Origin of the sequence: Chryseobacterium indoltheticum (assembly GCF_003815915.1) — a bacterium.
In the GTDB taxonomy this organism is placed as follows: Bacteria; Bacteroidota; Bacteroidia; order Flavobacteriales; family Weeksellaceae; genus Chryseobacterium; species Chryseobacterium indoltheticum.
In genome coordinates this window covers 3,342,507-3,400,177 of the sequence record NZ_CP033929.1, presented here as the reverse complement: position 1 = coordinate 3,400,177, position 57,671 = coordinate 3,342,507, and the positions used below count along the sequence as shown (strand labels likewise).

Genomic DNA, 57,671 nt, shown 5'->3' with positions numbered 1-57,671 from the left:
CAATAGTCATTCCGCAGCCCGCATTTTTTCCTTCCTGAATATCAATAGTAGAATCTCCTGCTTTCAGGACATCTTTCGGATCCGTAATTCCGAATTTTTTCATTGCAAGAATAATCATTTCAGGATTTGGCCTGCTTTCAGAAACGTCATCTGCAGTTATTAAGGCATCGTAGTGCACATCAATCTTCCAGTTGAGTTTTGAAAGTAATTGTTGTGCAATTTTCTGAGTATATCCTGTGTTTAAAACCACTTTTTTCCCTTTAGATTTTACTTTCAGCAAAAATTCTTCAACCCCATCGATAGGTTTTACGTTGAGATCATTATAAGCAACAGCCAATTCATCTGAAAAGTTTTCGAATATGGCCTCAGTATCATCCGTATTTCCACCGATATTTTCAAGTAAGTTTTTAATCGCTTCTGCTTTTTCCATTCCGGCACATATTTCCAAAACTTTGTTTAAAGTAACATCGTAGCCATAGTCATTAACTGCTTTTGTAAGCGTTTTATACACCACATTATCTTCATCGATCGTTGTTCCGGCCATATCCAGAACTAATAATTGTATGTTCATTTTTTAAGAAAAAATTGTATTGATATTAAATTTTGAATAACCGCCGCTTCCGGTCATTCCTTTTCCACCGATTCCCGTCACAATATGAATGTTGGGCGAAACATTGTGCTCGAAAATATCTTTTGTTTTGCACTGAGAATAAACTCCGAACCATCTTCTTTTTATTTCGTAGGTCGGCAAATCGATTATTTTTTTAGCTTCATTAATCATAAATTCGTCGATCTCCATATTTAAATCATAACCAAGATCATCAGCATTTTTTGCATCGGCATACTCGTGTGAATCGCCAATGATAACTGAACCATCCAAAGCCTGTTTGAATAAAATATGAATTCCGAATTTCTTTTCGAATGAATTTTTATCTTCCCTACTTTTTATTTTAGCAAAAGATTCACATTCATTAAATGATTCATATCTTCTGATGGAAAGTCCGGTAAGAATATTTCCCGGCAGCGAATAAATTCCCTGTGGTTTGGTCTGAAGCATCTGCAGTTTGCTGACTTCGAGATCACTTTCATTAAAAACTTCGGGATACAAAGTTTTAAACTCGTGTCCTCCACAGATAATGATCTTTGAGGTATTCAATTTCTTTCCTTCTGCGGTTACAACGGTACAATGGGAATTGTTTTCGGCTGTTTCTACAACTGTTGCATTGTAGAAAATATCAAGACCTTCCTGACTTTTCAGATATTGATGAAGCTTTATAATCATCTCACTGGAATCGACTGAAATCTCCTGCGGAAAGAACAATCCGCCTTTGCAGTAATCAGATCTGAGTCCGTCGAACTTTTGAATACATTCGCTTTTTGAAAGAATTACCGATTCGTAATCATTTTTTTTGTTGATTTGAGCCAGTTCTTCAATCAGTTGCAATTCTTCTTCATTAGAAGCGATATACACCGAACCGTTCTGTCTTACAGTAAGATCGGCTTTAGACTGTAAATGTTTATAAATGATTAAACTTTCCTTTCCGAAATTCTGCCATTTAATATCCATTCCGGATGGCACGACTTGTCCGAAATTTCTTACGGTAGCACCTTGTGGAACTGAATTCCTTTCCAGAATTGCCACCTTCAGGTTTTTCTGTAATGCGTGGTAAGCGTGGAATGTTCCTAAGATCCCACCACCTACAACGATTAAGTCATATTGAGTATTCATATGTATTATTTTTAAATTTTAAAAGCATCAAAACGGATTGCCTGTGATTTTTCTTCATCCTTTGTAATTGATTTTGACCTTGACTTTTTTTGAAATGCTAAAAAAGCAATAACTGAAAAAATTAAAACTGTAGCTGCAATGATATAATTGAGATTGATATAAAAGTGAAGCCATGATCGGTCTTGAGAACCTAAGTTTTTCAGGAACAGTACCGAAACGCTTCCCAAATATCCAAACGCGTCTACGAAATAGATGAAAAACCCAACATTTCCTTTAATCTTAAAAGCAGCAATCATTCGGTCAAAATAAATTCCGTTAAATGGAATATAACAGAGGTACATTCCAAAACCTGAAATCGTCATCCATAAAAAAGTAGAAATAATATTGCTTTGAAATAAAATGGTGGAAAGCGCCACCAAAATAATCCCACCAAAAAGAATGTAGTGATAATATGCAAAGGCTTTTCTGTTGTTTTTGACTTTAACCATAAAACTGAGAATCAGTAAAACCATAATCGAAATCGGAACTTCGGTCAAAGTGAAAACTGAACTGTCTGCAGAACTGCTCATCTCATCCCAGATTTCACGGCTGAAATTATCCCGAAAATCCCTTAAAACAGTCAGGCAAATATAAAGTATCGTGATGCTGATCAAAGGAAGGAAAAACTTTTTCACCAAAGACATTCTTTCTTCCTCACTCAAAGCTTTTCTTTCTTTTTTCAGAGTGATATCTTCTTCATTCGGAGCTGGAATTTTATTCAATAAAACGGCAAAAATAATCAGTGGAATTATAAAAACTAAACCTGTCGCAAACGGCATCCAGAATTCCGAAATTCCGAAACGGTCCATCAAAAATTTTCCGGCAGATTTTACTACTCCTGAAGAAACAACAAAACTTGAACAAAGAAATAACCCGATAATTTCTGTAGTTTTTCTTCCTTCAATATAGGAGAAAACTATTCCCCATATCATTCCCAAAGGTATTCCGTTGATAAACATGAACAAAATATTGTAAGGAGCAGGAACGACTGCAAAGCCCAACAAAGCAAGCTCGGCAACTCCGATAAAAATTAAAAGAAAAAGAATTCTTTTCTGAGGTTTCAGTTCTGAAATAAATTTAATTCCGATAAATTTTGAGATAAAATAACCAATTGCCTGTGCGATGATGATCAGAATTTTATAATCAAAACCAAAAAATTCCAAATTACTGAATGAAGCCACTGCAAAAGGTTTTCTGAACGCATACATGCAGAAGTAGACTCCGAAAGCAGCGATGGCCGCTTTCAGAGTTACACTCAGTGTATTGTTTTTTGATGGAGAAGTCATCATAGTTTTAGAAATTAAGCTTTAACCCAATGTTTCCTCTTACACCGTAATATTCCACCTGTTCAGGTCTTTGCTCATCTTTTCCAAAATGATAAATCAAAGGTTTGTTCAGAATGTTGTTTACATCTGCAAAAACGGTGATGTTTTTATTGATTTGGTAAGAAGTTCCGAAGTCAAGATTACTGTATTTCCCATAATAAGAATCGTAAAGATCTTCTTCGGCGTATTCTACTGCAAATTTTCCTTTGTGATTGTAAGCCAATCTAGCATTAAATCCTTTTTTCTCGAAGAACAACTGGATATTATACAGTTCTTTCGCCTGGTAGGGGAGTTTCACCATTCTTCCGCTGGGTTTTTCCATTTCAGAAGTCATGAAAGTTGCATTCAGCTGTGTTCCGAAATATTGAAGAAATCCCGGCAAAAAGTCAAATCTTCTGTTTATTCCCAGTTCGATTCCGCCTAGCCACGCCGCTTTTCCGTTGTTGGGAGCACTGAACTGTACACCATTAATTCCATTATAATTTCCAATGAAAGAATCCTGGAAAATTGGGTCTGTAATTGATTTATAGAAAACGCCACCGCTTAAAATCCCGACATTAGAGAAATAATATTCTCCCATTAAATCCAGATTGATAGAGTAGGTGGGGTTCAGGTTTGGATTTCCGCCTTTAAACTCATTATCTGCTTCAATGTATGTTCCACCCGGAGTAAGATCCCCGAAATTGGGTCTTGAAAAAGTACGTGTCGCTGCAAATCGTAGATTGGTCTTGTCGTTGATCATGTATTTTAAATGCAACATTGGCAAAACCGCAAGATAGTTTTTGACATTTTCTACAGGTGTCAATACATCGTCAACAACATTGTAACCTTTTACTTTGGTATGGGTATTCGATAATCTCAATCCTCCTAAAATCGTTATTTTGTCATTAATTTTATACGTTACCATGCCATACGCATCGGCATGTTTTTCAAAAACATCAAAATTTCTTCCTAATGCCTTATTATATTCAAGCGCTTCAGAATCTGTTTTGTTGATGGCTAAATTTCCCTGATTCTGAAACCAGAACTGATCCATCCCGCCTGTTGAAAGTACCGAGCCAAAAGTGTTTCCGATATTTGCATTCATTTCGCTCAAATACTTCGTGGCACCGGGTTGAGTTGTGATATGCTGACCGAAATCTGATAATAATGGTGCGGTTCCGTTTGACCAGTTATAAAAAATATCAGAGAAGCGGGCGTTACGTTCCTTATCACGGTATTTTAATCCGTATTTTAACGTTAGTTGATCTGAGACATTTATTTCGTGGTTGAAACCAGCTACGATTTTATCTTTTTCCTGAACGTACACTTTATAAAACTCCAAATCTGTAAACCTCATCTGAGAAGCATCCATCTTAAAATTAGGGTTGCTGTAAAAACCAAATAAGGCATCTGGATCTTTTAAATCTAGTTTTCCGCCATCTGCCTTCCAATAAGCTCTTGGGCCATTTCCTTTATCTGAAATATAATCCGGATTGATACCTACACCGCTTTGAGTGTATTTGATCACATAATAAGAATTATTCTGCTTATCCGGAATATTTCCATATTTGAAAAGGTTGTTATAGTGGGAAATATCCCAGTCGATTTTGCTTTTATTAAGCTGATGGACTCCACCCAAGGAAACCGATGTCAGTTCAGTGATCAGCAAATTATGAATATTCTGAAGTTCAACTCTTGCCGTATTGTTGGCAGCACTGAATTTATCAAACCTTACTCTATGTTTATAATGAGTTTCGTCATCAGAAAGAGTTCCGTACATTCCTTTCAGGTATAATGTGCTTTTCGGAGATAATACATATTCTAAAGCAGCATTGGCTCCGGTAGTTTTTCTTACCCCATTGTAATCACGAAGTTCCATTCTGAAGACTCCTTCGTCACCACTTCTTCTTGCTTCAAAATTATCTGTTGACCAGTTTCTAATGAAGTGCGAAAAATTTACAAGATATCCGAATTTTTTATCTTTTGTTCTTCCTCCGTAAAGCAATCCAAGATTATAAACTCCTTTATCAGATTTTGCATTGTAACCTGTTCCTAGAGTTCCTCTGAACTCGGTTTTCATCGGAGGAGTTTTGGTGATAAAATTAACACCGCCGCCAATTCCGTCTGCTTCCATATCAGGAGTGAACGATTTATTCACGTGTACATAAGAAATCAATTCAGTAGGGAAAAAATCGAATGCGGTAGCTCTTGAAGTGGTTTCTTCTTCTGCGGTCGGAAGTCTGTTTCCATTAATGGTTGTGGAAGCCCAAAATGGCGGAAGTCCTCTTAGAGAAACAAATCTTCCCTCTCCCTGATCACGCTCGATGGAAACACCCTGAACTCTCTGTACAGTTTCTGCTGCATTTCTGTCCGGTAGCTTTCCTATACCATCTGAAGCAATGACATTTGAAATATTGATGGCATTTTTCTGCATATTCAGTGCACGGGCTTCACTGTTTTTCAAAGAACCAATTACTACAACTTCATCAATATTTTTCTGTTTCTGAAACATCGAAATAATTCCCAAATCCAGTGACTGATCTGAGATCAGATCAACCGTTATATTTTGAGCTTCATAGCCAATGTATGTAAATTGCAGATCGTAATGGCCAGGTTTAAGATCACTGACAGAGAATTTTCCGTCTACATCCGTAATGACAATTTTTGAACTGCCATTGATCTTAACGGTCGCACCGGGAAGTGGCTGGTTATTATCTGAAACTGTTCCCGTGACGATTTGTTTTTGTGCCGATACGAATATCGTACAGCAGGCAAAAAGAGGAAATAAAGATTTTTTTATAATTGCTCCCATTGTTTACATATATTAAATTTCTATTGCAAAACAACTCAATAATTTTAATATATGTAAATTTTAGATATTAATTTATATTTAATAAATAATGAATGATTGTTAACTCAATCTTACGAAATTATGATTTTGATTATATTGAAATTCCAATGCTTAAACGGTTTAGAATACTGTAAATTAGGGAGTTATTTGAATAGATAAAAAATGAACTGCCTGTAAGCAGTTCATTTTGTTTGATCTTTGGATATGGAATTTATGTGAACAGTCTTAAATATATGAAAGGCTGAATTTTACTATTTGTAAACTTTTTTCTTAAAATAATAGAAAACTATATGATTTTTTTAGCTTTTATCTGAGTAAAAATAGAGCACAAGCATCATACAATCTTCATTGGAAATGCTGACCGGAACGTGTGGCAATTTTCCATTGAAATAAAGTGAATCACCTTCTTGCAGTTCAATTTCCTCATTGTCAATAATATATTTCACTTTACCTTTAAGAATGTACTTAAATTCCCAGGCATCCGTAATTACTTTATCTCTTTTGGAGTTGGGTTGCAAGGTGAGTAATACTGCTTCAAACCCTAATGAATGAAGGCTTTTACTAAAAATATGCATATATTTAAAACCTTCAGCTTCCACTTCTTTTTCTATAACCTGCTGATTTTCTTTAGGTACAAAAATAAATTTTGCATTGGATTTTTTTTCAACACCTTCAAAAAAATAACTGGCATCAATGTCAAGAGACTGGATTAATTCAAGCAAAACCGGCAATGAGGGAATTGTTCTGCCATTCTCAATTCTGGAAACCAAACCATTGCTGACACTTGCTCTAGTAGCAAGATCGTTGATAGTAAGATTGTTTTTCTTTCGAATATCTTTTAGTCTTTTTCCAATACCTATTAGAAAGTCACTCATATCATTTACTGTTTCAGGCTTTTTTATTTATATTGACTGTAAAAATAACAAATAAATAAAATCTGAATGCGAAAAATGTTACAAATAGTAAACATTTCTTAAATTAAATATTTTAAAAGTAATAATTTTAATTCCCATATTTTTTATTTCTTGATCTGTATAATGATCCAGTATTTTGGCATACCGATAAAATGTTGCTCTGGTGAGTCCGAATGGCTTATAAATATCTTCCAGACGTTTTGGGGGATATTTGTAAATGGAGCGCAAAATTAATAGTTTGGATATTGTCTCCGCAGTATAACCCTTTGGTCTTCTTCCTGTTCTTCCTCTCGCTCTCGCACACTGCAAGCCTGCATTAGTTTTTTCTCTTATTAGCTCCCTCTCATACTCTGCCAAGGAAGCCATCGTTTTTTGAGATTTTAATATCAATTAATTTTTTTGATTGCTTTTCTACTATCCTTGGGTAACGTACCCCTGTCATCAATATTTATTTTTACATTAAAATATAAATTATAATTCCATATTAGTGTACGGAGCATTTCATTGAAGATAATAATATCATTAGCAAATGCAGTATGCTTCACTGATATATCTCGTCTCAATACATCTCCTTTTCGAGCTGATTTATGCTCCGTGATATTCTCCGTTTGTAAAAACCAAGGTTCTATTGCTTTTTAATATATGATGCAAATTTTAGACAGGTATCATGATTATCTGCTTCAATTACAACAAAAAAATTGTGTTCAAATTGACCATTATAATTGTTCATACTTAGTTGATCGTTTTTTGAGATTTAATTTTATCTAGAACGTTCCGGTGCTTGGCGAGGTTGCGAACTTCGGAACCGATTATTTTCTGTTAAAGACAAAATTTCTTGCGAAATGTAAACGTGAATTTACTACAAAATCCGCAATCTTGCCAAACGCCTGTTGTGCGTTCGTTTTTTTATTCATCTATAGATTCAATTTCACCAGTTTTATATAATTTTTCAATTAAAGGTTCAAGTTGTTGCCAATTAATCCCTTCTATTTCTTTTTTGTATTTCTCAGTTGTTTCCATATAAGATAAAAGAAACCAAGAATCAATGTGTCCAAATTCAGGTTGATTGCTTAATACAACTTCTACTTGTTGTTTATTCTTTTTATTGTAAAACCCACATTCACAACCGTGAAAAGCGTAATTCCAGCGTTTCGAAAGTTCTCCATTTCTGGGTATTTCTTCGTTATTTTTTGTGATTAACTTTTCGTAATCTTTTTCATTTTCAATATCAAGTCCGTATTTTTCTGCAAGTTTTCGCATCAATTCTTTTCCGTCACTTCGATAATCAATTATGGCTTCTTTAATGACATCAAGTTTAATCTTGATATTATTTTGTTTAAAGAATTTCAACCATTTTTTTAACATTATTTTGATATTTAATTTGTTCAGCGGTTTTTTTAAATGACGCACAACTTGTATATAACCGCTGTATTATAGCGCATATCTATCCAAATTCGATTGGATATGCGATAAAATACATGCTTTTATCTTTTTTCAGTTTATATGAAGTAATCAAAGATAATTATTATAATCTGTTAACAATTGTGGGTTACCATAAATTAAAAAATAAATTACAAATTCCATTTCTTGTGTTAACTGAAGGTAATTTTTTTTTGAATAAGATGATTCTATTTCTTAATTCCCATCTTCTTTATTTCTTCATCCGTATGATTATCAAGAATCTTGGCATATCGATAAAATGTAGCCCCAGTCAATCCAAATGGTTTATAAATATCTTCCGGACGCATTGTTGGATCTTTATAAATTGAACGCAGAAGGATTGGCTTTGAAAGTGTTTCTGCAGTGTATCCCTTCGGTCTTCCGCTAGTTCTCACCTCTTGCTCTTTTAGATTGCAATCCTGAAATAGGTTCTTTCTCATATCAACTCCCTTTCGTAGTCGGCAAGGGATGCCATAAGGTTTAAAAACAGACGACCATTAATCGTTGAAGTATCTACACCATCTACAAGACCTTTTATTATAATCCCTTTATCACTGAAACTTAAGACAAGATCAATAATATTTTTCAAATTTCTACCCAATCTGTCTAATCACCACACATAAAGTTCGTCACCTTCCCCAAACTGTTCAATTATCTTATCGAGCTCCGGACGGTTTTTTGTTGTACCGGAAATTTTCTCCTGATAAATCTTTTGCAGCCTGCTTTTTCTAAAGCTTCAATTTGTAAATCTAAATTTTGATCTTTGGTTGAAACCCGGGCATATCCTATTTTCATAATTTGTTACATTAAACTCATACATTGTAAATTTATGAAACTTCGTCTACTGATACGAGATTTTGAGAAAGTTTATTGAAAAAATAAGATTTTAAAATTAACATCTTTTAAAATCTTAAAATACCACCGTTTTAAAACAAAAAAATGATTTCCAATCTGATTATCCCACTTACTTTCATCAACTCAGCCTTTACATTCTTAAAACTATTACATTCTTAAGAACGGAGAAATCAAGTACCAACAAAAAAAAATTGATATCAATTGGAACAACTTTTATTAAAAAAAAAACATATTGTTCATTTTGTGCTTAGCCTGCTGATTAGGTATTTATAATGAGTTCGGGAAGAGTGGGGTTGGAATGAAAACCTGTAAAAATCGAAGGAGTTCAGGAGCATATAAAATTTATCTGCGAGATCTTAATAGGAGTGTTTAATTATACAACGTATTAAAAAACGTCGAGTTTTGACGCTTTAGGCTATTATATTCACACGATAATTACCTAAAAAATGATATTTAACATATTTTAATATTTTTTTTACTTTAATATCATTATTTTATTACTTTTACGACACTAAAACTAATCACCATAATATGAAACTAAAACATGAAATCGTTCCATAAATTTCGGGAATTCTCCTCATTTTACTAAAAATATCTCCTATAAATAATATTAATACATAATAATTATTATGTCAAAACTTTTATGTCTAAAAACGACGTTGATACTCATCCTTATGTGTTCATCGAATGTTTTCTCACAACTTGTCGGATCTGATACTCAAATTTGGGAGAAATCGACACCATCGCTTCGTGAAGCTGGTAACATGCGCGAAGAAAATCTGGTCAACTTCCATCCTGGAATTAAAAACCGACTTTTCAAAAAGTATATTAAACATAGTAAAAACAAAAGCCATACATTAAGTCTTATCCATACCTCAAAAGAGAACGAAAAAATATGGGAAAGAGAAGAAGGAAAGAGTTCTTTAAGCAATGATACCTATAAAGTAAAAAACAGTAAAAAAGTTTTTAAAATCAAAAGAAAACCTAGTATTTTCACCTTAAACAGTAATGCAGAAAGGGAAAAAGGAAAAAGTGACAGTTTACAGATTTCTTTTGAAGACCGTAATCTTTATGAGCTCATATTTATACCTAGAAAATCAAAGCCATTGGATATTAATAAGATACATTCGTATTTATCTATCAAATATGGGATATCGCTGGAAAAGGGAAAATATTATGGCAGTGACGGAAAAATTATTTGGGATCCCGAAAAACATAAAGAGTTTAAAAACAGACCTACCGGTTTGGGAAGGGACGATGGAAATGAACTTTACCAAAAACAGTCTTGTAATCAGGAAGACCAATTTTTAAGCATCGGTAAAACTGATATTAAAAATCTTAATGTTGAAAATACCAGCGTATTCGATCATAATAATTTTGTTATATGGTCTGATGATGACAAAAAAATGTCTCTTAAAAAAGATGGAAATTTTGATGTTCTTGAAAGAAACTGGGAAATTAATTTCATTGGCTCAACCATTTCAAAAAAAGATTATAAAGTAAGAATTGATAAGAAAACAATCAATCCTGATAACTTACCCTTGGTATATTGGATGATTTTAAAAAGTGAAAATGGTGTAGCAAATAAGATACAAGGCGTAACAGATGATAATTATGTTACTTTTTCTAAAGTAAACTTTATTGATGAGCACGATTCTGATTTGTTTAACAGATTTACTTTTGCAGTAACACCACTACGCTCTGATACAAAAGATGATTTACAAATATCTGAAGGTTCCGAAATTACAATGGATCAGATTTCTCTTGATTTGGAGCAAATAGTTCTTTATCCTAATCCTGTAAAAAAAGGAGCCCAATTTAACGTAAAATTCCCACCTATGGAGAACTTAAATATATCAATTTATGATGGTGGAGGAAGACTTGTAAAGTTGGAAAAAATCGATCATAAAGCAAGATCTTATTCCAATTCACTCACAACTGAAAGTTCATATCTGGTCACTCTTACAAAAGACGGAAAAGTGATTAAAACGTTTAAATTAATTGTCAACTAAGCCATAATCATGAAAATAAAATTAAATAAACTTCCTTTTAGTAAGAAGTCGGCTTTATTAGCGAGCTTTTTTTTTGTTATGTTTGTTTTTGCGAGTTTTACAAAAGAAGACAGGGACAAGGTAAGAGAATGGAAGAAATCATGGAGTAGAACTAATCATAAAAATAATGGAATCTTATCTGAGAAATCTGATTTCAAACTATTGTCTCAATTATTTAATACTGATAGACGCAATTCCTTTCCTGTAAATAATGTCAGTGAAAAAAAAACTTTAAGTACGGGGAATTTTAAATCTGAAAAAATAAATCACAGTATTTCAGAAAAAACGATATCTGAAAATATTATAAATTTTTCTGCTGTTGAAAAGGAAGGTACTATTGGCGTATTTTCTGATAATGAGGAAGACCGTATTAGAGATAATTTCTTCAGCATTAATATTCCAAAAGTTCCTTACGATGGACTACATGTCTTTTTAGAATATGAACTTTTTGGTTTAGCTTATCATCAATCAGTTTCACGTTCAGTTAATCATCATCAATCAATCGGTGGAGAAATTATTGTGCCATCTTCAGAATGGAGTCATCAGAAAGAAGAGCTAAATCCATCGTTATTAAAAGAAGGGCTTAACACCATACTTTTTACTTCTCCTTCATCAGGTATTAAGTACAAGATTAAAAATCTGAAAATTGTATTTGAAAAAAGTAAATCTGAAATAAAAGATTTTGGTATCACTTCTCTTTTGTCTGGAGATGTTCTTTATGTCAAAGGCTTCAGTAAAAATTCACTTTCAATCAATAACACGGATATTACTTCTAAAAATGGGGAGTTTGAAAAGGTATTTAAAATAAATGAAATAGATAAAAAATCAGGTAATTTCGTTATTATAAGAGAAGGAAGCAGAGAGTATGTTAAGATTCCCAATGATATCAAGTCATTTAAAATAGTCAACAATAATATTTATAATTATAAATCAGTGGATCTTTCCAAAGATCAGGAACTTGATCTTAATTATGAGGACTTGAATCTTAAAGTTGACAAAGAAAGCACAGAGACAGCTTCTGTAGACTTATTAAAACTAAGAGAAAAAGATTTCCCTGCTGTTTCTAATGGTCTTAAAAACGTTACATCAAACAATTCCGCATACAGAATTTCGTTAAAATCAGGACAGCTTACAAAAAAATTAAAAATTAGCATTCCATATGACGAAAAGAAATTAGGTCTTACATCTCCAAAAGAAATTAAGATTTTCTCTTTTGACTATGAAAGAAAACAATGGAAGATGGAGCCATCTACAATTGTTGACGAACAAAATAAAATGGTTACTTTTGAAAGTAATGGTGATGGAGATTTTATAAATGGAGTAATTTCTGTCCCTGAATCACCGCAAACAAACGCTTCTTCCCCAACAAGTATGAGTGGTATCAAGGCAGGCGATCCTACTGCAGCAATGCATTTTGTTTCACCTCCAAGTGCAAGTCAGAACGGTGATGCAGCAATGTCATATCCTATTGTAATTCCCTCAGGACGTAATGGTTTGCAGCCCAATTTATCAATTACTTACAATAGTAGTACTGGAAATGGCTGGATGGGAGAAGGCTGGGATATCAGTGGTATTTCATCTATAGATTTAGACACAAGATGGGGCGCTCCTTCATTTGATTCTACCGGTGAATCGGAATTGTACTCGTTGGACGGTCAGATGTTAGTTTATGAAGACAACTATTTACCGCAAAGACATAATATTAATGCAAATGGAATATCAACGGCCATGCAGCCAAGAAATTCCACTGGATACAAATCTTTCTATTTACGCAAGGGGCACGATTTCAGTAAAATTGAGAGGTATGGAACCACTCCTTCAGATTATAGATGGGTTGTAACCTCTATAAATGGTATAAAATCATACTATGGCGGTGATGAATCTGCTATTGATCAGCAATCTGTTCTTCGTGCCGTTTCAGGTCAGATTATTAAATGGGGCATTTATAAAGTAGAAGACACATATCGTAATAATATAAAATACTACTATGATAACAGTTCTTTAGGTGCGCAGTCAACTGAAAATTCAAATCTCGCAGGAGGACGTATTTTTAACATCCATTCTATTTATTATACAGGAAAGGATGGGAATGATGGTGGTTATTCAATTGTTTTTGAGAAGGAAGCATCAATTTTAAGAAAAGATTTACTGATTAATGCAAAACAAGGAGCTAAGCAAATAACTCCTCATAGATTAGATGTTATAAAAATTTATGATAATTTGGGTTTTTCACCTACACAATATTTTAAATCATATAGGTTTTGGTACAAAGATGGAGAGTTCAACAAAAGCTTATTAACAAGATTTTGGGTAGCAGAGCAAGAACACTATTTCAATACCTTTGATCTTGAATATCACAATGAGGTTAGCAATGCAGGAAATCCTTTACCTTTATTTGGTCCTGATACAAGTGTTACTACATTTCAACCGGATTCTTCTCTGTTTGAACTTCCACCTGGTCATAATCCTGCCAAAATTAATACAACCTACACTAAAGAAGAAGGGTCTGCTTTTCGATTAAGCATCATGCTGGATTTTTTAACTTTCACCCAAAATCCATATGGTAATATTATATTGTATTCTCCCCTAACAAGTAGTTCTCACGCAAAAGCCAGGGGCGCACAGCAACTTGTAGATTTTGATGGTGATGGAATTCCTGATATCTTGTATAAAAAGAATAATGGATTGTACCTTAGACCAGGAAAATTATCTAGCACAGGTATCTTAGGTAGTTTTGGATTTGAAAAAAAGATAAAAAATTTACAAAGTAATTTTGCTTATACAGAGACTAAATCAAAAAGTAGAGGTAAAGATTTTGGAGGTTCAATAAGCTTTCTAAACTGGAGTATATTTGCAAATACCTCAAATATTAAGACTACTAATAAAAGTACAACAACAACTTATCTGATTGATGCAAATTCTGATGGTATTATGGATGTAGTTGATGGAAAAAACGTGTGGTTTAACAGAATTGATAATGGCATTCCAACTTTTACCAAGTTTAGTGAGTCTACAGAAAATATGGTTATAAAGGCAAAGCCAGTTGAGCCTGTTGCTCAAGATGTTTTACCAAAAGATGACGTTGTTAAGGTTTGGGTTGCTCCGCGTGACGGTTATATACGGTTTCGTGATGAAATTTCAATTGAAAACGTGAATGGAGCTAATGCTGTTTATTCAGTCGAAATACCTTCTGGCCAATATACTTACTCTCAACCTGTAAGGATTTATTTAACAAAAATACTAGCAGGTATGTCGCCTCAATCGATTAACATTCGCAGGTATAATGATTACTTCTCTCAGATACAGGCCATGCCACCTCTTAATTCAAGTAACCACTTAGGATATAACAGCTCTAATATGCTTTATATCAGATCTGGAGAAAAAGTATTCATAAAACTTCATCAGAATCAAGATGAGAATTATAAAGTGTTTTCAAATCCAGAGATATTTTATGTGGATGCGTCCGGCAATGATTTACTTAATTCAACAATCACAGATGTAGACGGCTTTAATATCAATAACGGAAGCTATTCTACAAATTTCTTATTGAATAATTATGAGTCTGGTGTAAAGTTAGATCATTATGGAAGTATAGTAGTAAATGTACCTCAGATTATTTTCAATAGATTAAATGATCAGGTTAAAATTCGTGTTCTTGTTCAAAATCTTATCACTAATCAAACTACTCAGTTGTTTTCTCAAACGTATGGAAATTTACAAACAACTTTGACGATACCTGCATTTACTTTAAATGCAAATATTTCAGACCCATCAGTATTGTTGTTCCTGGTTGAGAGTACTTCTCACATAGCTTACAAAAATACAGGTCTCAATAATATTACTGTTAATTATCTGACCGGAGGAAATAATTATTTATTAAATCTGGTTCCAAAATATAATTCTACCTACATAACGGATCATAAACCTAAAATTAGTTTATCTAATTACACTAATAATTTTCCACCAGGAACAAAAACATATACTGTTCAAATCAATAAGAACATTCCGTTGTCTCAATTTAACAATTTCCCTGACTGTACTTTTACTTATGTAATAAAAAAAGCGGGTCAAGTTCTCGGTAAACGAAAAGTTTTTATTGTGCATAATAATGGTGTTACGTCTTTGTATGAAATGAATTTGGAAACAAACCAAACTATTTCGGGCATCAATGGAGTTCCAGTATACACAGATGACTTATCTTCTTTTTTTATTCCGAGGGGACACGAACTTTCAATTCAGGTCTTTTTGGAAAATGCTTACGATAGGGAAGCTTATAATAAATTAACATCATTTTTTTTGCAGAAAGCCTTTAATGTATATTATGATAACGATGTATTACTGACCACAGTTCCTGAAACATCCATTCATTCTGAAGACATGAACCCCATATCCAAAATTTATAAAAACTGGGGTCAATTTCTCCACAGAGATATTTATGACAGTAAATGTGTTTTAGATTCGCAATGTGATGAATATGGTGTTTTGGTAAAATATGCACCTCCAATAATTAATATTAATACCGCAAACTGTAATCATCTTACTGATCCCGATCAAATCCAGGCTTGTGTAGCACAAAACTCTACGATGGTAATGTCAGAGAGTCTTTTTCCTCTGACAACCTATAAAGTTGGACAGACTGAAAAATGGAAAGGTGCAGGACCGGAACAATATTCCTCAGCGGATGCTTTTAAAGATGATGAATTTTCTACAGGAGTGTTTACGAATCTACCTCTTGATTTCGATCCTGCAAATTCAGAAGATCTTAGCAACGTAGGACCAGATTCTGAAATGACAACAATGAAAGCTGTAGATAAAATTTATTTAAGTAATTCAAAAACTAAGTCTTACAGTGGAGGAGCTTCAGGCAATATAGGTGTTGGAGCAAGTATGGGATATTCTGAATCATCTCTTGTTGATCCTCAAGGTAGTATTTTACTACAAGATTTTAATGATTTAAACGGTGACGGCTATCCAGACTTTTTTAGCAAAGAAAGAGTTCAATTAACAGAACCTACTGGTGGGCATAAAGCGCCACAGGCAGCATTTATTGGAGATTATGTATCAATTTCTGACAATTATCAGAATGCAATTACATTAGGTGCAAATTTTAATGTGAAGGCATTTAAAACAACTGGATCCAATGCTAAAACAGGACTTGGCAGAGGAACTACCGCACAAGCAGATAACTCAAGTGCCTGGTCTCCGGCAGTTGGGGTTAATTCGTCATATAATTTTGATTCAAAAGATTATGGAAAGGCATATTGGATGGATATCAACGGTGACGGATTAATCGATAGAATTTCTAATGCTTCGGCCTCTGGCTTTACCACTAGTTTAAATTATGGTACAGGAATGTTACCAGCAACAAATTTTTATAATTCAAGTACCTATTCATCAGTGCCTGTTGGCTCTACGGGGATGTCATTTGGAACCTCCCTGTCCAGTTTGATAAATACTTTAGCAGCGTTAGGATCAAACTTCGGACTTGAAATTGGAGTTGGGTCATCAAAATCTTCAAGTACTTCAGAAAAAACATTTGAAGACGTAAACGGTGATGGATTAATCGATCTTCTTTCTGTGAGTTCATCAGAGCTGAGTGTAAGTTATAATCTTGGGAACAAATTTTCAGATCCTGTAAATTTAAAAAAACAGTCTAATCAGAATATAAACTTTACTGAAGAACGTCAAGATTTAAGTGGGTATGCTAATATCGGAGGTCACATTTATTTACCAATTGGTCCAATTCCTATTTTTCCTTTCTTCTTTTTGTTTAACCTATACATAAAGGTGGGGGTAGATGCGTCAGCAAATATTGGAATGACTATCTCAGAAGTAAAAAAGGGATTACGGGATATGAACGGCGACGGATACAATGATCTTATAAGATACGAAGGAAATGACATCATCGTGAATTATTCACGTATCGGAAAAACCAACAAACTTAAAAGTGTTACAAATAATGTTTCTAAGCAAAGCTTTGAAATTGATTATAAATACACAACCCCTGATTATAATGATCCAAATGCTAGATTAGTTTTAGGAGAAGTTAAAATATTGAATCCTGATGTTTTTTCTCCTACTTATACACAGTCAACTGTTGATAAAGATATTATCACAACATTTCATTATGAAAGTGGCAAATATGATAGAAGAGAAAGAGAATTTTTAGGTTTTGAAAAAGTAGAAACCCATGAATTTAGTGAAGGAAATACTTTATATAGAAAAAATGTAGATATGTTTTATAATAAAAGCTTCCATACTGCAGGACTTCTTAAAACGTCTGAACAATACTCTGGTTCTAACGCTATTCTTTCAAAGGTGAAGAATGAATATAAACTATACAAATTTAATACGGGAATAACACAACTTGTCGCAACTGATCCAAATGATTTCGAAGCCTTTGATTCCGGTGGTAGAGAAGGAAGGCGTATGGCTAGGATTTTACCAGCCAAAGTGACCAACTCTCAGTATGAAAACAATGGAATTATTGAAAATTCGAAAGTTATGACTTATAATGCAATAGGTCTTTTGAAAAATCATATGTATTCAAGTCCGACATTAACTTATAACTCTGAAATTTCATACCATCAAGGTCTAAGTAACAATATGATTTCAGTGCCACAATCCATTGATGTTTATGCTGGATCTTCTCCGGGAGGTTCTGCATTAAGACATAGAGAAACTTCTGTAAATGCTAATGGTGATATAAATCAGATTAAAGTCAAAGTGAATAGTTCTCAGTTTGCAGTGACTGACTTGACCTACAATAATTATGGTAACCTTACCCGTATTCAATATCCTTACAATGATACTTATTCTAGGTATAAACTTGATTACGAATATGATAATATATATAATAAATATATTATTAAGACTACCAATGCATTCTATGAAACTTCAACAGCAGAGTATAACTCAAGATTTGATGTTCCAACAAAAATTACTGATATTGGAGGAAATACTACAGAATATATGTATGATGATAATGGGAGATTACGTATAGTGCTAGGCCCAAGGGAAGCGAGCCTTCCCCCCACAAATCATTTTGGAAAATACACCATACTATATGAATATAATATTATTCAAAAAACCCCAGGCTCCAATATAAATGTTTATAGAGTTAATACGAAGCACTACAATGAGGAAGATCCTGAAAATCCGGTAGAAACAATTGCTTTTTCTGACGGTCTTGGTAGAGTAGTTCAGGTTAAGAAGGATATTGAGCATGTGGGAGTTGAAAGGATGTCAATATCGGGAATTACAAATTATGATCTCTTTGGCAGAGCGGTGAAACAATTCCACCCAAGTTCCGAGAATAAAACGACTGCGCCATTCAATCTGCAAAATCCCAATAACTACTTGGTATTATCCAGTCAGCAACCTTATTTCAGTTCGACGCAATACGATCTTAAAGATCGAATCATAAAATCGACTGATGAGGATAATGTGGACGTAAATATCGAATATGATATTGAGAATGGTTTATTTAAAACTAAAACAACTATTCCTTCAGTCAGTCAAAATAACGAGTCATTTTCAAATGCTGAGGGAAAAACTATCAAAAGTATAAATTATGTCAATAATCAGCCTCTTACAACAAGTTTTGAATATGATACCACAGGAGAGCTTTTAAGCTCAACTGATCCTCAGGGCTATGTGACCTCTTATACTTATGATATGGGTGGAAGAACACTTTCTGTATCACATCCTGATAGAGGAAATACAACTTTTACTTATGATCCTGCCGGAAATCTTACAAAAAAATATACAGATAATATAACCAATAGTTCCGATTATACCGGAGGACAATTTATTTCGTACAATTATAATATTAACAGATTAATCAATATTCATTTTCCAAATCTTCCAAATGGTTCAAATCCTAATAATGTGCAATATGTGTATGGTGATGTGGGAACAGGAAATAATACTGGAAAATTAATTTATAAATCCGATGCAACCGGCTATACAACCTATGAATATGGTATTCTTGGCGAAGTTATCAATGAAAATAGAACGGTATATGGAAATTATATCCAGCCAATGTATTTCAATACAGCTTATAAATATGATAGCTGGAACCGAATTAAGCAGCTGACCTATCCTGATGGTGAAATATTAAATTATCAATATGATTTTGGTGGGAATTTAAAAAAGATAATTAACGAGAGCGGATATGAATATATCTCAAATGTCAAATATGATGAATATGAACAGAGAACGAATATTTTTTATGGTAATAGCACAAAATCTGAATTTTCATATTATTATAGCAGCAGAAGATTGGCAGGACATACCTTATCTACAATAAGCCCTTCACCACAAGGACTACTTGCAAATCAGTATAGTTATGATGGTGTCGGAAATATAAGAAGATTAGAAAATTTTGCTGACGTTTCATCAAATCAGATGGGTGGTGGATATTGGTTTGATTATCAATATGATGAGTTGGGAAGGCTTGCGGGGACTAAAGGTGAATTTAGAATAAAGACCTTTAGGGACGAAACTACTCCACCGGAGCCGGGTTGGTCACCTTACTCAGTAAGTAATTCAACTGTGGATCTCCAAATGCATTACAATGAGTCTGGAGGTATCATCCACAAAGGGCAAAAACATATACAGGATTTAGTAACCAATCCAGTTAATTCATATGAAAATGATTACGAATATGATAATCATAAGGTGGTAAGTATTACAGATAGTAATACAGGTTTTAATACCATATTCAAATATGACTATAATGGAAATACTATTGAAGAATATGACATGAATGGTTCCAAAATGATGTATTGGGATGAGATGGACAGAATGAGAGCATTTTATAATGATCATGCAGGGGTTTATCAATACTACACCTACGATGACGGGGGAGAGAGAACCATAAAGTATAATTTATCTGCCGGCTCGCAACTATATCAAAATGGAGTCTTGATCAATCCAGGTTCATTAAGTCTTAATGACTATAAAATATATTCGAGTCCGCAAATAGTAGTTTCATCTGACGGAAGATATACCAAACACTATTTTGAAGGGTCAACAAGGTTTGCAAGCAGAATTGTTGATGGAACTGATATCTTTTTGAATAGTTCTGTAAGAGGAACTGCTACAAAAACAGAAGATAAATCGGAAGATGCTGAAGTAGACTTTAAATCCTATCTGAAAAAAGCGGGTATAGAGGGTGAAATTTCAGTTGAATTAGAAAATTTAGTCTCGAAAAATGGTCAATCAAGATTATATTATCTTCATGGTGATCATTTGGGAACTGCAAATTATGTTACTGATGAATATGGTGAAACCACCCAGTTTTTCTTAAATTTACCATTTGGTGAAACTATGGCAGAACAGATGACAGGTGTTTATGATAACCCTTATAAGTTTAATGCTAAAGAACTTGATCAGGAAACAGGATTTTATTATTACGGAGCGAGATATTATAATCCTAAATGGAGTATTTGGCATGGTGTAGACCCGCTGGCGGAAAAGATGCCAAGCTGGTCCCCGTATAATTATACTTTTGATAATCCAATAACATTGATTGATCCAGATGGGCGTGCCCCTTCTCCACCTTATAGATGGGCTAATCTAAATGTTCAAATTACATGGTCTAACAAAATGATTGACTATGATAATGGTGATGGTACAATTAATTTTAGAGGTCAAAGTGGTTATATGATGGCTAATGATAGGAAAAATTGTTTATATGTTATAAATCCTCAATATGCTTTACTTAATGACTTAATTCAAGATCAAAACGGTAATTATGGTCCACAAACATGGCAGGCTATAAAATCTCTTGACGCCTCATCTCAACAAAGCTATAAATCTAATTGTTATGGATGGGTTCTTACTGGTGGATTATATTTTATTAATGCAACTACTAGAGAAATTGCTGATTTCCTTACAGCAGATGGATATGCCTATATGGGAACCCCATCAAAAGGAACAAATTATAAAAAGGGTGATCTGCTATTATGGGATGGGCATATTATTGAAGCAACAGGTCAAAGCAAAAAGGGTTTATTATGGCAGTCTAAACAAGGGACTAATGAAGTTTTTGAAGGAACTCTTCCAGAAGTATTATATGAAAATACTTCTTGGGCAGCCGAGCAAGGATCTACTTCGAACGCTATACTTTTTCGTCCTAAATCTAATTCCAAGGATTTAATAATGAATAAAAATAGAAACCCCGTAGGAACAATAAAAAAAGTAACAAATGAAGATCATCAAAAAATTCGCAAACCTGATTAGGCTTTTATCAATTTGTAGTATTTTACTCGGTATTATTGGTTGTAAAAAAGAAGAAACAACCAATAATATTGAGAAAAAAGAAAACTTGGGATTAAGGGGGGCTGTTACTAGTAGGCAATCTGAAATACTACAATCCAACAAATGGAAATTAAGAAAATATAAAGTATACGATCAAATCAACGGGACTGTCGTTTATGAAAAAAATGTGGAAAATAAGATTATTTCTTTTAATGAGAAAAACATCTTTATTAATAATAAAGTTTCAGGAAAAGTTGATTATAAAAATAACAGATTTATAATCAATAAAATAGATACTCTTACAAATGAATTTTATTTATTACATTTAAGAAATGATCAGTTAATTTTAAGGAATGATGTTTATTTTATTAAAGAACGGAAGAATATTAAGCGCTTAAAAATTGAACTCAATTTGAGTACTGATACATTAAAAAATAATAAGGATTTTTATAAAATAGAATATTAGGTAAATAATTCGTCTCACAACTGAGGCGGATTTTTTAAACTATTTTAATGTCTTGTATATTTTTAATCTATCAGAAAAACTAAACAAATTATAATTATTAATTTGAGAAGCTTAACCCCACTATTCCCGCACGATTGTATCGTGTGGGAGTTTTATAAATAGGCTCTATGGTAGTAAAATCATATCCCAATCTTAGGCAACACAGTTTTTCTATAATAATCCCAAATGGAGCTTTTGGTATGGTGTGGATCCACTGGCAGAAAAGTTCCCAAGTTGGTCGCCGTATGCTTATTCGTTTGATAATCCTGTGAGGTTTATTGATTCAGATGGAATGGCTCCAACTGACATAGTTTATTACGGGTAATTACAGGGATCAAGTGTTAGCTCAATTAAGAGGCTCAACGGATGGACAACTAAAATTGTCAATGAATCATTTATCGGGTAAAGTCACAGAAAAAGCGGTAGAAGGAGTTAAGCTAAGTAAAGCATCTCAAATGATATTAGATGCATCAAATGACTCATGTAATATTTCAGAATTAAGATCAGATGGTGATTATTTGACGGATTCTGGAATCGAATATCAGGGTGGCGCATACGAGGGAAGTAGAATGTTGGATGATGGAAGATTATTGAGTACCAACGTAGTAAACCCTATGGTTACTGAAAAAGTTGATGAATTATCAGGAAATACTGACGGTGCCACTATAAAACATGAATTATTAGAAACTATTATAGGTGTTTTAAATAGTCCTGGTAGTCCAGCTGCAACATCACCCCAAAACAGGGCTAAAGGTTATGATGCTGCTCATAAAGGTGCAAAAGCCTTAGACAAAAACTACAAAGACCTTGATGCTGTTGGTGGTAGGCTTGAAAGACGCAGGATACATGCAAATGGAAAAACGGTAGAGACACAAGAGTATTTTATTAAAGATAGAAAAACTGGCAAAGAGATATCAACAGGTAAATTTGAAGCTGATAAAAAGAAATAAATGCAAATACAGAAATTTTTTAACATCGCTATTATTTATATAATAATTATAACGAGCCAAACTAAAGCTCAAGAAACAATCGTGGATATTAAATCTAAAGTTGTTAAAATAGATTCAACAAAATCATTTTATATAATAGACATAGGTATGAAAAAAAACAAAGGTGTTTTCATTATTTCTAAGACATGTGATAACTATTTATTGAAGAAAATGAAAATCAAAAAAAATGGTGAATATATATTTAAATTAAGATACAGACCACATAATCCTAATAATAGTTTTCTGCCAAAGAAAGATATAATTGTTGAATATGCTGATGACAAACTTGTTTGGAGCAATAGGATGAAAAAGACATTTTACGAGGAATGTTTAAATATGTGTGGCTTATTTATAAACAACAATGTAAAATCAAAAGAATGTTTAATTAATAAATAATAAAAAGCTACACTATCCCACGAGGTGTGTAAGTTAAAAGTTAGGGTTTAGATTTTTATAATCTGAGCCTTTTTTTAAAAAAGGATAAATTGGTTAGAACAATACTCCAATTTTGAAGAGACATCGTACTGATGGACGGAATATAGTACCTTGGTTTATTAACTCGGTAAAAATGACGGAAGTTTTAGAGTAACTAAAAATTTCTTAAGTCCAACAATGTGGAAGGCGCTACACGATTATGGTAGTGTAAGTCTCCCCGAACGTTGGACAGAATTACACCCTCAGTTTGTATTGTAAAACTATAAAATATTTCATTATGTTTTTTGATGTTGAGGAATTTTTTTGGAAAGGAGAAAACTCAGAAAAGGCATTCTGCGCTGATGAGTTTTCCTTTTCAACAAATACTGCATTGATGAAAGATTCTGTAACTTTCGTGCAGTCTCTGATTGTTGTAATGTTTTATCCATTCCGAAGTTCTTTCTCGAACTTCAATCAAATTATTAAAAATTCTTGCATCCAAAACTTTGCTGACTCATAACATAAGTAAACAACAATACGGAAGAGATTCTGGCTCAGGATGAATATAACGAACTTTCTTAGCTTAAGACCAAAAAAGTAGATGGAACTGACGCTTCAATACCATTTGAAACTTTAGATTATATCAATGATTCCTTAATAAAATCGATTAAAATATAAAAAGTTATGATTATTAGTGGATTACATATTTTCAGCAATAAATATACATATTAATCAGTATCAAATTTGTACCATAAAATTATAACTATTTGATATTCATATATAGTTATTTTTGAAGAAGTCAAGTAATTATTGATTAGCAATAATCGCTACATATTATAAACTGCTTTAGATATTTTCTAAAGCGGTTTTTTTATGTCTTAAATACTAAAATATGAAGTGTACATAAGTAATTTCCCGGAGTGGTCTTGATTTTGCAAAAAGAAGTAATGGCTGAAGATACAACCAACTTCCTTTTAGCATTATGATAAATCAAAAGACCATTTTATGAACCGTAAAGAATTTCTCAGACATTCACTTTTAGGAGTTGGAGCATTGTACTTCTCAAGCTTTCCATCAGTTTTATTTGGAAAAGAAAACGAAGCTAAATTCGAAACAGAAAATTTAGAAATTGAAAATGTTATTATTGGCTCCGGTTACGGTGGAGCTGTTGCTGCTTTGCGTTTGGCAGAATCCGGACATGAAGTAACAATTCTTGAAATGGGTCTTAATTGGGAAAAGTCTGGCGAAAAATTTTCTCCTATGATTAGTCCCGGAAAATCTGCAGCTTGGCTGAGAACTAAAACAATTGCCCCATTTTTTAATATTTTCAATACCAAAAAATATACAGGAACGCTTGATCGATGGGATTTTAGCAACATCAAAATCTGGATGGGAAGAGGAGTTGGAGGCGGATCTCTTGTTAACGGAGGAATGGCCGTCTTGCCCAAGAAAGATTATTTCGGCGAAGTATTTCCAGAACTGAATACTGAAGAGTTTTATAAAAAATATTTTCCATTGGCTGAAAAAGAGCTGGAAGTTAATTCTGCAGATGAAAATTTTCTAGAAAACTGCAGTTTTTATAAATTCAATAAAGTCGGTGAACAAGAAGCTCATAAAGCAGGATTTAAAACCGTTCGTGTTCCGAATGTTTATGATTTTAAATATATGGAAGATGAATATGAAAATAAAGTTCCCCGTTCGGCTTTGGCTGGTGAAGTGATTTACGGGAACAATTACGGTAAAAAATCTTTAGACAAAACCTATCTTAAAAAAGCTCAGGAAACAGGTAAAGTTCATATTCATGATCTGCATAAAGTTGAAAGTATAGCAAAAGGTTCAGATAATACCTACATTTTAGAAGTTATCCAGACAAATACTCTTGGTGAGACGGTTGCAAAAAAGAAAATTGTTTGTAAAAAACTATTTTTATGCGCCGGTACAATGGGAACTTTAGAATTGCTTTTAAAATCATCAAATGATAATAAATTAACCCTAAATTCTGAAGTAGGACAAAACTGGGGCAATAATGGAAATTTCATGACCGGTAGAAATTTTGTCAAAACATTTTCCGGTGGAACTGGCGTAAACCATTCTACAATTCCCGTTGGTGGAATTGATAATTGGGATGATAAGGAACACCCGTTTTTTTCGGAAATTGCACCGCTTCCAATGGGAATGGATGTAGCAACTTCACTTTATTTAATGATCAATCCGGTGCCCCAAAAAGGGTCTGTGTTCTTTAATCCGGTTTCTAGAAAAATAGATTTAAAATGGTCTGCAGATAACGTAGCTCTTGCCAGAAAAAATGCAGAATATTTTATTAAAAAAATGAATAAAGCAAACGGAGGAACAAGAGCGCACTTGCTTTTTAATAACGGATTCGGAGCTGATATTTGTTACCATCCATTGGGTGGTGCTACATTGGGAAAAGCAACAGATATGAAAGGCAGACTTAGAGGATCTGAAAATCTTTATATCATTGATGGATCATTAATTCCCGGAACGATTGGTGTTAATCCGTTTTTAACGATTACGGCATTGGCAGAATATTGTATAGAGCATATTATTTCTGAAGATTTTTCATAAGGTTTAATTATCGTTTCAATATTTAGAAAATATTTATAACTAAAAGCGGATGCTTATCATTCTAAACACCCGCTTTTTTATTTCTATTAAAGGTTATTTTGCTTTAGCGGCCATTGAAACTGTCGCAGTCAAATCATCTCTTTTTAGAGTAACAAAACTTGCTTTTCCATCTTTAAAATCGAATTTTAAAAGGTTAGGATAATCTGTAATTTTGAATAATCCATTTTTTAGATAAACCAGTTCATTATCATTTTTTCCTTTAAAATGGTCTAAAAGTTCTGACTCTACATAAAGACGGTTGTTTTTTTCGATTATTTTGGTTTCCATTCCTTGTGCGAAAAGAAAATCATCATACGTCCCAATAAGTTGCTTTTTTAGACTTGCAGGGATTTCCTGAGTTTTTTCATTCATTGTTTTTCCTTCCCAATTCATTACAGATAAGATTGTTTTTTGTGTTGCTCCCATCACAGGAAAACGATTCGGTTTTTCACCATTGGCAAGAAATGCAAAACCATTTCCGTCTTTCATGGTACCCATCATGGTTCCGCCAACTCCGGTATTTGAACCATTACAGGTAAACCAATCATAATTATTGTATCCAAAAGATTTTTGCCATCCGTAGCTCCATCCGCCAACTGCGTTTTTTAAAGCGGTTACTGCCGTTACTTTTTTGGCTACATTGTTAGAAATTACTTTGTTGTTTTTATTGCGCAAAGCATTTTGCATTTCGATAGCTATTTTAGCTAAATCAGTTGGGGTAGACCATAATCCTGATGCTCCAACTTGTGGCGTAATTGGCAAACCTGTTTTTATCACTTTCCCGTCTTTGTCGTGAACTGATGCAACATTTTTTAGAAATCCTTTTTCATTTGGTTGAATCATTGTTGTATTTTTTAATCCAAGCGGAGAAAAGATGTATTCTTTTGCAAGCTCTGCAATCGGTTTATTGAAAGTATCTTCCAATGCCATTTGAATGATTGTGTAACCACCACCGCTGTATTGCCAATTGGTTCCCGGCTCAAAAGTAAACTCAATTTCCTTATCGTATCTCGGGATTTTTCCTAAAAGACTTTCTTTTATCGTTGGGATTTTTTCGCCTTCATAATGGTCTTCGAAACCACTTTGGGTAGTTCCTGAGGTATGATTCAGAAATTGTTTCCAAGTCGGAGCATTGTTTTCTGTGAATTTACTTTTTGGTAAATGCCATCTTTTCAAAGATTTGTCAATCGGTTCATTTAGATTAATTAAACCTTTTTCTTCTAAAATAAAACAAAGAAGCGCAGTGATTGGTTTGGAAATAGAAGCCGTAGAAAATGCTGTATTTTCGTCTATCTTTTCTGGAGAACTTGCCGACTTCTGACCAAATTGTTTAGAGTAAACAATCTTATAGTTTTCAAAAACGACCACGCTAAATCCGGGAAGTTTGTACTTTTCTAACTGTCCTTCAATTTTCAAACTGTCGGTAAGAAAACTGTAATCTTTTTTCTGAGCAAAAACCTGAAAGCTTGCAAAGAATAATAGAAAAAAGCTGATGTAAGAAATTGTTTTCATTGTATCGTTATTTAAGGTTTGATAAATATTTCGATACAAAGATGTGCAAGAGCAGAATCTTATGCGACCGAATAAATGTATTCGACCCTAGTTCGAGAGAAAAATGGGTAAGAGTAATAAATTAGAAAGTACGAGTAATTACAAACTTCTGTTTTATAATGCTTTACGATAAGAAGTTGGCGTGTTTCCGGTTTGTTTTTTAAAAGCTGTATTAAAAGAAGATTTCGAGTTAAAACCAACTTCATATAAGATTTCAAGAATGGTAACCTTCGATTTTGATGAATCTTTCAGAATTTGCATTGCATTTTCAATTCGGTACGTATTCACAAAATCATAAAAATGCTGCCCCAATTGATGATTAATTAAAACGGATAATTCGCGAACAGGAACATTGATTTCTTTTGAAATATCCTGAATCTTTAAATCCGGATTAAGAAAAGGTTTTTCATCAGTCATGTATTTTTTAAGCTTCAATAAATCTTCATTTAATATTTCCGGTTTTATTGTTTTTTCTTCCAAAGGAAAATCGGAAACGAGTTTCAATTTTGAATCAATATTTCTGAATAGCCCAGGATTATTGAGTGCTTTATACAAGTACCAGCAAGTGATAAAAGGCTGTAGCATGAGAATTCCTATCTTAATCCAATCAGAAATGTAGGGATAATCGGAAAATTTGAAAATGTTTTTGAAAATAACAATCACATAAAGAGCTGCCAAAACCCCGGTAAGCTGAAACAACCATTGATAAGAATTAAGATTTCCTCCTGAATTATTCTCCAGATAAAGTTTTTTTGCTCTTCTCAACAATAGAAAAACTGCCGTAAAATAAACCACAACCTGAATATGAAACAACCAATGAGTTAACTGCAACTCAATCATATTTTGGCGATTGATGATGAAATCGAGTTTCGAAGCAACATCTACACTATAAAAACGGGGAATAAGAGCAATATTTGAAACCAAAAATGGCAGTAAATGAATGAGATATTTGGGTTTCAGTTTAAAATCGGAATAGCAAACCGATAAAACATAAAGGTAAAAAATCGGAATTTGCAAAAAAGCCAATGTGGTTCTGAACATTCCCAGATTTGAAGGGCCTTCTGAAATTTGGCTAATAAATGGTTCGCTAATATCGACAGCGGAAATAATTAGAAAAAAAGCAAAGAGACGGTTGCTGATTTTGTGCTTTGTTTTAACGATGAGCATAAAAAACGCCAAAAAAAATGAAATGAACAGCGAGATGCCCGTTACAATATTTAATAAATTATCCATTCATCAGATTTCTTTTGGATTATATTTTTTTGTGCTGTAAATATAAATGAATTGCCAATAGATACCACATTCATATTTCCAAATTTTTATGAATAATAAGAATGGTTGAAACCAAGCTTTTATTTATTTGTAAACGCTGTAAATCTGAGTAAATTATTTTTTATATATAATAATTTTAACCTCAAAAGAAACAAAAGATGATAGATTGTTTTAGGCAATCAAAAGTTTACAAAATAGATGTTAATCATGCTTAGTTTTGCAAGCTTTTGAATTTCTCTTTTTTCAATCATTTCTTTTGATGCTTTTGTGGTAAATAAAAATATTTTAAAATCAATAAGCAGCTTTTTCACAGTTAATGCAGAAATCTTTATCCCCTTATTTAAATCCAGGTTTTATTATCATAAGCAGCTTCCCAAAAATAATATTCCATTCTGGATGAGGTTAAAAACGCTTCTGTCATTTTTTCTCTAATGGCAGGAGTTGTAGAAGCCGCCACCTCATCACATATGTTAATCGCCTGTTGCACTGCATCTGCAAATTCTTCACCGCCATACGTTTCAATCCATTTTTGGTAAGGATTATTTTCAGACTTTATGGTATTGTAAATGTGGTCACCTACTTTTTTATAAATCCAAAAACAGGGCAATACTGCTGCCATAGCTATTTCAACAGAATCGAGCGCAGCGGTACTCTTAAGAAAATGTACATAATGATGACAGACAGGCTGCATTGTACCTTTATCTTTTAAGCCAAAATCTTTAAAATAAGATTCATGAAGTGCGTTTTCGACTATAATTGCGTTTTCTGCATATTTCAGATATTGTAAGGTGTTGCTAATATCATGTGCTCTTGCTGCAATCAATGCCAATGCTCTTCCGAAATGTTCGAGATATAAAGAATCCTGCGCCATATAAAACTGAAATTTTTCTTTGGGAAGACTTCCATCTGCCAATTGGGCAACAAAAGGCATGGTAAGAATAGCTTGATACCGTTCTTCAGTTTTTTTCCAGGTTAATTCAGACCAATTCATTTTTAATTATTTTATGAGGATTAAAAAAGTGATTAAGAGGACCATTTCCTTTTCCGATGACAACATCTTTTCCGTTTTTAATAGCTTCAAAAACATATTCCTGCGCTAATTCAACCGAATTAAATAAATCTTCACCTCGTGCTATAAAAGCAGCAATTGCCGAAGAAAGAGTACAGCCGGAACCGTGAGTGTTATTTGTTTCAAATTTTATGGTTTCAAAAGTAGATTGTTTACCATTTTCTTCAAAAAATAACGAAGTGACGGTGGGAAATTCCTGATGACCACCTTTGAGAAGGATGTTTTTGCAGCCTGATCTTAAAATTTTTTCACCGGCAATCTGCATATCTTCTAAAGTTTTCACTTCCATTTGTGCCAATATTGAAGCTTCATCCATATTGGGGGTAATAATTTCTGCGATGGGAAATAATTGTTCAACGATAGTTTGAATGGTTTCCTCTTCAATCAATCGATGTCCACTGGTAGCAACCATAACAGGGTCAAATACAATGGGGATTTTTGGATATTTACTTAAAGTTTTCACAATGGTTTCAACCAATTGAGAATTATGCACCATTCCAATTTTTATGGCATCAGGGAAAATGTCGTCGAGTACAGTTTCTATTTGATCTGCAACAGCTTCCATAGAAACAGGATATATTTTTCTTACGCCCATTGTATTTTGAACCGGAAGTGCGGTAAGCACAGATGTTGCATAACATCCCAAAGCTGAAAATGTTTTGATATCTGCCTGTATTCCTGCGCCGCCACTGCCGTCAAAACCTGCAATCGTAAGAACGGTAGGATAAGTATATTTTTTCATTTCAATATTTCATTTTTAATTTCGTACGCTGCTTTTTCAGGATTTTGGGCACTGCAAATCGCAGATACAACAGCTAATGCATCTGCTCCTGCTTTTATAATGGAAGCTGCGTTTGACGAATTGATATTTCCGATGGCAACAAGTGGTTTTTCTGTAAGGGATCTTATTTTTTTTAAACCTTCCAATCCCCATTCTGTCACGGTGTCTTTTTTGGTGTCGGTGCTGAATATGGGACTGATGCCAAGATAATCTGACAATTCTGTGTTTACATTTTCAAGTTGGCTTAAATATTCAATTGAATATCCAATTATTTTATCTTTAAAAAACAATTCATTTCTGAGACTTGATGGAGATCTATCATTATTCCCGACATGAATTCCTGCCGAACCAATTTTTTCAGTAACCTCAAAATGATCATTAATAATAAGCGGAATATTATATTTATCGGTAATCTCTTTTAATGCAAATGCTTTTCGAAGAAAATCTTCTGTTGAGGTATTTTTTTCACGCAGCTGAATAATATCAACACCACCTAGAATCGATTTTTCTGCAACTTCAAGAAAGTTTTTTCCTAAACAATCTTTCTCTGAAATAACCAAATACAACTGATAAGGAAATGATGGTTTCAAGATCATTGTTTTACCATTTTTAAATGATTATAAAACTCATCTTCTGTAATATTGTACAGTTTATCAATGATATTGAGCTGTAAACTTCCGGGACCGGCACCTTGTTTAGCTGCTATTTCTCCAACTATTCCTAATAAACTCATTGCTGCAACGACTGCTTCGGTTTTGTTATCAATAACTCCGATAAAAGAACCAATCAGCGCAGTTGCAGTACAACCTAATCCGGTAACTTTGGTCATCATTGGATGGCCGTTTTTTAAATGGATTTCTTGATTATCACTCATGATAATATCGGTTTCACCTGAAATACAAACTATTGATTTGTGATTTTTGACCAATGTTTTGGCAGCTTCTACAGCTTCATTACTTTTGGCAGTGCTGTCGACTCCTTTTGTAATCGTTTTACTGGCTTTTGAAAGGGCAATAATTTCAGAAGCATTTCCTCTGATTACAGTTGGATTTAAATAAAGTATCTTGCTTAAAACCGAATCACGGTAAGATGTTGCTCCGGCTCCAACAGGATCTAATATCCAAGGTTTGTTTAATTCATTAGCTTTTGTTGCGGCCAAAAGCATTGCTTCTTCCCAATATTCATCAAGCGTACCAATATTAATGACCAATGAGTGAGAAATATTTACCATTTCTTCTACTTCAGATTTTGCATGAGCCATTATTGGTGATGCGCCAATTGCCAAAAGCGCATTTGCAGTGTTGTTCATCACAACATAATTGGTGATACTGTGAACAAGGGGAGAAGTATTTCGTACGTGAAGGATGCTGTTCCAAAGATTGTTTTCCATTCTAATATTTTTATCAATAAAAGCTTTAGGATAAAATCCGGAACAACAGTCAAAATCTGGATGATGACATATTGCTTTTCCCTACGTCGGTGTAAGCCGTATCAGGTTCAAAGGGACTCTCTCAATTCTTTTCAGAATACCCCTAAAGCGCAACACAAAAGTATTGAAAAATATTGATTTTGAATGAAAATATTGTCTATATTCTCAAAAATAACGCAGCTATTTCAAATTTTTCACTCTAAATAAAAAACACTCTGAAACAGATGCTTCAGAGTGTTTTATTTAAAGTATAGTTTTTAAAATATTATGCAGTTAGTTTTTCAATTTTTACAAGAACATCATCGATGTCAAACGGTTTAGAAATAAATTCATCAGCATTGCATGCATTGATTACATTTTCAGCTTTTGCATGAGCACTGATAATCATTACCGGAATTTTTGAAGTAGCTTCATCTTCTTTTATTTGATTGCAAAGATCGGTACCCGAACCATCAGGTAATCTTACATCCAATATAAAAACATCCGGAACAACCGATTGATCTCTATTGTTGAAGGCATCAACAGTAGCAAATGAACGTACGTCATAATTTTCGAATGACAGGAGCAATTGTAATGCATCTCTGATGCCTGTCTCATCTTCTACGATAAAAATTGTTTTCATACATCTTGCTTGGCAAAAACAAAGCCAACATTGAGATCTCGCTAAAATAATTTATCATAATATAGAATGAGAATTCAAAGTTTATGTAGATGAAATTGTTGAGCATACGCTTAAAATATTTCTTTATTTGAGTAATTGTTTTTAATTTTTTCTATTCCTGAATTTTTTTTAATTAAATAAGGTTGTTGATAATGAGTGGTTTGTGTGTATTTCTATAAGATGAGATTTGGGCAGGTAACAGCAGGATAGCTGAAATTTTCGATAAGTATACTTTTATAAAAATAAAAATATGAGAAATATCATGTCTTTCAGATTTAACTTTTCTCATGTTTAATTTAAATGAAAGTATAAAAGTAATAATTATTAATCACCAGCCACAAAATGAAGAAATCTATAATAACTCTTGGTATTTTACTAAGTACCACAAGTTTTATCTTCGCACAGGAAAAAGAAACCACGGGTAAGGCCTCGGATAGTACAAAATCCAGTAATAAAACGAAGGATATTGAGGAAGTAGTCGTTATCGCTTACGGTACACAAAAAAAAGGAGAGGTCACCGGATCTGTCGGAAAGGTGAGTACAGCGAGTTTCAAAGATCGTCCTATCGCACGAGTTGATCAGGCATTAACGGGTCAGATTGCGGGTGTTAAAACCCGTGCTACTTCAGGAAAACCGGGAGAACCTTTAGAAATCCGAGTGCGTGGTTCAGCTTCTATCGCAGCAAGCAATTCTCCTCTTTATGTAGTTGATGGAATGGTAGTAGAGGATATGGCGAATGTTTCTCCGGATGATGTGCAATCGATTGAAGTACTAAAGGATGCTGCATCAACAGCAATGTACGGATCACGAGGTTCTAATGGGATTGTTATTGTAACAACTAAAAAAGGAGTTTCAGGAAAACCATCATTCTCATTTTCTCAGTATTATGGTGTTCAAACCATCGAGAAAAAGCTTGACATCATGAACAGCGCAGAATGGATTGACTATGCAACCGAATCTATTAATAAAAGATGGGTTGCTTTATCTCCGGGGAATTCAGCTTCTGACAGCTATGCAGTGAGAGCAAATTATTTTAATCTGGCAAATACTACTGATTATAATCTGGCAAATATCACCTATATGGTCGATCCAAGATGGGGAACCAATCAAGTAGCAAATATCGACTGGCAGGATGCGTTTTATCGCCCGGCCGCCATTCAGAATTATCAGTTATCGGTGAGAGGGGGAAGCCAGAATGTAAAATATGCAATCTCGGCTGCGTATTTTGATCAGGAAGGTATGGCGCTAAATACAGGTTTTAACAGATTTAATTTGAGTGCAGTTATTGATGTAAATATTTCGGATAAATGGAAAGCCGGAATTACCTTGCGACCAAGTTATTCTCAAAGTTACGGCGCTGCGGTAGACGGAAAAGACAATGAAGCTCACAAAATGCTTTCTATGGTTCCAGTAGCAGAATTATCAGCTGGTCTTTATACCAATTTCTGGAAAAATACAAGATACAGATGGGCGGGTTCTACAGTAAGCCCGATTGGAACTTTAGAAAACACAACAAATGATACCAATGAATTCAGGTTATTGTCTAGCATGTACATGTCTTATGATATTTTACCGGGATTAAATTTCAAAATTTCGGGAGGTGCTACTAATAACTATAACATCAATACCGGTTACATACCAACCTTCAATTTAGTTACAAATATTCCGGGACAGGTAAGTATAGCGAGCAGAAGAACGGTTAATTATAACCGGTATTTAGGTGAAGCTTTATTAAATTATAAAAAGACCTTCGGAAGTCATAGTATCGCCGCTCTTGCCGGGTATAGTGCAGAAAATTACAGAATAACTTCGCAATACAACCGTAATAAAGGTTTTGCTAATGATGATTTGAAAACGTTTAATTTCACTCAGTCTGCATCAGTATTAAATTCAGAATATACGGCGTCAGAACAAATGCTGATTTCATTATTTGGTCGTGTAAATTATGATTACCAAAAGAAATATATGCTATTTGCAAGTATACGTAGAGATGGTTCTTCCAGATTTGGTTGGGATAATCTTTACGGAACTTTCGCAGCATTTGGTGGAGCTTGGAAAATGGATGAAGAAGAATTTCTTAAAGATAAATCCTGGCTGAGCAACTTAAAACTAAGATACAGCTGGGGCGAAAACGGGAATAATAACATTGGAGATTACCGGGCTTTTGGAACATTAGCCGGAGGTAATTATTCATTTGGCGGAGGCTTGTCAAACGGTTTAGTGCCAAGTACGATTCGAAATCCTAATCTGACCTGGGAGAAAACACAGTCTTCAGATTTTGGTTTTGAATTAGGACTATTCAACAGGATAGATTTTACGGCAGATTATTACATCAAAAAAACTAATGATCTTCTTTTGCAGCAACCAATTCCATACGTAACCGGTTATAATATCATGTGGAAGAATGTAGGCTCAGTTCAGAATAAAGGTTTAGAATTCGATCTTAGCACAAAAAATTTAACGGGAGCATTCAAATGGAACACTTCGGCAAATATTGCATTCAATAATAATAAAGTTTTGCAGTTAGGAAGCGACAATGCACCTATATATACGGGTTTTAGCAGCAGTACCAATATTATTAAAGTAGGCGAAGAGCTTAATTCATTTTATTTGTACGAAGCGATTGGTGTTTTGTCAACAGCAGATATCAATAATACAGGTGTGGCAAAAACAAATGGTGCTATTGCCGGAGATGTTAAATACAAAGATTTTAATGGGGATGGAAAAATTGACGAAAATGACCGTCATATCATCGGAAGCCCTACTCCTGATTATTATTGGGGTTTTACCAATACGTTTTCTTACAAAAACTTTGATCTTTCTGTGTTTTTTCAAGGCCAGAAAGGAGGATATAGTTATGCATTACTTGGGCGTGCAATCGATCGTACAGGAATGGGAACTACGACAAACGTGATGGGGAACTGGGCCAATCGTTGGCGTTCTGATGCAGATCCGGGAGACGGAAAAACACCAAGATTAGATGGTACTACAGGAAGCCTTTTGGATACAAGATGGTTATATGATGCCACTTACATCCAATTAAAGAACGTTACGTTAGGATATAATTTTGAGGAGGAATTAGCCCAAAAATTAAAAATTTCTAACCTTAGAGTTTATGTCAGTTTAGAAAATGTCTGGAGAAAAGATCATTATTATGGTGGCTACAACCCAGAATCTGTACAGTCAGACGGTACCGATTACGGAGCATATCCCAATGCGAAAGTATTTATGATGGGCTTAAACTTTAACTTCTAAATTTAAAAAAAATGAAAATTACTTATAAAAAAAATATACCCTTTCTACAATTTAACGTCAGAACTTTAGGTAAAGCCTTAATTTTTGGAGCCTTAGCATTAGGTACGGTTAGCTGTGAAGATGATTTAAGGCTCGAGCCGGAAAATAATATTACCCAAAACTCTTTTTACACCACAGAATTACAAATTCAGCAGGCATTGTCGGGAGTATATTCTGCAATGATTAATGCTTCATCAAGAGGCGGGTATGATGTTAATTTTTATTTATTGGCATCAGAAGTCCGTTCTAATAACTTTAATGCAATTTCTCAAAACGGAAATAGAGATTACTACGCCATCAACCGTTTTCAGGATACTTCTTCCACAGAAGAGATGGAAGTCCTTTGGGAAGATGCCTATCAACAGATTTCGTATGCCAACATGCTTTTATCAAGAATAGATGCCGTGCCTTTTGCAGATCCTGCAACAAAAGAACAATATCGTTCTGAAGCTCGTTTTCTGAGAGCGTATGCTTATTTTGAGCTGATGCGCAGTTTTGGGAAAGTTCCTTTAATAGATCATCCGGTGAGCCCGGAAGAGGCGGCTACCATTCCAAGAACAGATTTGGCAACGCTTTATAATTTCATTACTTCAGAAATTGAATCATCTATTGGAGGTCTAAAAAATGTCTACGATGCGGCTAATAAAGGAAGAATAACAAAATCGGCGGCTCATGCAATGTTAGGGAGAATTTATCTTACAGGTTCCGGTTATCCGCTCAATAACGGTGCGTATGTAGCAAAAGCGAAAGATCATTTATTTACAGTGATTCAGGGAGAAGGTCAGTTTGTTACATTTGCTCCGAATTATGCAGATTTATTTAAAAGTGCTAATGACAATAAGTATCATATTTTCGAAATTCAACACATCAGCGGCGGTTTGTCACAAGGTTCGTACTTGCCGAGTTATGTTTCGCCTAATTTCGGAGTGGCAGATCCTTTTTATAATCCACAAGGAAGTTTATTCAGTTCTGCGGAATTGGGTGTTTCGCAATCATTAATTGACACGTATGAACCAGGAGATTTAAGACTTCCGCTAACAATTAAAACAAGCTTCATCGCACAAAACGGACAGCCGGATCAGGCTAAATTTTTCGTAAAATTCCGTGAAAAAGGAATTGTTTTGACCAATCGTTATGACTGGCCGATCAACTTCCCGATTATACGTTATGCAGACGTTCTGTTGATGTATGCTGAGATTTTAAATAGTCAGGGAAATACAGCGGCAGCAGTTCCGTATTTAAACAGAATTCGCCAGAGAGCAGGCCTTGCTGGGGTTTCCACATCGATATCAGCTAACGATTTTACAACTGCGCTTCGCAAAGAGAGAAGAGTAGAGTTCGCCGGGGAGGGTGTTTATTGGCATGATTTGGTACGCTGGAATGCCGGAGTATCGGTTATCAATCAAGCTGCAGCACAGCTTAATTATAATTTTACCATTACTACCAACGATTATCTGTATCAGATTCCTTTGTCTCAGATTCAGGTTGCAGGATATGATCAGAATCCTTAAAAGGTATAATATAAGTTGATGATATTCGTAAGCTTTTTTGAATATGGATATCATCAGCATCAATTTCATAAAAATAGAAAATCCCGAAGCAATGTGCCCCGGGATTTTTCGTGATATATGATATGATTTAGTGTCTCTTGAATAGGATTTCATCCATTTTTACCTGCTTTACATAAATTCTTTGAAAGCTTACCGGCATATATTGATATAATATATTCCATTGATGGGTGTCGGTTTGTTTTTTAAAGCTTGTGAAAGATCTTACGAAAAGATTCTCAATAATCTGTTTTACAGTTTGTGTTCCGTTTACATATAGCCAGCCCATCATTTTGATGTTGTGGTTTACAATATTAATCTTCGATTCCTGCAAAAGGTTTTTCATGTGATTAATAGTTGCCTGAATTGCTCCTGCAAAATTATTCTGTGCTGAAAGTTGCACTATTTCTTGTTGTAATGTAGGATAGAATACTTTTAAATGCTCAATTGCTCCATCTTCATTAATTACTTTCTTCTCAATATTCTTCATTTTAAATATTTTTCAAAACATTCTTGTATTAGCCAAAACTGTACCAATTTCTTCTGTGTAATATTAAAAAATTGCTTTTTGTATGAATTTTATTTTAATGTTTATCTGTTAACAAATCATTTACTAATGCCTGTTTCATGTGCTTTTTATTTCTTTGTTTAGTGATTAAAAATGTAACGAGTTGATTTTTAATGTAATTAATTGAGATTGGTTTTTATTGTTTTGTAATGAATCATTTAAATGACGATGCTGAAATTTATTTTAAATTTTTATATAATTTACCCATACTGTATTTTGCATATATCTTCAATTGACTGATCATTTATGTTTTTGTATTTCTTTGCTAAATGAAATCGAATATTCGATGAAGTCAAATGTCATAGCATAACGAGTCGTAATTTTATTTTTCGGAATTAAAGAAAAGAGAGATTTATTCCGTTTTAATTTTCAGAATAAATATATTTGCAGTCCATAAAAATCAGAGATGTTTACAAAAATAGTAGTCCACAGAGTCGGAAATAAAATCAACGGAGAATCACTTATACTTTCACAGGAAGAGCTTCAGCTCGATGAAGGTACGGTAGAGCTGCTGGAGAATTATTTTTTAGGCTCTTTTAAAACTGAAGAAACCTACCAATTCTACAGCGATTCTTATTTGGTAAACAATCCGGTTTTCAGTTCCGTGTCTGAGATTTTTGATGATAAAGCCAAGTTTCTTTGGGAGGCAGAGAATATTGCTAAGCATCTTTTCGAAGCTGCAGAAAATCCAAGAGTTCAGGGCGGAGAATTGTTTATTGTTTTCTTTGAAGACGAAAGAGAAAGCGAGGAAAGAGTAGACAAAATCGGAATCTTTAAAACCGAAAAAAGAGATTCTTTCTTAAAAATATTCCCCAAAAATGAAACTTTTGAGATTGAAAAAGATCAGGGAATCAGTTTGTCTAAAATTGATAAAGCCGCTTTAATTTACAATAACAATAAAGAAAGTGGATATGTACTTTCCGTGGTTGATAACAACAAAAACGGAGATATGTATTACTGGTTTGAAGATTTTTTAAAGGTAAAACAGCGTGATGATGAGTATTTCCACACGCAGGAAGCTTTAATGGTTTACAAAGACTATATCACAAAACAGCTTCCTCAGGAATTTGAAGTTTCAAGAGCAGATCAGGCTGACTTTTTGAACCAGTCTATTAATTTTTTCAAGGAGAAAGAAGAATTTAAGCTGGATGAGTTTGCTGCTGAAGTACTGAAAGACGAGCATGTAATCGAAAGTTTTAACAATTATAAAACCGATTACGAACAGGAAATGCAGATCAATATTGCTGAAGAATTCCCGATCAGTGAAGCGGCGGTGAAAAAGACGCAGCGACATTTCAAAAGTATAATTAAATTAGATAAAAATTTTCACATCTACATTCATGGAGATCGAAAAATGCTTGAGCAAGGGCAGGATGAGAAAGGGAAATTTTATATGCTTTATTTTGATAAAGAAGTATAGAGATCACTTAAGATAAATTTCGAATAGTTAATGAAAAATTCGGGACCAACTTTGCCGTCCTGTAAAAACAATGGATTTTTTTTGAACCGGAAATTCGCTACGGAATTATTGAACATCAAACATCAATAATGATATTAAAATAAACCTCTTCCGTTAAAACCCACAAATGATATACAATCTCCGACAATTGTTCCGATAAAAAATTTAGATTGTCTGAAAGAATATTTCACAGATTAATATGCTCGATTCCTTAAGATAAAAACATGTTTATCTCTTGAAAACCAATGGTCTAAGGCAGAAGTAAAAGAGGTGAAATAAATGATATATATTATAAATTATTTTTGTAATGTTAATAAATTTGCTAATAATTATGAGTTATGATTAGATTTTAATTAATTAAATTCTATTTTTATTTTAATAAATCATAATTCTTGTTAATTATTAAGGAGAAGTTTAACCTTACATACCACACGAATGTTATATAGGATATTATTTAGTTATCTTTGATCTTTATTAGCATATTATGAATTTTGTTGAATGTCATGATGAGCCCATTCATATTCCTGGCTATATACAAAGTTTTGGATATTTAATTGGCATCGAGACAACTTCCCTTACCATTACCTTCTTCAGCGAAAATATCGCAGATGTTTTCAAAGTAGAACGCAGTGAAGATCTTTTTGGAAAAAAGCTTTCGCAGTTTCCTGAGGTTTTTAAAACCGTGATCGATTCTGATATTTTTAAAGATGCAGGATTTCTTTCAAAAAGAGAAAATGAAACTTATTTCGACAAAATTGTAATCAACGACAAACAATATCACTTTTCGGTTTTCAGAGCAAATGATTATATTTTTCTGGAGTTTGAGGCGGTTATTGAAAACCCTCTTAAGCGTATTACCAATAAATATGATAATTTTTATATCATTGATAACGAACAGGGGATTTGGGATCAACTCCTCAATACTATTTTTAATATTATAAATTATGACCGGATCATGGTCTATAAATTTATGAATGACGGTTCCGGAAAAGTAATTTCAGAAAAAACAAACAGTCATCTGGAAAGCTATTTAGGACTTCATTATCCCGAACACGACATTCCGAGACAAGCCCGTGAACTCTACAAAAAGAAAAGAAAAAGAATATTTTCTAATGTTCATACCGAGCCTGTTCGTATTCTCAGTCGCGAAGAAAGAAATATAGATCTTACCTTTGCAGCTTGCAGAGCAATGTCGCCTATACATGGGCAATACATCAAAAATTCAGGAGCTTCATCAAGTTTCAGCATTTCGATTATCATTGATGATCAATTGTGGGGATTGGTGACCTGCCAAAATTCTGAACCGAAACATATCGATCTCGAAGATCGTGTGCAGGCAGGCATTTTCACTGTTTTGGCATCTAACGCTTATTCGTCTTTTAAATCTAAAAAAGAATTAGAATATAGAATAGATCTGAACGAAAGATTATCTGCTCTAAAATCTGAATTTTTGGAATACGGTACTTTATTCGATTCTTTGGATTTTAATAAATCGCAGCTTAGACTTATGCCAAAAGCTGACGGATTGGCAATTATTTCAGACAATGATATTGTAACCGACGGAGCTACCCCAGATCGGGAAATCATCAATAAAATTGTAGGATGGGCCTATGAAAATACCTCAGATAATGTCTTTATAAGCAATCGTTTTCTGAAAGATTACGGCAAAGAGCTGGGGCTGAATTCTGATGCAGCAGGAATTATTATATATTTTATTGAAAGAAGTAAAAAAGAGATTTTAATCTGGTTCAGAAAAGAGTTTGATGAACATATCAGCTGGGCAGGAAATCCCGAAAAAAAGGTTAATACTTTCTCAAAAAACGGGGAAGAGATGACAACGGTTTCGCCAAGAGAATCTTTTAAGGTTTTTATTGAAAATATAAAAGGAAAATCAAAAAGATGGAGTTCCAAAAACCAAATTGCTGTACATCTTATTCGGGATCTTATTTTTGAAACTTCTCACAAACAGTATATTACCATAAAAAAGCTAAATGATCAGCTGAAAAAAGTGAATGAAGAACTAGACAGTTTTTCGTACACCATTTCACACGATTTGGGAACTCCGCTTACTGTGATGAAACTCAATGCGCAGATGCTGCTCAACAGCTTGGGAGATATAGATGAGAAAGATAAAAATAAAATAAAATCTATCATTGGTGAGATCGATAATATGGCAGAGATGATGCAGAATGTGCTTCAGCTGAGCCGCGCAAAACACAGCGAAATAAAGCTTGAGACCATCGAAACCAATCAGACCATTCAGAAAATTACGGAAAATGCAAAGATTATGTACGACAGCCGTAAAAGTATGGTGGTAATTAAAGAATGTCCGGAAGTTCTGGCCGATAAAACAATGTTACATCAGGTATTTTTGAATATAATCAATAATGCCGTAAAATATTCATCGGATCAGGAACAGCCTATTATCGAAATAGAAGGTACCGAAGCCGGCGATAAAATTATCTATCGTATAAAAGACAACGGCATCGGAATTCCGGAAGAAAATAAACATAAAATGTTCAAAATTTTCAACCGTATGGATAATGCCAAAAAGTTTAAAGGAAATGGAGTAGGCCTTTCGATCGTTCACAGGATAATGAACAGGCTCGGCGGAAATGTAGATTATGAAAGCACTAAAGATGGTACTTGCTTTATTTTAACGTTTCAAAAACCTAAATTTGTGAAACTTTAAAACAAAAATATGGTATCTGAATATCTAAAAAAAAATACAGCGGAGTATCACGATGCAGCTGAAAAGCTTTTTAATTCTGAGAAAATTTTTAATAAAACTTTCAGCTTAGAAGATTATAAAAAAATTATCAATACCAATTATTTGATGCTTCTTCACAGCGAAGACAAAATATTCAATAATCTTTGTGAAAACTTTTCAGAAAAACTTCAGTTAAACAAAAGGGTAAAACTTCCATTAATTGAAAGAGATTTAGCAAGCTTAGCTTTAGAAAACCAAACTGCTTCTCATGATTTTGAATTGGCAAATGAGCATGAAGCTTTAGGAGCAATGTATGTAATTGAAGGATCTACTTTGGGTGGAAATGTGATTGCAAAACAACTTTCTAAAACTGAAGGTTTTGATGATGTAACTTTCAACTTTTTCGGATGCTATCAGGAAAATACAGGTCCAATGTGGAAAAACTTTAAAGAAGTTCTGGATACTGAAGTTACCGAAGAAAACTACAGCGACGTACTATCCGGAGCCAAAAAATTATATACGTTTTTACTAAACGTTAATTAATTTTCTTAAATAATAATTAAAATTCCCGAAAGATTGCTCAATTTTTCGGGAATTTGTACATTTGGGAAGCAAAAATTAAACTAACAAAATAAATAATAAAAAAGTATTATGAAACTGTAAAGTTCCATAATGCCAATTAAAAACAATAAATCAATATATTATGAAAGTAACTGTAGTAGGTGCAGGCGCTGTAGGTGCAAGTTGTGCAGAATACATCGCAATGAAAGACTTCTGTTCAGAAGTAGTTTTAGTAGATATCAAAGAAGGTTTTGCTGAAGGAAAAGCAATGGACTTGATGCAGACTGCATCTTTGAACGGATTTGATACAAAAATTACCGGTACAACAGGAGATTACAGCAAAACAGCAGGTTCTCATGTAGCAGTAATCACTTCTGGTATCCCAAGAAAGCCGGGAATGACCAGAGAAGAATTAATCGGTATCAATGCGGGAATCGTAAAAGAAGTTACTGAAAACTTAGTGAAAAATTCTCCTGAAGTAATCATCATCGTGGTTTCTAACCCAATGGATACTATGGCTTATTTGGTACACAAAACTTCAGGTCTTCCTAAGCACAAAATCATCGGTATGGGTGGTGCTTTAGATTCTGCAAGATTCAAATACAGATTGGCTGAAGCTTTAGAAGCTCCAATCTCTGATGTTGACGGTATGGTAATCGCTGCTCACAGTGATACAGGAATGCTTCCTTTATTGAGCAAAGCGACAAGAAACGGAGTTCCTGTAACTGACTTCCTTGACGAAGCAAAACAAAAATATGTAATTGAAGAAACTAAAGTTGGTGGTGCTACATTAACTAAATTATTAGGTACTTCAGCTTGGTATGCTCCAGGTGCGGCAGTTTCTGTAATGGTTCAGGCAATCGCTTGTGACCAAAAGAAAATGATCCCATGTTCATTAATGCTTGACGGAGAATATGGCGAAAGCGATATCTGTTTAGGTGTTCCTGCAATTATCGGGAAAAACGGTGTCGAAAGCATCGTAAACATTACTTTAACTGAAGAAGAGAAAGCTAAATTTGCTGAAGCTGCACAAGCGGTAAGAGAAGTAAATGGTGATTTGAAGTTTTAATTTAAACTTTATATAAATGAACAGCGCGCTCGAAGAGCGCGCTGTTTTTATTTCGTATTGAATGCATGATTTTTCCCAGTAGAGTTTATCATTACAAGTTTTTAGATTAAAAAAAATAAAAATTACTGAATTTCAATTGATTGAGCTAAACTTTCAAAACTATTATTCTCATAATAATCAAGTTTACTATAACCGTTTATATTATTGATTGTATAAACAGCTTTTATATTTTTTGAATCCTTCTCATCATTATGCAATGCAGTTAAAGGATTATCTGGGAATCTTGCACTATTCGGTTTTTTGAAAAATACAAGAATCTGAAAGTATCCATTGTTGTAATTAGGTTTAACAGATGAACAATAACTTTTTATTTGCTCTAAACTGATATCTTCTTTAACCTCAAAAAGAGTCATTTGATTGTAATCGCCATCATTTCTTATTTCTTGTTTAGAGTCAATTTTTTTAATGAGATTTTTATCCATAAGATTAGTGGTTGTTTTTTCTTGTTGAGGTTTGATTATCTTAACTGAATCAGCGTTTGGGATTTCGTCTGTTTCTTGCTTTTTGTTGCAACTCAAAGAAGATAAAATCAAAGCGTAGGTTAATAGATGAGTTAATTGATTCATATTATTTATTAATTGTTATCAAAAGTAAATACATTTTAATACATTAAATTACGGGAAACCATTTTAATCAACTGAGAATAGATTTTTATCAATAGGGTCGGGCTTTAGCCCGATCATAATTAAGATTTCAAATATGGCTTTAGCCAAAACTTATTCTTGGAATTAATTTAATAAGTGTTTAAGATAAAAGTTCTTGATACGCTTCGCTATTCGAACTGACGATGCGTTAGAATCTCTTTTTTTAAGAAAATTATTTTACAACAGTAGCCTCCATTTCCACTTTCAACGTTTCAAATAATGTTTTTACTTCAATAACATTACTTGCTTGCTGAATGCTATGTTTTGTAATCCAGCTTTGCCAGATATCAAAATTTTCAAAAAAGGCGGGGTGGTCTGTCGTATAAACATTGAGACGAACAATGTTTTTAAGTTCAAAATCTGCCTGTCGAATTACTTTTTCAAGATTTTCGAATGTCTTACTTATCTGCGTTCTCATGTCGGCATCGCTTGTAATTCCGTTGTCGTCGATCGCAGTTTGCCCCGAAACATAAAGCGTGCTTTGAACATTTTTAACTTCCACAGCTTGTGCATAGTTTCTGTCGTTCTGCCATGCCCACGGGTTAATGATTCTTTTTTCCATGTTGAAATATTTTAGTTAAACAATGGAACAAAGTTCGGTAGATCAGAGAATGTTATTGTGTGACGTGTGTCACAGTTTATTTTGACTCAAAAAAGCGGCTCAGTGTTTCGCGTGAAACCCCAAGATAAGAAGCTAAGACTATTTTTGGTATTCTCTGCAAAAGGGAAGGGTAGTATTTCAGAAACTGTTCGTAGCGTTCCTTTGCACTCATCGTCATTAGTGAAAGTATTCTTCTTTGGCTGGTAATATGTCCTCCAATAGCTTTTTTCAGGAAGAAATCGGTCATTTTAGGAACTTCAGTCAACATTTGTTGATAATTATCAAATGAAAGTTTTAAAACTACAGTGTCTTCCAGGCATTGTAATGATTGAGTTGCTTTAGTTTGGGTATAAAATGCAGCATAATCACTTTCCCACCAATCTTCCATAGAAAATGAAATAATGTGCTCTTTTGCATCACTGTCGGTATAAAGAAGTTTCAAAAGCCCGGAAACAATGAAATACACATGGTTTACCTGATCATTCGCATTAATGATCATTTCACGTTTTTTGAAACGTTGTTCTTCAAAAAAAGAACAGGCTTTTTCCAATTCTATTTCTTGAAGATCAACTGTTTTCCGGATATGGGTTTTAAGAATTTGATTCATGTTTTTCACCCTTGGAAATCTCCACAATCATGTTCTTCAAATTTTTCAATCAATGTTTCAGGAGCGTAGAATTCTGAAATTCTTTTATTTTTAAAGTCAGGTTTTTTACCTTCAAATGTCAGTTGATAAATAGGTTCGTTTTCAACTTTAGTAAAGATAAAAGTTGTTTCTGAGGTTGTGATTTTCAAGATATTGCCAGATTTTTCATATTTAAAGTCTTCGAATCTTTGAAAATCATTATCATCACAAACATTTACAATATCAAAATTTTTCTTGTTGAGTTTAAATATTGCTAAATCACATGCATAACAGTTTCCGCTAAATTCTGTTCCGTATTTTTTGAATACGTTTTTACTTTTAGATTCTTTCAGTTCAATCGGTGTAAGTTTGCTGTATTCTGATAAATAGATTTCCTGAATTTCCTTTTTGTCGGCCGGTTTTTCAGTTTTCGGTTGAGTGATTTGTTCCGTATCTGTTATTTGTTGTTCGATTTCCTTATTCTCCGATTTACAGGAAAAAATTAATAATGATAAAGCTATACAGCAAAGTGAAAGTGTCTTTTTCATATATATTAAAAATTAAATTAATCTCCACCACAACCTCCGCAACTGCTGCACGAGCTACCGCCACAAGATGAATCTGATGATGATGAGGTTCCGCAACCACCACCTGAACCGTCATAAGTTGATTTGGCAGTTAAAGGTACAAAAGACGTTGTTAAAACTGCCGTTCCCATAAGAAAATAGCTCCATTGCCAATCGTTGTTGGTGTTTTTTTTCGGCAATATAGCGGTTTTGTATAAGTCGGGTAGAATTTTAGAAGTAAATGAATTGGTTAATTTAAGTAAGTATCCTATCATCATAAAAATGAGAATAACTACAGCAAAACTTATGAGCAAAACGGGTTTGTCGCGTAAAATTCCAGTGACAATTCTTAGAAATCCAAACATGATTAATGATAGAAAAACGATAAAATTCAGAACGAATAAATTGGAAAAAACCTTTGACCGGATAAAATATTTTTTAACCTCATCCATCGATTTAATGATGTTTGAAAACGCAGGTTTTGTAATCAACTGAATTAAAAAAATGGGATAAGAGGTTTTTCCAAGATCTTTTAATAAATCAATAACCTGTTGATGTTCTCGTGATTGTATGAACGTTAATTTGTTAGTGCTAATCGTTTGATCTTCATTTATTTTTATCGAACCATTATCAATCAATTCATTTACGGTTCCGTTGACTACAGAAGAAATATTTCGGTCTTTAAGATAAATTAATTCATAAGGCTGAAGATCAAATACAAAAGAGTCTTTATCGAATAAACGGATTGCTTGTGCAAACTTTCTTCGGTTATACCATTCCAATACCACGAAAGAAATTATGATTAATCCTAAAAATAAAAAAATAAAATCAGGATTTTTAATGTTGAAATACAACGGTTTCAATAAAAAATAAAGTGGAAAACTTAGAACGATGAATGCAATTATTCCTACAATTAATGAAGTTCTCAGTTTAAAGTTCGATTTTTTCAGGTTCAGACTTTCATACGGATTTGCGTGATCCCAAATACTTTCAGGTTGTTTTCCAAAATGAGTTTCATACAGTTTTGCCGTACGTTCTTTGGCGAGTTTAAATTTTTGAAAATCTTCCTTATTGTGTGTGGAAGGAATATGCTGAATTTGTTTTTCTAAAATCGTACAAAATTCTGAATAAGATTTGGTGAAAATAAGATGTTGATGCCAAACCGTATCTACAATTTCTGAAGGTGAAACCATCATGTCTGAAACTGCAGCCAGATACATGAATTTTTTGTATTCTAAAATCGCCTGTTTTGTAAAATTTTGAGTCCAATAATTTTCATGAGCCAACCGCAATGTAAAATCATATTCACTTGGTGGATGATCAAAATCAAACAGCTCAATTTTTTCCCAAAGATCTTTATTCATCATGTTTCTGAATGTTGAACTTAAAGATAAGTAATTTTAGTTTTGGAAAATATTAATTATTTGTACAAGGCAAGATCAAGAAAATTATTATTTTTTACTAAATTTTTTCTTGCCTTTTCTATTCCTGCCCTTTTAAAATTATTTGCATCTATTTCATTCCCGTTTTCGTCATAGGATTTAAAACTAATAATCTGTGGATTCATTAATAAAAACTGTTCATTTGAACTAATCGGGTTTTTCCTGAAGTCATTCCATTTTTTATTAAACTGCTTCCTGTTTACTTCATAGTCTTTCAATAAATGAAACGGTTTGATAACGGAAGTTCCCTCATTGGTTTTATAATTGGCGATAAGCTGAAAAGAGTGATGCTTTCTAGAATCTTCAATAGCCACAATTAAACCCGGAAGTTTCCTGAATAAATGCGGACCGTCCTGAAATGGCAATTCTGTTGTAAACCAAGCCGTCCATTCTCTGTCGCCAAATTTTAACATTGCTTTCTGGCAATTGTAATTCTGAATTTTTTTCGTTTCATCGATTAATTCCCAATTTAAATCTGTTTCATCGATTACTTTGTAAGATTCCATTCCAATGAATTCTGTTGAATAATTTTTTAGATTATTTTTGTTTTTCCAAACCATCGAACGTATATTTCCTGAAGAAAGATCAGTCCCGATTTCTCTATTACCTTTCTGTGATGATTTTAGAATTGCAGAATCTCTTTTCGCTTTCATTTCGCTCAGAAATTCAGAATGATCTTTAAAAATAGTGAGACGCATATTTTCTGTTAAAATACTGTCAACTTTTGTAGAATCGGGAATGTATTTATATTCATAAATGAATCTTTGATTTTGTGCACTAATTTTTGAAGCAATAACGAAAAATAGAATTATGAAGATCTTATTCATTTGTATTGATATATCCATCAAATCTACAAAATTGATTCAATAATCTATATTTTTCTAAAAACAATCCGTCACCAATTCCATATTCACCATTGCTCCGGCTACATTTCCTGTCATCACTGCGCTAGACACCGAACGCATCATTGAAGAATTGTCGCCACACACAAAAACTCCCGGAATGTTGGTTTTCTGAAACTGATCTGTTTTTATATGACCAAATTCTGTAAATTCACAAGCTAAATTTTTCGGAATCTCAGAATGCTGATGAAAAGGAAAGGCTCCGTAAACTGCTTCGAATTTCATTTCTGTTTGATCTGAAAAAATAATGCTTTCAACGATTCCGTTATCGTGCTTCAATTCAGAAATTTCATGTTCAATAATTTGAATATTGTTTCGTTTCAGTTTTTCCATTTGTTCTTCTGTAAAGTTGGCTTTTCCTTGTGTTAGGATTGTAATATCTTCGGTTAGGTTTTTCACAAGCGAAGAAATATGAACCGCTTTATCATTATTGGCAATAATTCCTGTTTTCTTGCCTTTATATTCATATCCGTGACAATACGGGCAATGAATTAAAGAAATTCCCCAAGATTCTTTAAAACCTTTGATGTCAGGAACCTCATCTACAAGTCCCGTTGCAATAATCAATTTCTTTGAATGAAATTTTTCTCCTTTTTCTATAGTGATTTCAAAACCGTTTTCAGATTTTTTGGCATCAGTTGCTTTTCCTTTGTGAAAATGAACCGTCTCATATTCACTTACTTGCTTTTGCGCACTTTCTGCGATTTCTTTAGGTGATTTTCCATCCTGTGTCAGGAAATTATGAGAATGTGGAGTTTGTTCATTACAGGGCTTTCCGCTGTCTATTACTAAAGTTTTTCTTAATGATCTACCTAAAGCCATTGCTGCTGAAAGCCCGGAATAACTTCCTCCGATGATGATTACTTCGTATTCTGTGTTGCTCATAATTTCTGATTTATAAAAATTAATGAAAATGTTTTAACTTGAAAGTTTGGCAAAGTTAGAATAAATTTTTATTATTGCAACACAATCGCATTAATAAAATGATAAGAAGAAGTACCCCAACAAAAGAGGCAGTTTTGAATGTTCTAGCAGGCTCTCGAAAAGCGATGAGTCAGGAAGCTATCATGAAAAAAGTTGAGATTGATATCGACAGAGCAACAATTTACCGTGTTCTCAATCGGTTCTGTGAAGATGGCGTTCTCCATAGAATTGTTGCAGAAGACGGTAAACAGTATTTTGCGGTCTGCATCAAATGTGACGAAAAAAAAATGGCAGATCATCATTTTCATTTTCGATGCACAAAATGCGAAACGATAGAATGTCTGCCAAATGAAGTTCAGTTTACGTTAGAAAAAGGCTATTTAGTTGAAAGTGTAAACTGTATTTTAACCGGAATTTGTAAGGATTGTGCATAAAAAACCTCTGCAAAATTTACAGAGGTTCTTTATAAATTATTTTACAGAGTTATTTTTTCTTTGAGTCTCCAGAATCTACTTTTGGTTTCTCGCCTACAATCGACATTTTATTTTCAAAAGGTTTAGCTTCCAAAATGGTGATGCTGGTTTGTTCTTTCCCAAGATTATATTGTACAAAAACAGTTTTCTCAGCAGTTCGTATAATGTAGGTGTTTACGTTCTTCCAGTTATTACAAGAATGCATGTAGCCCAAATTGTAAGCTTCAGGATCTGTCTTTTTTATACGTTCTTCTTCGCCGTCACGTAAAGGTTCGCCTGTATTTATTTTTACGCCACCAAGATTTTTAATCAGCTCGTCAAAACTTTTCTGAATTTCAAGCGGAGAAAATTTCTTGTCTTTAAATTCTGTTGAAATTCTGATCTCGGCTTTGTAAGTTTTGCCTTCCATTACCGTATATGAGCCGTGATCGTAGAAATATTCTTTATCAAAATCTTTGGTTTGTCCGTTTCCCTGATAAGAATTTGGGTCGGTGAAAGTATATCCTTCAGGAAGTTTAAAATAAGGAAAAACTCCATTGAATTTATCGGTAACAGGGATTTTGCTGATGTTGTACCCTGTGTCTGAAATCGCTTCTGATGAATAGTCATGCTCAGCTGTATTTGCATTTACTGTTTCCTTAGAAACAGCCGGATCTTCGTTTTTCTTATTACAAGACCATAAAGTAAGCACTGCCAAAGCACTCGTAAAAAGCATTTTCTTCATAATTCAATAGGTTGAGAGGCGTAATTCTGCCTTTCTGTGGTAGCAAAATTGATGCTAAAGAAGATGAAGAAATTTTAAAATTATGTTAAATTGTAGATATGAAACACAACAGTTATTATTTTAACTCTTTTAAAACCCTCTCAAATTCCAAATCTTTTTTATCTAAGAAGTCCTGATCTTTATATTTAATCAATTCATTGATTCTGATTCCGGTTTGTTGGGTTTGAGAATTATCAGGATAAAAAATTCCGTTTCCTGTAAATTCCAGAAGATAATCACCGGGTAAATTTACTTTAACGAGGTCTCCGTCTGCACCGGCACTTTGCTGGCCAATCGTTAAGGATTGCGGGAAAATATTCTGAAGACTCATGGTATACCATTCGCTTGCGCTTTGAGATTCGGGGTTTACAAGAATAAATACTTTCCCCTGATATTGATATGTTTTTTTGTCTTTAATCTCTGGAAAATAATGAGCTCGATCTTCCAAATAAAAAAACGTGCCTATGTTTTTAAGATTTGGAGCATAATATTTATAAAAATAATTTTCGACAGGAGAGAAATATTTGTAGATATAATAATTCACAAAACCACCCCAATCAGGGTAAGCTCTCATATCAAAAACAATCGCTTTTTTCTTTGAAGCATCAACTAAAATACTATCCATAACCGCATCCATCTTGTCATTGGATACCTTATTAATAAACTGGTACGTATGATTGATTTTAAAGTAGGCAACATCGTCATGAACAATTTTACGGTTTTCTCTTTTCTGTATTTTATCCTGTAAATAAGTAACAATGAAGTCGTATTTTTCTTTATTGGAAATGTCAACCATATCAATTTTTGTAGAAAATCTCTTGTTGCTCTTGCCAGATTTTACTTCTATACTCTTTTGTGAAAGATCGTCGGGCCAGATCAGGTTATTTTCATATTTTGAAAGAACATATACCAGTTTTTCATTATTCGAGGTAGATAGTAATTCTCCTTTCTCTTTGATGATTTGGGGAATGCTTTTACCGTTAATTGAAGTAATCTTATCTCCAATATTAATTTGAGCTTTGGAGCAGATTTCCGGAAAAATGAGATGCGTAACTAGAATATGATCATCAACAATCTGAAAATCAAATGGCGCAAGATAATTGCCATGAAAAATATCTTTTTTATAATTCAATTGTTTGTAAAAACTGAAAGCGTGACTATCCTTTAATTTTGAAGCAAATTTCGCCATTAAAATTTCAAAATCTTTCCTTGAATTTATTTTTGAATTTTCGTCTAAACTATTTTTAAAAAACTCTTCAAAGCCTTTATCCATAATATATTTGTGAGGAAAAAGGTAGTCTACAATTCCCTGTATTTTTGCCAAAGCCAGTAAACGATATTCTATCGGAAGATTTTCAGTTTTAGGAAATGGATATTTTTTTTCATCACTCACCAATTTGCCTTTTGGAAGGTTTTCAAAATTATATCGATGTTTGTAAATGGTATTGAGTAAATCTTTATTTTCAGAACTTACTTTTCGGTTTTTCTGAAACCAGTCGAAATTCTGATTTTTTGAAAGAACGTCCCGTGATGTTTCAGCAGGAGCCGAAGCTGTGAATTTTTTATTGAGTTTTGAAGTTAATTTCTCAGTTATAGAATTAAAATCATCCTGAGCGCTGATATTTTTCACATTGACCAAAAATAAACTGTCAGCATTTATCTTTCCGCTTGCGAGATCCGGATGATAATATTTAATGAAATTCCAGGTTTTGATGAAGTCATCATACTGATCTTTCTGAGCGAAAACGGATTGTTGAAATAAAAAAAAGATAAGAAGAACTGACGTTTTTTTCATGGTGATAAGTAATTTTTAAAGATAACAGATATTTGTCAATTGTAAAATAATTAAAATCAATAAATTGATAATTTTATTTTATTAGTATCAAAACTACATTTATATTAAGTTTTCAATATAAAAATGCGAAAAAATCTTATCAGATAAGACTTGTGTTTCAAGAAATTTAATCAAAATTTCACACACCAAAACTTTCAAAACCCGTAAATTTGTCGCACTAAAAAATTATTCAATGTTTAGGAAAATTTCAGTTGCAGCAGCAGCATTGCTGTCTGTAATTACAATCAATGCTCAGAAAAATAAAAACAATCAGGTTGATAGACCCAAACTGGTGGTAGGTTTGGTTATTGATCAAATGAGGTGGGATTATCTTTACCGATTCTACAGCAAGTATGGAAATGAAGGTTTCAAAAGACTTTTGAATAAAGGTTATTCCTTAAATAATGTGCATATTCCTTATGTTCCTACAGTGACGGCTTTGGGGCATACATCTATTTATACAGGCTCGGTTCCTGCGATTCACGGGATTGCCGGAAATGACTGGACAGATAAAGAAACAGGTAAAAATGTATACTGTACAACTGATGAAAGCGTGCAGCCCGTTGGTACAACCAATGTAAAAGTAGGAAGTCATTCTCCGAAAAACCTTTGGTCTACAACCGTTACAGATGAGTTGAGATTGGCGACGAATTTTCAGGGTAAAGTAGTTGGGGTTTCTTTGAAAGACAGAGCTTCAATTCTTCCGGCTGGTCACACGCCAAATGGAGCGTATTGGTTTGATGATTCTACCGGAAACTTTATTACGAGTACCTGGTATATGAATGATTTGCCTCAATGGGTGAAGAGTTTTAATTCTCAAAATCTTCCGGATAAATTGGTTTCAAACGGTTGGAATACTTTATTGCCAATTAACCAATATACAGAAAGCGCACCAGACAATTCGCCTTGGGAAGGGCTTTTAGGAAGTTCTAAAACACCTGTTTTTCCTTATAGTAATTTGGCTGAAGATTATAAAATTAAAAAAGATAACATCCGTTATACACCTTTTGGAAATACGTTGACTCTAAAGTTAGCTGAAGCTTCTGTGGAAGGTGAAAATTTAGGAGCCGATGACGTGACTGATATTTTAGCGATTAATTTAGCTTCAACAGATTATGCCGGACATAAATTTGGACCAAATTCTATCGAAGTGGAAGATGTTTATTTAAGATTAGATCAGGATTTAGCTAAATTCTTCAAATATTTGGATGGAAAAGTTGGGAAGAATCAATACACAGTTTTTGTTTCTGCAGATCACGGTGGAGCACATTCTGTAGGTTTCCTGAAAGAGCATAAAATCAATACAGGATTTTTTGGTGAAGGAATGGAGAAAAGCTTGAATGAGAAGCTAAAAGCTAAATTCGGAGTTGATAAATTAATTAATGGTGTCGATAATTATCAGATTTATTTCGATAGAAAATTAATGGCTGATAATAAACTTGAGCTTGAAGATATCAAAGAATTTGCGATTCACGAATTGGAAAAAGATCCTACAGTTTTATATGCTGTTTCTACAACAGAAGTACAGGAAGCGACAATTCCTGAACCGATAAAACAAAGAATTATCAACGGGATCAACAGACAAAGAAGTGGAGATATTCAGCTGATTTCTCATGATTCTATGCTTCCTCCATATTCAAAGACTGGAACTACACACAGTGTTTGGAATTCTTACGATGCACATATTCCTTTGATTTTTATGGGATGGGGAATTAAGCATGGTGAAAGCAATAAACAATATCACATGACGGATATTGCACCAACGGTTTCGGCTTTGTTACACATTCAGTTTCCAAGCGGAAATGTGGGTAATCCGATTACTGAGGTTTTAGGAAAATAATATTTGGGGTATTTAAATAAAGACTCGGGTGCAGCTTTGTTGCGCCCGAGTCTTTATTTATTGGATTTCTGCGATGCGTAGCATCGCCGAAAATCTTTAATTTTTTCTCAGATTTTTACTGTTCATCAATTTCCTCTTCCTCATCTTCGTACTGCTCCAGATAATAGTTGAACGTAAAATCTTCAACTTCCTCTTCTGCATCTTCCAGCGTTGTCAGAAGATCTTCAAACAGTTCAAGCTGATCAACGCTCATATTAACAAACTCGATATGCAAAGGCATTTCCAATTCACCTGAAATAACATCTGAAAGTGCATCCAGATTATCCCCGAAATGTTCCGGAAGTTTTACTTTTTCTTTAAGTTGAGTATAAAAATCTTCGTAATCTCCGATTTCTACAAAATCGATGTATGTTGTATTCATTGTTTATTTAAATTTCTAATGTGCAAATGTAGGAGTTTTCAGTGATTGTTAAAAAGTCGTTTTTTGTCATTGCGATGAACGAAGTGACGAAGTAATCTCAAAATGAATAAAAAGTTACTTAAACTTCCAATTTTTAGTTTTTAAAAAGTTTTTACAATTATTACAAAAGTCAGTTTCTTCATCTGTAGGATTTTTACCTTCAGCATCTCTCATAAAGCAAGATTTTACAGGACAATGTTTGAGGCCTTGTGTATGTCCAATTTCATGTATAGCAACTTTGAAAAACTGATCATTTTTATTGTTGGGAGTTAACCTGAAACTTGACGCAACGCAAGATCTTCCAGGTTTAAAACCTAATCCCATAATCCCAAAATCTTTAATTGCACCTTTTGTTGTGCTAATGTCTTTTGTAGTTAAACCTATTGTTACAAATCCATTTGTGGTATTTTTACTTAAATATTGAATAATGGAGTCTGCTCTATATCGATTTCTTTCTTTATAATAGCTTTCTTTTGGTAAATCAATAGCATCAAGAATTTTGAGGTGAGGATATATTTTTTTGATTTCAAAGGCTATAAATTTTGTTGTCTCAGAATTCATATCTTTAAAAGGCTGAACCAAAATAATGACCGGTTTATCGTTTAGTATATTTAAATCTTTTTTCTTGCTACATGAACAGCACCATAAAAGCACGACAATTATAAATAGATATTTATTTCTTCTCAAAACTCTTATAATGATCTTTAGTTAAATACACTTCACCGTTTTTAGTAAAAACAATTCGATCGCTCTTTCTGCTTCCGCAGCTGTAATTAACATCAGCTTCAAAATATTTTGCACCTTTCGGAAGCTTTCCTTCACGGTTTCCAAAATAATCTCCACCAATTGCTTTTCCGGGCAAAACTTCACAAAGATTTCCCTGAGAAGGATTCCAACCCAGCTTTTTAGCTTCATTTTTCGTGATGTAATAATCCGGAAGTTGATGGTTTTGCTTTACATAATTAATTACAGTATTTTCATTAGTAAGTTCATCAATAGATTGTTTGTCAGATTGATTTACTGATGCTTCTGAAATGTTTTCAGTTTTGGTCGGAACTTTTTTCTCTGCAATAAAATTATTATAAACAAACATCACAGACATTCCGAAAAGAAGTCCGAGACAGGCAAAAAAAAGTGAGCGGATTTTAGGATTCATATGATTTCAATTTACCAGTTTATCAGTGTAACAATGTAACAATTAATTGGTAAACTGTTACATTGATAAATTGTTACATTAATTAATTTCTCCATTCCTCATTAATATCACAAACAGGAATCGGATTAATTTTATGTTGAGCCGCTTTATTCATTCTGCTGAATATTTTAAAAACTTCCAGATCTCTACCACTATAATCAGCTTCAGTTTTTGTTCCCCATTCTTTCTGAATTTTTTCAAGTTCAGGATAAGTCGCACCAATCTGCATTTCATCGGTTCTTTCGGCATCCCAAAGTCCGTCTGTAGGAATTGCTTCCTGAATATTTTTCACAAGATTTAAAGCTCGTGCCAATTCGTAAACTTCAGTTTTGTAAAGATCTGCAATAGGAGAGAGGTCAACGCCGCCATCACCGTATTTGGTGTAAAAACCAATTCCGAAATCTTCCACTTTGTTTCCGGTTCCACAAACTAAAAGACCATTGATTTGCCCGTAATAATATAAAGTAAGCATTCTCAGACGCGATCTTGTATTGGCAAAAGCCAATTTTTCGTTTGGAAACTCGTCATCGTGAACGTCAAAAGTTTTGTATAGTTCTTCAAAAGCTGGCGTAAGATTGACAGACATTGCTTCAACATTCGGGAATTTAGACTTTAGATCATTCATGTGTTCCCAAGCACGGTTTACCTGATCTTCTTTTTGACGAATCGGCATTTCGATCAACAACGTTTTCAAACCGGTCATTGCTGCCAAAGTAGAAACCACTCCGGAATCTACACCGCCAGAAACTCCCAATACATAACCTTTTGCTCCTGATTTTTCGGCATAATCTTTTAGCCATTGTACGATGTGATCTATTACTTTTTGTGTCTGCATTGTATATTTTTATGAATTAAAATTTTCTTTTTTAAGTTCGTACCAAAAACAATTTCCGTCTGGTTCTATAAATTCACCTGTTTTTTTAAATCCGAGTTTTGTTAAAATGTGGTTTGAGGCCAGATTTTCAGAATGAGCGTATGCATAAATTATTTCGGCTTTCAAATCATTAAAACCATAATCCAAAGAAGCTTTTCCTGATTCTTTAGCGTAACCTTTTCCCCATGTTTCAGGTAAAAAACGATAGCCGAGTTCGTAGAAATTTTGGTGTCCGTTTACCTCTGATGTATTAAGTTTTAGTCCGCTCCATCCGATAAGAAGTCCGCTTTCTTTTTCAATAACAGCAAGTCTTCCCAAACCATTGTCTTCATATTGCTGCATAATCATTTTTACCACTTCTTTAGATTCTTCAATTTCAGAAAGTGTGGGCATTCCGACATACTTCATGACTTCCGGATCAGAGTCAAGCAGAAAAAGACGCTTGTAATCCTCCTTTACAAAATTTCGGAGAATGAGTCTTTCGGTTTCAATATGAATATTCATCATTGGTT

General features: G+C 33.6%; 45 protein-coding genes, 1 pseudogene and 1 riboswitch (1 of these 47 only partly in view). Of the genes and pseudogenes, 14 read left to right on the top strand and 32 right to left on the bottom strand.

The annotated features are described in order from the left end of the window. From EG358_RS15685 to EG358_RS20050, 9 genes and pseudogenes are all read right to left on the bottom strand, one after another. Positions 1-571: the 5' portion of a phosphonatase-like hydrolase gene (locus EG358_RS15685; protein ID WP_076560535.1), read on the bottom strand. 98 nt of this gene lie to the left of the window's left edge; only the first 571 of its 669 coding nucleotides appear in the window; its start codon is at positions 569-571; its stop codon lies off the left edge, out of view. 3 nt (positions 572-574) lie between these two features. After that, on the bottom strand, positions 575-1,729 hold the full coding sequence (locus tag EG358_RS15680; RefSeq protein ID WP_076560537.1) for a TIGR03364 family FAD-dependent oxidoreductase: 1,155 nt from the start codon (positions 1,727-1,729) through the stop codon (positions 575-577). A gap of 11 nt (positions 1,730-1,740) precedes the next feature. Beyond that, a complete protein-coding gene (locus EG358_RS15675; RefSeq protein ID WP_317043424.1) occupies positions 1,741-3,057 on the bottom strand; it encodes a DUF5690 family protein in 1,317 nt (438 codons plus the stop codon). Positions 3,058-3,061: 4 nt separating this feature from the next. Beyond that, a complete protein-coding gene (locus tag EG358_RS15670) occupies positions 3,062-5,887 on the bottom strand; it encodes a TonB-dependent receptor (protein ID WP_076560539.1) in 2,826 nt (941 codons plus the stop codon). Between the two features lie 338 nt (positions 5,888-6,225). Further along, on the bottom strand, positions 6,226-6,801 hold the full coding sequence (locus EG358_RS15665) for a helix-turn-helix domain-containing protein (protein ID WP_083677034.1): 576 nt from the start codon (positions 6,799-6,801) through the stop codon (positions 6,226-6,228). 78 nt (positions 6,802-6,879) lie between these two features. Further along, complete coding sequence (locus EG358_RS20110) at positions 6,880-7,206, bottom strand: hypothetical protein (protein WP_317043425.1); 327 nt, start codon at positions 7,204-7,206, stop codon at positions 6,880-6,882. Between the two features lie 540 nt (positions 7,207-7,746). Beyond that, positions 7,747-8,205, bottom strand: a complete 459-nt coding sequence (locus tag EG358_RS15655; protein ID WP_076560543.1) for a DUF6896 domain-containing protein — start codon at positions 8,203-8,205, stop codon at positions 7,747-7,749. 263 nt (positions 8,206-8,468) lie between these two features. After that, positions 8,469-8,720: a hypothetical protein gene (locus EG358_RS19860; RefSeq protein WP_228421359.1), complete on the bottom strand. Its 252-nt coding sequence runs from the start codon at positions 8,718-8,720 to the stop codon at positions 8,469-8,471. Beyond that, positions 8,717-9,075: pseudogene (locus tag EG358_RS20050) on the bottom strand (recombinase family protein). Before EG358_RS20050 ends, EG358_RS19860 begins: the two are co-directional and overlap by 4 nt. Before the next feature lie 689 nt (positions 9,076-9,764). Here EG358_RS20050 and EG358_RS15645 point away from each other — a divergent pair. The 5 genes from EG358_RS15645 to EG358_RS15625 all read left to right on the top strand — a co-directional run bounded on the left by EG358_RS15645 (position 9,765) and on the right by EG358_RS15625 (position 23,342). Beyond that, positions 9,765-11,147, top strand: coding sequence for a T9SS type A sorting domain-containing protein (locus tag EG358_RS15645; RefSeq protein ID WP_083677035.1), 1,383 nt, complete (start codon positions 9,765-9,767; stop codon positions 11,145-11,147). A gap of 9 nt (positions 11,148-11,156) precedes the next feature. After that, entirely contained in the window at positions 11,157-21,434 is a 10,278-nt protein-coding gene (locus tag EG358_RS15640; RefSeq protein ID WP_076560547.1) for an RHS repeat-associated core domain-containing protein, read from the top strand. Beyond that, positions 21,400-21,918, top strand: a complete 519-nt coding sequence (locus tag EG358_RS15635; protein WP_076560549.1) for a hypothetical protein — start codon at positions 21,400-21,402, stop codon at positions 21,916-21,918. Before EG358_RS15640 ends, EG358_RS15635 begins: the two co-directional genes overlap by 35 nt. A 425-nt stretch (positions 21,919-22,343) precedes the next feature. Further along, a complete protein-coding gene (locus tag EG358_RS15630) occupies positions 22,344-22,907 on the top strand; it encodes a hypothetical protein (RefSeq protein WP_076560551.1) in 564 nt (187 codons plus the stop codon). Further along, the gene (locus tag EG358_RS15625; protein ID WP_076560553.1) at positions 22,908-23,342 is read left to right on the top strand and encodes a hypothetical protein; all 435 of its coding nucleotides are present in this window, start codon (positions 22,908-22,910) and stop codon (positions 23,340-23,342) included. 394 nt (positions 23,343-23,736) lie between these two features. Here EG358_RS15625 and EG358_RS20045 read toward each other — a convergent pair whose 3' ends face one another. Then, on the bottom strand, positions 23,737-23,838 hold the full coding sequence (locus tag EG358_RS20045) for a hypothetical protein (RefSeq protein ID WP_394337953.1): 102 nt from the start codon (positions 23,836-23,838) through the stop codon (positions 23,737-23,739). A 527-nt stretch (positions 23,839-24,365) separates the two neighbouring features. Here EG358_RS20045 and EG358_RS15615 point away from each other — a divergent pair. Beyond that, positions 24,366-25,946 (top strand): GMC oxidoreductase, encoded by a 1,581-nt coding sequence (locus tag EG358_RS15615; protein WP_076560555.1) that lies wholly within the window; start codon positions 24,366-24,368, stop codon positions 25,944-25,946. A 93-nt stretch (positions 25,947-26,039) separates the two neighbouring features. On the opposite strand, the gene EG358_RS15610 is transcribed toward EG358_RS15615, so the two are convergent. The 7 genes from EG358_RS15610 to EG358_RS15580 all read right to left on the bottom strand — a co-directional run bounded on the left by EG358_RS15610 (position 26,040) and on the right by EG358_RS15580 (position 32,709). Next, positions 26,040-27,497, bottom strand: a complete 1,458-nt coding sequence (locus EG358_RS15610) for a serine hydrolase domain-containing protein (RefSeq protein ID WP_076560557.1) — start codon at positions 27,495-27,497, stop codon at positions 26,040-26,042. A gap of 153 nt (positions 27,498-27,650) precedes the next feature. Continuing rightward, the gene (locus tag EG358_RS15605) at positions 27,651-28,769 is read right to left on the bottom strand and encodes a helix-turn-helix domain-containing protein (protein ID WP_076560559.1); all 1,119 of its coding nucleotides are present in this window, start codon (positions 28,767-28,769) and stop codon (positions 27,651-27,653) included. A gap of 379 nt (positions 28,770-29,148) precedes the next feature. Further along, on the bottom strand, positions 29,149-29,799 hold the full coding sequence (gene tenA, locus EG358_RS15600) for a thiaminase II (RefSeq protein ID WP_076560561.1): 651 nt from the start codon (positions 29,797-29,799) through the stop codon (positions 29,149-29,151). After that, positions 29,786-30,619: a bifunctional hydroxymethylpyrimidine kinase/phosphomethylpyrimidine kinase gene (thiD, locus tag EG358_RS15595; RefSeq protein ID WP_076560564.1), complete on the bottom strand. Its 834-nt coding sequence runs from the start codon at positions 30,617-30,619 to the stop codon at positions 29,786-29,788. The genes tenA and thiD overlap by 14 nt, the downstream gene beginning before the upstream one ends. Beyond that, on the bottom strand, positions 30,616-31,254 hold the full coding sequence (gene thiE / locus EG358_RS15590) for a thiamine phosphate synthase (RefSeq protein WP_076560566.1): 639 nt from the start codon (positions 31,252-31,254) through the stop codon (positions 30,616-30,618). The genes thiD and thiE overlap by 4 nt, the downstream gene beginning before the upstream one ends. Further along, on the bottom strand, positions 31,251-32,048 hold the full coding sequence (gene thiM / locus EG358_RS15585) for a hydroxyethylthiazole kinase (protein WP_174565094.1): 798 nt from the start codon (positions 32,046-32,048) through the stop codon (positions 31,251-31,253). The genes thiE and thiM overlap by 4 nt, the downstream gene beginning before the upstream one ends. Before the next feature lie 61 nt (positions 32,049-32,109). After that, positions 32,110-32,202, bottom strand: a riboswitch (TPP riboswitch). Between the two features lie 150 nt (positions 32,203-32,352). Next, the gene (locus EG358_RS15580) at positions 32,353-32,709 is read right to left on the bottom strand and encodes a response regulator (protein ID WP_076560570.1); all 357 of its coding nucleotides are present in this window, start codon (positions 32,707-32,709) and stop codon (positions 32,353-32,355) included. A gap of 381 nt (positions 32,710-33,090) precedes the next feature. Here EG358_RS15580 and EG358_RS15575 point away from each other — a divergent pair, with 381 nt between their 5' ends. Both EG358_RS15575 and EG358_RS15570 read left to right on the top strand, forming a co-directional pair. After that, positions 33,091-36,003 (top strand): SusC/RagA family TonB-linked outer membrane protein, encoded by a 2,913-nt coding sequence (locus EG358_RS15575; RefSeq protein WP_076560581.1) that lies wholly within the window; start codon positions 33,091-33,093, stop codon positions 36,001-36,003. Positions 36,004-36,014: 11 nt separating this feature from the next. Then, positions 36,015-37,553 (top strand): RagB/SusD family nutrient uptake outer membrane protein, encoded by a 1,539-nt coding sequence (locus EG358_RS15570; RefSeq protein ID WP_076560583.1) that lies wholly within the window; start codon positions 36,015-36,017, stop codon positions 37,551-37,553. A 127-nt stretch (positions 37,554-37,680) separates the two neighbouring features. Here the strand turns inward: EG358_RS15570 and EG358_RS15565 are convergent, their stop codons facing one another. Beyond that, positions 37,681-38,079, bottom strand: coding sequence for a DUF7674 family protein (locus tag EG358_RS15565; protein WP_076560586.1), 399 nt, complete (start codon positions 38,077-38,079; stop codon positions 37,681-37,683). 484 nt (positions 38,080-38,563) lie between these two features. Here EG358_RS15565 and EG358_RS15560 point away from each other — a divergent pair, with 484 nt between their 5' ends. The 4 genes from EG358_RS15560 to EG358_RS15545 all read left to right on the top strand — a co-directional run bounded on the left by EG358_RS15560 (position 38,564) and on the right by EG358_RS15545 (position 43,956). Further along, positions 38,564-39,577 carry a nucleoid-associated protein gene (locus EG358_RS15560; protein WP_076560588.1) on the top strand — a complete coding sequence of 338 codons (1,014 nt, stop codon included), beginning with the start codon at positions 38,564-38,566 and terminating at the stop codon, positions 39,575-39,577. A gap of 523 nt (positions 39,578-40,100) precedes the next feature. Next, positions 40,101-42,308: an ATP-binding protein gene (locus EG358_RS15555; protein ID WP_076560590.1), complete on the top strand. Its 2,208-nt coding sequence runs from the start codon at positions 40,101-40,103 to the stop codon at positions 42,306-42,308. Between the two features lie 9 nt (positions 42,309-42,317). Continuing rightward, positions 42,318-42,869, top strand: a complete 552-nt coding sequence (locus EG358_RS15550) for a biliverdin-producing heme oxygenase (protein ID WP_076560593.1) — start codon at positions 42,318-42,320, stop codon at positions 42,867-42,869. Between the two features lie 160 nt (positions 42,870-43,029). Continuing rightward, positions 43,030-43,956: a malate dehydrogenase gene (locus tag EG358_RS15545; protein ID WP_076560596.1), complete on the top strand. Its 927-nt coding sequence runs from the start codon at positions 43,030-43,032 to the stop codon at positions 43,954-43,956. Between the two features lie 122 nt (positions 43,957-44,078). Here the strand turns inward: EG358_RS15545 and EG358_RS15540 are convergent, their stop codons facing one another. From EG358_RS15540 to EG358_RS15510, 7 genes are all read right to left on the bottom strand, one after another. Beyond that, positions 44,079-44,582 (bottom strand): hypothetical protein, encoded by a 504-nt coding sequence (locus tag EG358_RS15540; RefSeq protein WP_076560598.1) that lies wholly within the window; start codon positions 44,580-44,582, stop codon positions 44,079-44,081. Between the two features lie 250 nt (positions 44,583-44,832). After that, positions 44,833-45,222: a RidA family protein gene (locus EG358_RS15535; RefSeq protein ID WP_076560600.1), complete on the bottom strand. Its 390-nt coding sequence runs from the start codon at positions 45,220-45,222 to the stop codon at positions 44,833-44,835. Positions 45,223-45,298: 76 nt separating this feature from the next. Beyond that, positions 45,299-45,868: a Crp/Fnr family transcriptional regulator gene (locus EG358_RS15530; protein ID WP_076560916.1), complete on the bottom strand. Its 570-nt coding sequence runs from the start codon at positions 45,866-45,868 to the stop codon at positions 45,299-45,301. Positions 45,869-45,873: 5 nt separating this feature from the next. After that, complete coding sequence (locus EG358_RS15525; RefSeq protein ID WP_076560602.1) at positions 45,874-46,434, bottom strand: hypothetical protein; 561 nt, start codon at positions 46,432-46,434, stop codon at positions 45,874-45,876. Positions 46,435-46,451: 17 nt separating this feature from the next. After that, positions 46,452-47,819 carry a glycine-rich domain-containing protein gene (locus tag EG358_RS15520; protein WP_083677037.1) on the bottom strand — a complete coding sequence of 456 codons (1,368 nt, stop codon included), beginning with the start codon at positions 47,817-47,819 and terminating at the stop codon, positions 46,452-46,454. A 53-nt stretch (positions 47,820-47,872) separates the two neighbouring features. Beyond that, positions 47,873-48,721 carry a GLPGLI family protein gene (locus EG358_RS15515; RefSeq protein ID WP_076560604.1) on the bottom strand — a complete coding sequence of 283 codons (849 nt, stop codon included), beginning with the start codon at positions 48,719-48,721 and terminating at the stop codon, positions 47,873-47,875. A gap of 54 nt (positions 48,722-48,775) precedes the next feature. After that, a complete protein-coding gene (locus EG358_RS15510; protein ID WP_174565095.1) occupies positions 48,776-49,681 on the bottom strand; it encodes an NAD(P)/FAD-dependent oxidoreductase in 906 nt (301 codons plus the stop codon). A 98-nt stretch (positions 49,682-49,779) separates the two neighbouring features. Here EG358_RS15510 and EG358_RS15505 point away from each other — a divergent pair, with 98 nt between their 5' ends. Continuing rightward, on the top strand, positions 49,780-50,154 hold the full coding sequence (locus tag EG358_RS15505) for a Fur family transcriptional regulator (RefSeq protein ID WP_076560608.1): 375 nt from the start codon (positions 49,780-49,782) through the stop codon (positions 50,152-50,154). 49 nt (positions 50,155-50,203) lie between these two features. Here EG358_RS15505 and EG358_RS15500 read toward each other — a convergent pair whose 3' ends face one another. Beyond that, positions 50,204-50,917 (bottom strand): hypothetical protein, encoded by a 714-nt coding sequence (locus tag EG358_RS15500; RefSeq protein ID WP_076560611.1) that lies wholly within the window; start codon positions 50,915-50,917, stop codon positions 50,204-50,206. A 115-nt stretch (positions 50,918-51,032) separates the two neighbouring features. Beyond that, positions 51,033-52,751: a S41 family peptidase gene (locus tag EG358_RS15495; RefSeq protein ID WP_076560614.1), complete on the bottom strand. Its 1,719-nt coding sequence runs from the start codon at positions 52,749-52,751 to the stop codon at positions 51,033-51,035. Between the two features lie 232 nt (positions 52,752-52,983). On the opposite strand from EG358_RS15495, the gene pafA reads away from it, so the two are divergent. Continuing rightward, positions 52,984-54,630, top strand: coding sequence for an alkaline phosphatase PafA (pafA, locus tag EG358_RS15490; RefSeq protein ID WP_076560617.1), 1,647 nt, complete (start codon positions 52,984-52,986; stop codon positions 54,628-54,630). Positions 54,631-54,745: 115 nt separating this feature from the next. On the opposite strand, the gene EG358_RS15485 is transcribed toward pafA, so the two are convergent. The 5 genes from EG358_RS15485 to EG358_RS15465 form a co-directional block, all read right to left on the bottom strand. Further along, on the bottom strand, positions 54,746-55,051 hold the full coding sequence (locus EG358_RS15485) for a barstar family protein (RefSeq protein WP_076560619.1): 306 nt from the start codon (positions 55,049-55,051) through the stop codon (positions 54,746-54,748). A gap of 114 nt (positions 55,052-55,165) precedes the next feature. Then, a complete protein-coding gene (locus EG358_RS15480) occupies positions 55,166-55,777 on the bottom strand; it encodes a matrixin family metalloprotease (RefSeq protein WP_076560621.1) in 612 nt (203 codons plus the stop codon). Continuing rightward, positions 55,764-56,246 (bottom strand): ribonuclease domain-containing protein, encoded by a 483-nt coding sequence (locus EG358_RS15475; protein ID WP_076560622.1) that lies wholly within the window; start codon positions 56,244-56,246, stop codon positions 55,764-55,766. Before EG358_RS15475 ends, EG358_RS15480 begins: the two co-directional genes overlap by 14 nt. An 82-nt stretch (positions 56,247-56,328) precedes the next feature. Further along, positions 56,329-57,120: an NAD(+) synthase gene (gene nadE / locus EG358_RS15470; protein WP_076560624.1), complete on the bottom strand. Its 792-nt coding sequence runs from the start codon at positions 57,118-57,120 to the stop codon at positions 56,329-56,331. 9 nt (positions 57,121-57,129) lie between these two features. Then, positions 57,130-57,666 (bottom strand): GNAT family N-acetyltransferase, encoded by a 537-nt coding sequence (locus tag EG358_RS15465; RefSeq protein WP_228421361.1) that lies wholly within the window; start codon positions 57,664-57,666, stop codon positions 57,130-57,132. Positions 57,667-57,671 lie beyond the last annotated feature (5 nt).

Bases quoted from the DNA above. Each gene is read 5' to 3' on its own strand.
- nadE (WP_076560624.1), bottom strand. From the start codon at position 57,120: ATGCAGACACAAAAAGTAATAGATCACATCGTACAATGGCTAAAAGAT.
- EG358_RS15465 (WP_228421361.1), bottom strand. From the start codon at position 57,666: ATGATGAATATTCATATTGAAACCGAAAGACTCATTCTCCGAAATTTT.
- EG358_RS15530 (WP_076560916.1), bottom strand. From the start codon at position 45,868: ATGAATCAAATTCTTAAAACCCATATCCGGAAAACAGTTGATCTTCAA.
- EG358_RS15505 (WP_076560608.1), top strand. From the start codon at position 49,780: ATGATAAGAAGAAGTACCCCAACAAAAGAGGCAGTTTTGAATGTTCTA.
- thiD (WP_076560564.1), bottom strand. From the start codon at position 30,619: ATGAAAAAATATACTTATCCTACCGTTCTTACGATTGCAGGTTTTGAC.
- EG358_RS15545 (WP_076560596.1), top strand. From the start codon at position 43,030: ATGAAAGTAACTGTAGTAGGTGCAGGCGCTGTAGGTGCAAGTTGTGCA.
- EG358_RS15625 (WP_076560553.1), top strand. From the start codon at position 22,908: ATGCAAATACAGAAATTTTTTAACATCGCTATTATTTATATAATAATT.
- pafA (WP_076560617.1), top strand. From the start codon at position 52,984: ATGTTTAGGAAAATTTCAGTTGCAGCAGCAGCATTGCTGTCTGTAATT.
- EG358_RS15610 (WP_076560557.1), bottom strand. From the start codon at position 27,497: ATGAAAACAATTTCTTACATCAGCTTTTTTCTATTATTCTTTGCAAGC.
- EG358_RS15675 (WP_317043424.1), bottom strand. From the start codon at position 3,057: ATGATGACTTCTCCATCAAAAAACAATACACTGAGTGTAACTCTGAAA.
- EG358_RS15635 (WP_076560549.1), top strand. From the start codon at position 21,400: ATGAAGATCATCAAAAAATTCGCAAACCTGATTAGGCTTTTATCAATT.
- tenA (WP_076560561.1), bottom strand. From the start codon at position 29,799: ATGAATTGGTCTGAATTAACCTGGAAAAAAACTGAAGAACGGTATCAA.
- EG358_RS15540 (WP_076560598.1), bottom strand. From the start codon at position 44,582: ATGAATCAATTAACTCATCTATTAACCTACGCTTTGATTTTATCTTCT.
- EG358_RS15535 (WP_076560600.1), bottom strand. From the start codon at position 45,222: ATGGAAAAAAGAATCATTAACCCGTGGGCATGGCAGAACGACAGAAAC.
- EG358_RS15475 (WP_076560622.1), bottom strand. From the start codon at position 56,246: ATGAATCCTAAAATCCGCTCACTTTTTTTTGCCTGTCTCGGACTTCTT.
- EG358_RS20110 (WP_317043425.1), bottom strand. From the start codon at position 7,206: ATGGCTTCCTTGGCAGAGTATGAGAGGGAGCTAATAAGAGAAAAAACT.
- EG358_RS15615 (WP_076560555.1), top strand. From the start codon at position 24,366: ATGAACCGTAAAGAATTTCTCAGACATTCACTTTTAGGAGTTGGAGCA.
- EG358_RS15550 (WP_076560593.1), top strand. From the start codon at position 42,318: ATGGTATCTGAATATCTAAAAAAAAATACAGCGGAGTATCACGATGCA.
- EG358_RS15645 (WP_083677035.1), top strand. From the start codon at position 9,765: ATGTCAAAACTTTTATGTCTAAAAACGACGTTGATACTCATCCTTATG.
- EG358_RS15680 (WP_076560537.1), bottom strand. From the start codon at position 1,729: ATGAATACTCAATATGACTTAATCGTTGTAGGTGGTGGGATCTTAGGA.
- EG358_RS15570 (WP_076560583.1), top strand. From the start codon at position 36,015: ATGAAAATTACTTATAAAAAAAATATACCCTTTCTACAATTTAACGTC.
- EG358_RS15555 (WP_076560590.1), top strand. From the start codon at position 40,101: ATGAATTTTGTTGAATGTCATGATGAGCCCATTCATATTCCTGGCTAT.
- EG358_RS15575 (WP_076560581.1), top strand. From the start codon at position 33,091: ATGAAGAAATCTATAATAACTCTTGGTATTTTACTAAGTACCACAAGT.
- EG358_RS15560 (WP_076560588.1), top strand. From the start codon at position 38,564: ATGTTTACAAAAATAGTAGTCCACAGAGTCGGAAATAAAATCAACGGA.
- EG358_RS15670 (WP_076560539.1), bottom strand. From the start codon at position 5,887: ATGGGAGCAATTATAAAAAAATCTTTATTTCCTCTTTTTGCCTGCTGT.
- thiE (WP_076560566.1), bottom strand. From the start codon at position 31,254: ATGATCTTGAAACCATCATTTCCTTATCAGTTGTATTTGGTTATTTCA.
- thiM (WP_174565094.1), bottom strand. From the start codon at position 32,048: ATGGAAAACAATCTTTGGAACAGCATCCTTCACGTACGAAATACTTCT.
- EG358_RS15630 (WP_076560551.1), top strand. From the start codon at position 22,344: ATGAATCATTTATCGGGTAAAGTCACAGAAAAAGCGGTAGAAGGAGTT.
- EG358_RS15565 (WP_076560586.1), bottom strand. From the start codon at position 38,079: ATGAAGAATATTGAGAAGAAAGTAATTAATGAAGATGGAGCAATTGAG.
- EG358_RS19860 (WP_228421359.1), bottom strand. From the start codon at position 8,720: ATGAGAAAGAACCTATTTCAGGATTGCAATCTAAAAGAGCAAGAGGTG.
- EG358_RS15495 (WP_076560614.1), bottom strand. From the start codon at position 52,751: ATGAAAAAAACGTCAGTTCTTCTTATCTTTTTTTTATTTCAACAATCC.
- EG358_RS15525 (WP_076560602.1), bottom strand. From the start codon at position 46,434: ATGAAAAAGACACTTTCACTTTGCTGTATAGCTTTATCATTATTAATT.
- EG358_RS15520 (WP_083677037.1), bottom strand. From the start codon at position 47,819: ATGATGAATAAAGATCTTTGGGAAAAAATTGAGCTGTTTGATTTTGAT.
- EG358_RS15485 (WP_076560619.1), bottom strand. From the start codon at position 55,051: ATGAATACAACATACATCGATTTTGTAGAAATCGGAGATTACGAAGAT.
- EG358_RS15605 (WP_076560559.1), bottom strand. From the start codon at position 28,769: ATGGATAATTTATTAAATATTGTAACGGGCATCTCGCTGTTCATTTCA.
- EG358_RS15580 (WP_076560570.1), bottom strand. From the start codon at position 32,709: ATGAAAACAATTTTTATCGTAGAAGATGAGACAGGCATCAGAGATGCA.
- EG358_RS15510 (WP_174565095.1), bottom strand. From the start codon at position 49,681: ATGAGCAACACAGAATACGAAGTAATCATCATCGGAGGAAGTTATTCC.
- EG358_RS15665 (WP_083677034.1), bottom strand. From the start codon at position 6,801: ATGAGTGACTTTCTAATAGGTATTGGAAAAAGACTAAAAGATATTCGA.
- EG358_RS15500 (WP_076560611.1), bottom strand. From the start codon at position 50,917: ATGAAGAAAATGCTTTTTACGAGTGCTTTGGCAGTGCTTACTTTATGG.
- EG358_RS15655 (WP_076560543.1), bottom strand. From the start codon at position 8,205: ATGTTAAAAAAATGGTTGAAATTCTTTAAACAAAATAATATCAAGATT.
- EG358_RS15640 (WP_076560547.1), top strand. From the start codon at position 11,157: ATGAAAATAAAATTAAATAAACTTCCTTTTAGTAAGAAGTCGGCTTTA.
- EG358_RS15515 (WP_076560604.1), bottom strand. From the start codon at position 48,721: ATGAATAAGATCTTCATAATTCTATTTTTCGTTATTGCTTCAAAAATT.